47 protein-coding genes, 1 tRNA gene and 2 pseudogenes (2 of these 50 only partly in view) are annotated in these 57,042 nt (G+C 71.1%); 23 read left to right on the top strand and 27 right to left on the bottom strand.

Going from position 1 to position 57,042, the window contains the following annotated elements; genetic code table 11:
- The 3 genes from IEZ11_RS15120 to IEZ11_RS15110 all read left to right on the top strand — a co-directional run.
- Positions 1–1,037, top strand: the 3' portion of a protein-coding gene (locus tag IEZ11_RS15120; RefSeq protein WP_189263244.1) for an LCP family protein. 685 nt of this gene lie to the left of the window's left edge; 1,037 of the gene's 1,722 nt are visible here — the last part of the coding sequence; its start codon lies off the left edge, out of view; its stop codon occupies positions 1,035–1,037.
- 169 nt (positions 1,038–1,206) lie between these two features.
- Positions 1,207–1,485 (top strand): Sec-independent protein translocase subunit TatA, encoded by a 279-nt coding sequence (gene tatA, locus IEZ11_RS15115; protein ID WP_189263243.1) that lies wholly within the window; start codon positions 1,207–1,209, stop codon positions 1,483–1,485.
- Positions 1,486–1,618: 133 nt separating this feature from the next.
- Positions 1,619–2,194: a TerD family protein gene (locus IEZ11_RS15110; protein ID WP_189263242.1), complete on the top strand. Its 576-nt coding sequence runs from the start codon at positions 1,619–1,621 to the stop codon at positions 2,192–2,194.
- 30 nt (positions 2,195–2,224) lie between these two features.
- Here IEZ11_RS15110 and IEZ11_RS15105 read toward each other — a convergent pair whose 3' ends face one another.
- Positions 2,225–2,467, bottom strand: a complete 243-nt coding sequence (locus IEZ11_RS15105; RefSeq protein ID WP_373294904.1) for a Sec-independent protein translocase subunit TatA/TatB — start codon at positions 2,465–2,467, stop codon at positions 2,225–2,227.
- A gap of 111 nt (positions 2,468–2,578) precedes the next feature.
- On the opposite strand from IEZ11_RS15105, the gene IEZ11_RS15100 reads away from it, so the two are divergent.
- Complete coding sequence (locus tag IEZ11_RS15100) at positions 2,579–3,568, top strand: ion transporter (protein ID WP_189263241.1); 990 nt, start codon at positions 2,579–2,581, stop codon at positions 3,566–3,568.
- A gap of 371 nt (positions 3,569–3,939) precedes the next feature.
- Here the strand turns inward: IEZ11_RS15100 and IEZ11_RS15095 are convergent, their stop codons facing one another.
- Positions 3,940–5,223: a serine/threonine-protein kinase gene (locus IEZ11_RS15095; RefSeq protein ID WP_308426475.1), complete on the bottom strand. Its 1,284-nt coding sequence runs from the start codon at positions 5,221–5,223 to the stop codon at positions 3,940–3,942.
- A gap of 240 nt (positions 5,224–5,463) precedes the next feature.
- Between IEZ11_RS15095 and IEZ11_RS15090 the strand changes: the two genes are divergently transcribed.
- The 4 genes from IEZ11_RS15090 to IEZ11_RS15075 all read left to right on the top strand — a co-directional run bounded on the left by IEZ11_RS15090 (position 5,464) and on the right by IEZ11_RS15075 (position 14,066).
- A complete protein-coding gene (locus tag IEZ11_RS15090) occupies positions 5,464–6,048 on the top strand; it encodes a TerD family protein (RefSeq protein WP_189263240.1) in 585 nt (194 codons plus the stop codon).
- Positions 6,049–6,228: 180 nt separating this feature from the next.
- On the top strand, positions 6,229–6,939 hold the full coding sequence (locus IEZ11_RS15085; RefSeq protein WP_189263239.1) for a hypothetical protein: 711 nt from the start codon (positions 6,229–6,231) through the stop codon (positions 6,937–6,939).
- Between the two features lie 98 nt (positions 6,940–7,037).
- The gene (locus IEZ11_RS15080; protein WP_189263238.1) at positions 7,038–9,065 is read left to right on the top strand and encodes an SPFH domain-containing protein; all 2,028 of its coding nucleotides are present in this window, start codon (positions 7,038–7,040) and stop codon (positions 9,063–9,065) included.
- 228 nt (positions 9,066–9,293) lie between these two features.
- Positions 9,294–14,066, top strand: coding sequence for a DNA repair ATPase (locus tag IEZ11_RS15075; protein ID WP_189263237.1), 4,773 nt, complete (start codon positions 9,294–9,296; stop codon positions 14,064–14,066).
- Here IEZ11_RS15075 and IEZ11_RS15070 read toward each other — a convergent pair.
- Positions 14,048–15,088 carry a PucR family transcriptional regulator gene (locus IEZ11_RS15070; RefSeq protein ID WP_229713026.1) on the bottom strand — a complete coding sequence of 347 codons (1,041 nt, stop codon included), beginning with the start codon at positions 15,086–15,088 and terminating at the stop codon, positions 14,048–14,050. The two genes, IEZ11_RS15075 and IEZ11_RS15070, sit on opposite strands and share 19 nt — an antisense overlap.
- A gap of 242 nt (positions 15,089–15,330) precedes the next feature.
- Between IEZ11_RS15070 and IEZ11_RS15065 the strand changes: the two genes are divergently transcribed.
- Positions 15,331–18,606, top strand: coding sequence for an NPCBM/NEW2 domain-containing protein (locus IEZ11_RS15065; RefSeq protein ID WP_189263235.1), 3,276 nt, complete (start codon positions 15,331–15,333; stop codon positions 18,604–18,606).
- A 151-nt stretch (positions 18,607–18,757) separates the two neighbouring features.
- On the opposite strand, the gene IEZ11_RS15060 is transcribed toward IEZ11_RS15065, so the two are convergent.
- On the bottom strand, positions 18,758–19,564 hold the full coding sequence (locus IEZ11_RS15060) for a class I SAM-dependent methyltransferase (RefSeq protein WP_189263234.1): 807 nt from the start codon (positions 19,562–19,564) through the stop codon (positions 18,758–18,760).
- 64 nt (positions 19,565–19,628) lie between these two features.
- Positions 19,629–20,462 carry a PIG-L family deacetylase gene (locus IEZ11_RS15055; RefSeq protein ID WP_189263233.1) on the bottom strand — a complete coding sequence of 278 codons (834 nt, stop codon included), beginning with the start codon at positions 20,460–20,462 and terminating at the stop codon, positions 19,629–19,631.
- Between the two features lie 223 nt (positions 20,463–20,685).
- On the opposite strand from IEZ11_RS15055, the gene IEZ11_RS15050 reads away from it, so the two are divergent.
- Positions 20,686–21,819: a HEAT repeat domain-containing protein gene (locus IEZ11_RS15050; protein WP_229713025.1), complete on the top strand. Its 1,134-nt coding sequence runs from the start codon at positions 20,686–20,688 to the stop codon at positions 21,817–21,819.
- A 61-nt stretch (positions 21,820–21,880) separates the two neighbouring features.
- Here the strand turns inward: IEZ11_RS15050 and IEZ11_RS15045 are convergent, their stop codons facing one another.
- The 4 genes from IEZ11_RS15045 to IEZ11_RS15035 all read right to left on the bottom strand — a co-directional run bounded on the left by IEZ11_RS15045 (position 21,881) and on the right by IEZ11_RS15035 (position 26,258).
- Entirely contained in the window at positions 21,881–23,722 is a 1,842-nt protein-coding gene (locus IEZ11_RS15045; RefSeq protein WP_189263231.1) for a hypothetical protein, read from the bottom strand.
- Positions 23,723–23,992: 270 nt separating this feature from the next.
- Positions 23,993–24,964 (bottom strand): hypothetical protein, encoded by a 972-nt coding sequence (locus IEZ11_RS15040; RefSeq protein ID WP_189263230.1) that lies wholly within the window; start codon positions 24,962–24,964, stop codon positions 23,993–23,995.
- 282 nt (positions 24,965–25,246) lie between these two features.
- Positions 25,247–25,381, bottom strand: a complete 135-nt coding sequence (locus IEZ11_RS50785) for a DUF397 domain-containing protein (protein ID WP_229713024.1) — start codon at positions 25,379–25,381, stop codon at positions 25,247–25,249.
- Positions 25,341–26,258 carry a helix-turn-helix domain-containing protein gene (locus tag IEZ11_RS15035; RefSeq protein WP_189263466.1) on the bottom strand — a complete coding sequence of 306 codons (918 nt, stop codon included), beginning with the start codon at positions 26,256–26,258 and terminating at the stop codon, positions 25,341–25,343. Before IEZ11_RS15035 ends, IEZ11_RS50785 begins: the two co-directional genes overlap by 41 nt.
- A gap of 233 nt (positions 26,259–26,491) precedes the next feature.
- On the opposite strand from IEZ11_RS15035, the gene IEZ11_RS15030 reads away from it, so the two are divergent.
- Positions 26,492–27,031, top strand: coding sequence for an ATP-binding protein (locus tag IEZ11_RS15030; protein WP_229713053.1), 540 nt, complete (start codon positions 26,492–26,494; stop codon positions 27,029–27,031).
- A 314-nt stretch (positions 27,032–27,345) separates the two neighbouring features.
- On the opposite strand, the gene IEZ11_RS15025 is transcribed toward IEZ11_RS15030, so the two are convergent.
- A complete protein-coding gene (locus IEZ11_RS15025) occupies positions 27,346–28,266 on the bottom strand; it encodes a phosphorothioated DNA-binding restriction endonuclease (protein ID WP_189263228.1) in 921 nt (306 codons plus the stop codon).
- Between the two features lie 216 nt (positions 28,267–28,482).
- Positions 28,483–28,818 carry a hypothetical protein gene (locus IEZ11_RS15020; protein WP_189263227.1) on the bottom strand — a complete coding sequence of 112 codons (336 nt, stop codon included), beginning with the start codon at positions 28,816–28,818 and terminating at the stop codon, positions 28,483–28,485.
- Between the two features lie 310 nt (positions 28,819–29,128).
- Here IEZ11_RS15020 and IEZ11_RS15015 point away from each other — a divergent pair, with 310 nt between their 5' ends.
- Complete coding sequence (locus IEZ11_RS15015; RefSeq protein ID WP_229713023.1) at positions 29,129–29,551, top strand: DUF1877 family protein; 423 nt, start codon at positions 29,129–29,131, stop codon at positions 29,549–29,551.
- Positions 29,552–29,886: 335 nt separating this feature from the next.
- Here the strand turns inward: IEZ11_RS15015 and IEZ11_RS15010 are convergent.
- Positions 29,887–30,302 (bottom strand): annotated as a pseudogene (locus IEZ11_RS15010) (transposase); the annotation flags it as partial.
- A gap of 302 nt (positions 30,303–30,604) precedes the next feature.
- Between IEZ11_RS15010 and IEZ11_RS15005 the strand changes: the two are divergent.
- Positions 30,605–30,870, top strand: a pseudogene (locus IEZ11_RS15005) (site-specific integrase); the annotation flags it as partial.
- Between the two features lie 94 nt (positions 30,871–30,964).
- On the opposite strand, the gene IEZ11_RS15000 reads toward IEZ11_RS15005, so the two are convergent.
- From IEZ11_RS15000 to IEZ11_RS14990, 3 genes are all read right to left on the bottom strand, one after another.
- Positions 30,965–31,038, bottom strand: a tRNA-Pro gene (locus IEZ11_RS15000).
- Between the two features lie 74 nt (positions 31,039–31,112).
- Positions 31,113–31,877, bottom strand: coding sequence for a Pr6Pr family membrane protein (locus tag IEZ11_RS14995; protein ID WP_189263226.1), 765 nt, complete (start codon positions 31,875–31,877; stop codon positions 31,113–31,115).
- Between the two features lie 185 nt (positions 31,878–32,062).
- Positions 32,063–32,989 carry a metallophosphoesterase gene (locus IEZ11_RS14990; RefSeq protein WP_189263225.1) on the bottom strand — a complete coding sequence of 309 codons (927 nt, stop codon included), beginning with the start codon at positions 32,987–32,989 and terminating at the stop codon, positions 32,063–32,065.
- A 138-nt stretch (positions 32,990–33,127) separates the two neighbouring features.
- On the opposite strand from IEZ11_RS14990, the gene IEZ11_RS14985 reads away from it, so the two are divergent.
- Entirely contained in the window at positions 33,128–33,595 is a 468-nt protein-coding gene (locus IEZ11_RS14985) for a GatB/YqeY domain-containing protein (RefSeq protein WP_189263224.1), read from the top strand.
- A 208-nt stretch (positions 33,596–33,803) separates the two neighbouring features.
- Here IEZ11_RS14985 and IEZ11_RS14980 read toward each other — a convergent pair whose 3' ends face one another.
- Positions 33,804–36,071: a transglycosylase domain-containing protein gene (locus tag IEZ11_RS14980; RefSeq protein WP_189263223.1), complete on the bottom strand. Its 2,268-nt coding sequence runs from the start codon at positions 36,069–36,071 to the stop codon at positions 33,804–33,806.
- A 560-nt stretch (positions 36,072–36,631) separates the two neighbouring features.
- On the opposite strand from IEZ11_RS14980, the gene wblA reads away from it, so the two are divergent.
- Positions 36,632–36,970, top strand: a complete 339-nt coding sequence (wblA, locus tag IEZ11_RS14975) for a transcriptional regulator WblA (protein WP_132856581.1) — start codon at positions 36,632–36,634, stop codon at positions 36,968–36,970.
- A gap of 14 nt (positions 36,971–36,984) precedes the next feature.
- On the opposite strand, the gene bagB is transcribed toward wblA, so the two are convergent.
- Both bagB and bagA read right to left on the bottom strand, forming a co-directional pair.
- Positions 36,985–38,340, bottom strand: a complete 1,356-nt coding sequence (gene bagB, locus IEZ11_RS14970) for an ATPase BagB (RefSeq protein ID WP_189263222.1) — start codon at positions 38,338–38,340, stop codon at positions 36,985–36,987.
- Positions 38,337–39,314: an ATPase BagA gene (gene bagA / locus IEZ11_RS14965; protein ID WP_189263221.1), complete on the bottom strand. Its 978-nt coding sequence runs from the start codon at positions 39,312–39,314 to the stop codon at positions 38,337–38,339. The genes bagB and bagA overlap by 4 nt, the downstream gene beginning before the upstream one ends.
- A 107-nt stretch (positions 39,315–39,421) precedes the next feature.
- On the opposite strand from bagA, the gene sp36 reads away from it, so the two are divergent.
- The 4 genes from sp36 (at position 39,422) to IEZ11_RS14945 (ending at position 41,839) form a co-directional block, all read left to right on the top strand.
- Entirely contained in the window at positions 39,422–39,580 is a 159-nt protein-coding gene (gene sp36 / locus IEZ11_RS14960) for a Sp36 family protein (protein WP_189263220.1), read from the top strand.
- The gene (locus IEZ11_RS14955) at positions 39,580–40,044 is read left to right on the top strand and encodes a RidA family protein (RefSeq protein ID WP_189263219.1); all 465 of its coding nucleotides are present in this window, start codon (positions 39,580–39,582) and stop codon (positions 40,042–40,044) included. Before sp36 ends, IEZ11_RS14955 begins: the two co-directional genes overlap by 1 nt.
- A 74-nt stretch (positions 40,045–40,118) precedes the next feature.
- Positions 40,119–40,994: an NUDIX hydrolase gene (locus tag IEZ11_RS14950; protein ID WP_189263218.1), complete on the top strand. Its 876-nt coding sequence runs from the start codon at positions 40,119–40,121 to the stop codon at positions 40,992–40,994.
- A 2-nt stretch (positions 40,995–40,996) separates the two neighbouring features.
- The gene (locus IEZ11_RS14945) at positions 40,997–41,839 is read left to right on the top strand and encodes an MBL fold metallo-hydrolase (RefSeq protein ID WP_189263217.1); all 843 of its coding nucleotides are present in this window, start codon (positions 40,997–40,999) and stop codon (positions 41,837–41,839) included.
- Here the strand turns inward: IEZ11_RS14945 and IEZ11_RS14940 are convergent.
- Together IEZ11_RS14940 and IEZ11_RS14935 are read right to left on the bottom strand one after the other, a co-directional pair.
- Positions 41,836–42,666, bottom strand: a complete 831-nt coding sequence (locus tag IEZ11_RS14940; RefSeq protein WP_189263216.1) for a nucleotidyltransferase domain-containing protein — start codon at positions 42,664–42,666, stop codon at positions 41,836–41,838. The two genes, IEZ11_RS14945 and IEZ11_RS14940, sit on opposite strands and share 4 nt — an antisense overlap.
- A 108-nt stretch (positions 42,667–42,774) precedes the next feature.
- Positions 42,775–43,449 (bottom strand): Crp/Fnr family transcriptional regulator, encoded by a 675-nt coding sequence (locus IEZ11_RS14935; protein ID WP_018547939.1) that lies wholly within the window; start codon positions 43,447–43,449, stop codon positions 42,775–42,777.
- A gap of 354 nt (positions 43,450–43,803) precedes the next feature.
- On the opposite strand from IEZ11_RS14935, the gene nth reads away from it, so the two are divergent.
- The 3 genes from nth to IEZ11_RS14920 all read left to right on the top strand — a co-directional run bounded on the left by nth (position 43,804) and on the right by IEZ11_RS14920 (position 46,652).
- Positions 43,804–44,634, top strand: coding sequence for an endonuclease III (nth, locus tag IEZ11_RS14930; protein WP_229713052.1), 831 nt, complete (start codon positions 43,804–43,806; stop codon positions 44,632–44,634).
- 97 nt (positions 44,635–44,731) lie between these two features.
- Positions 44,732–45,439 (top strand): NUDIX hydrolase, encoded by a 708-nt coding sequence (locus IEZ11_RS14925; protein ID WP_189263215.1) that lies wholly within the window; start codon positions 44,732–44,734, stop codon positions 45,437–45,439.
- A 13-nt stretch (positions 45,440–45,452) separates the two neighbouring features.
- Positions 45,453–46,652, top strand: coding sequence for a MarP family serine protease (locus IEZ11_RS14920; protein ID WP_189263214.1), 1,200 nt, complete (start codon positions 45,453–45,455; stop codon positions 46,650–46,652).
- Positions 46,653–46,696: 44 nt separating this feature from the next.
- On the opposite strand, the gene IEZ11_RS50780 is transcribed toward IEZ11_RS14920, so the two are convergent.
- The 6 genes from IEZ11_RS50780 to IEZ11_RS14895 form a co-directional block, all read right to left on the bottom strand.
- Positions 46,697–46,876: a hypothetical protein gene (locus IEZ11_RS50780; RefSeq protein WP_229713022.1), complete on the bottom strand. Its 180-nt coding sequence runs from the start codon at positions 46,874–46,876 to the stop codon at positions 46,697–46,699.
- Positions 46,877–47,053: 177 nt separating this feature from the next.
- Entirely contained in the window at positions 47,054–47,974 is a 921-nt protein-coding gene (locus tag IEZ11_RS14915; RefSeq protein WP_189263213.1) for an alpha/beta fold hydrolase, read from the bottom strand.
- Positions 47,971–48,456, bottom strand: a complete 486-nt coding sequence (locus IEZ11_RS14910) for a phage holin family protein (protein ID WP_189263212.1) — start codon at positions 48,454–48,456, stop codon at positions 47,971–47,973. Before IEZ11_RS14910 ends, IEZ11_RS14915 begins: the two co-directional genes overlap by 4 nt.
- 97 nt (positions 48,457–48,553) lie before the next feature.
- Entirely contained in the window at positions 48,554–50,053 is a 1,500-nt protein-coding gene (gene nhaA / locus IEZ11_RS14905; protein WP_189263211.1) for a Na+/H+ antiporter NhaA, read from the bottom strand.
- 188 nt (positions 50,054–50,241) lie between these two features.
- Positions 50,242–52,200 (bottom strand): acetate--CoA ligase, encoded by a 1,959-nt coding sequence (acs, locus tag IEZ11_RS14900; protein ID WP_189263210.1) that lies wholly within the window; start codon positions 52,198–52,200, stop codon positions 50,242–50,244.
- Between the two features lie 370 nt (positions 52,201–52,570).
- Positions 52,571–54,922 (bottom strand): bifunctional SulP family inorganic anion transporter/carbonic anhydrase, encoded by a 2,352-nt coding sequence (locus IEZ11_RS14895; protein ID WP_189263209.1) that lies wholly within the window; start codon positions 54,920–54,922, stop codon positions 52,571–52,573.
- 338 nt (positions 54,923–55,260) lie between these two features.
- On the opposite strand from IEZ11_RS14895, the gene IEZ11_RS14890 reads away from it, so the two are divergent.
- Complete coding sequence (locus IEZ11_RS14890) at positions 55,261–56,523, top strand: polysaccharide deacetylase family protein (RefSeq protein WP_189263208.1); 1,263 nt, start codon at positions 55,261–55,263, stop codon at positions 56,521–56,523.
- A 25-nt stretch (positions 56,524–56,548) separates the two neighbouring features.
- Here the strand turns inward: IEZ11_RS14890 and IEZ11_RS14885 are convergent, their stop codons facing one another.
- Positions 56,549–57,042, bottom strand: partial view of an ATP-binding protein gene (locus tag IEZ11_RS14885; RefSeq protein WP_189263207.1) — the 3' portion only. 487 nt of this gene lie beyond the right edge of the window; 494 of the gene's 981 nt are visible here — the last part of the coding sequence; its start codon lies off the right edge, out of view; its stop codon occupies positions 56,549–56,551.

The raw sequence follows: 57,042 nt of genomic DNA, 5'->3' as shown, positions 1-57,042 counted from the left end.
TCGTGAAGCTGGACTTCTCCGGCGTGGTCAAGATGTCCGACGCGGTCGGCGGCGTCTCCGTCTGCGTCAACAGCAACGTCTACGACACCTACTCGCACCTGAAGCTGTCCAAGGGCAGTCACACCCTCAAGGGGCAGGCCGCGCTGGAGTTCGTCCGCTCCCGGCACGGCTTCGGCGACGGCAGCGACCTCGGCCGTACCGTCTCCCAGCACATCTTCCTGAGCGCGATGATCCGCAAGTTCAAGAGCGCGGGCACGCTCACCGACCCCACCGCCGTCTACAGCCTCGCCGACGCCGCCACCAAGGCGCTGACCGTGGACGACGGCCTCGGCAGCATCAAGAAGCTGGTCGCCCTGGCGGACGACGTGAACAAGGTCCCCACCAAGCGGATGACGTTCACCACCATGCAGACCGCGCCCGATCCGCAGAACAGCAACCGGGTGGTGGTGGGCGAGGGCGCCAAGGAGCTGTTCGCCACCATCGCCGACGACCAGTCGCTGACCACCGGTTCGGGCAAGAAGTCCGCCGCCGCCTCGGCGACCGCGAGCGCGAAGCCGACGGCCACCGCGACCGTCCCCGCGGCCCAGATCGCCGTGACCGTCGAGAACGGCACCACCGTCACGGGCCGCGCCTCCGCCATCGCGACGGCGCTGGTCAACCACGGCTTCAGCTCCGGTACGACCACGGGCAACGCCCCGAGCTCCGCGACCACCACCACCCTGACCTACGGCAGCGGTGACAAGGCCGAGGCACAGACCGTCGCCAAGGCCCTCGACCTGCCGAGCTCGCACCTCAAGGCGGGCACCGGGACCGGCGTGACCCTGGTGATCGGCGGCGACTGGACGACCGGCACCAGCTACCCGTCGGCCTCCGCCGACGCCAAGGCCGCGACCGCCAACGCCAACGCCTCCACCGCCGACGACTCCAAGACCTGCGCCAAGGTCAGCCAGTACAAGACCGTCAGCCTCAACGGGGTTCCCATGACACCGGCCCAGGCGTACGCGGCGGCGACCGGCACGCCCGACTCCGACAAGTAGGGCGCGCACCGGACCGCGGTGGCGGAACCGGACCGCGGTGGCGGAATCCGGGCGAGGGGGCTGGCGTCCTGCGGCTCGGGTTGTACAGTTGCGCAATGTAGCAATCATGGCAGCGAGCGCGGCACAATCCGCGGGTATCGCTGCCCGGCGTGTGGAAAGGGTGGGCGGGATGCTCCGCAACGGACTGGAACCGTGGCACCTGCTGGTCGTCGCGATCGTCATCATCCTGCTGTTCGGGTCGAAGAAGCTGCCGGAAGCCGCCCGTGGCCTCGGTAAGTCGATGCGGATCCTCAAGAGCGAGGCCAAGGCGATGAAGGACGACGGCGCCCCGCAGCCCGCCGCTCCCGCCGAGTCCGCGCCCCAGGAGCCCGCCGCGCGGGTCATCCAGTCCGCCCCGGGCGACCCGGCCTCGGCCCGCCCGGTCTCCGAGGAGAGCGCCGCCCGCTGAGCCGGTCGGGGGCTTGCCGGGTCGCGGGCGTCCTCCTGATGCTTCAGGATTTGCGCAAGTACGGGAACCGTGGTGGTCGGGTCCGCGTGGGGACCGGTGACCGGACGGATACCCGCAGTGGGGAGGACGAGCCATGGGAATCTCCCTGGCCAAGGGTGGCAACGTCTCGCTGAGCAAGGAGGCGCCGGGCCTGAGCGCGGTGCTGATCGGCCTCGGCTGGGACGTGCGCACCACGACCGGCGCGGACTACGACCTGGACGCGTCGGCACTGCTGCTGGACGCGTCGGGCAAGGTCGCCTCCGACCTGCACTTCGTCTTCTACAACAACCTCACCAGCCCGGACGGTTCGGTCGAGCACACCGGGGACAACCTCACCGGTGAGGGCGAGGGCGACGACGAGTCCATCAAGGTGGACCTCGCCTCCGTGCCGGCCGCCATCGCGAAGATCGTGTTCCCGGTCTCGATCCACGACGCGGACGCCCGCGGGCAGAGCTTCGGACAGGTGCGCAACGCCTTCATCCGCGTGGTCAACCAGTCCGGCGGCGCCGAGATCGCCCGCTACGACCTCTCCGAGGACGCCTCGTCGGAGACGGCGATGGTCTTCGGCGAGCTGTACCGCCACGGCGGCGAGTGGAAGTTCCGCGCGGTCGGCCAGGGCTACGCGTCCGGCCTGCGCGGCATCGCCCAGGACTTCGGCGTCAACGTCTGAGAACAGGCCCCGGCCCCCTCCCCCTCCGCCTCAGGGCCGGGGCGTTCCGTCCCGGCCGACCACGGTGCCCGGGATCACGCGGTCGGAACCGGACGCCGGCGCGTCCGGCGCGTCCTGCTCCCGGAGTGCCCTGGCCTCGCTCTTGAAGATCCGGGTCGCCTTGCCCGCCGAACGCACCAGTCCGGGCAGCTTCCTGGCGCCGAGGACCGCGACGGCGACGACGAGGATCAGGGCCAGCTCACTCAGGCCGAACATCAGGTCTGCCCTCCGCATTTCGATCTACAGTGCTGTAGAAGTTTCCCTGGAAGGTGATCACGCGGCAAGCCCGCCCCCCGCCCGGGGCGGCCGGGAACGCCGTACGAACCGAGGGGCAAGGGCAGCAGCATGCCGGACCAGCAGGACCAGACGGCCCAGACGGCCCAGACCAAGCCCTGGCCGGACCGGCGGGAGCTGGCACGGCGCTGCCGCGATGTGACGGAGGCCCGCTGGTTCGCCCTGACCGTCTTCGCCGTGATCCTCCTCAACGCGGCCCTCCTCGGCCTGGAGACCTACTCCGGACTGGTCGAGGAGTGGCACCGCTGGTTACGGCTGGCCGAGCACGGCTGCCTGGCCGTGTTCACCGTCGAGATCCTGCTGCGCCTGGGCGCGCACGCCGACCGCCCCCGGGACTTCCTCAGGGACCCGTGGAACCTCTTCGACCTCGCCGTGGTCCTGTGCGCCTTCCTGCCGGTCGTCCGTGAGAACACCACCGTGCTGCGCCTGCTGCGGCTGGCCAGGGTGCTGCGCACCGCCCGCTTCCTGCCGCAGCTGCGGATCGTGCTGACCGCCGTCGCCCGCAGCCTCCCCGGCACGCTCAGCTTCCTGCTGGTGGGCGCCCTGCTGCTGTACGTGTACGCCATGGTCGGCTGGGTCTTCTTCGGCCGCCACGACCCCGGGCACTACGGCTCCATCGGCCGCGCGGTCCTCACACTCTTCCTCCTCATGACCCTCGACGGCATAGGCGACGCGGTCCACGCCGGTCTGGAGGTCTCCCGCTGGAGCCTCGCCTACTACGCCTCGTACGTGCTGATCGCCTCCTTCGTCCTCGTCAACGTCCTGATCGGCGTGGTCATCACGTCCCTCGACGAGGCCCGGGAGATGGAACGGGAGGAAGCGGCGGACGAGCCGGCCGGCCCGGCCGAGGGGCCCGCGGACCGGCTCCTGCTGCTCACCAGGATCACCGCGGCCCGCCGAGCCCTGGACGACCTCGAACGCGGCCTCCTCCAGAGCACGACCCCGGACGCCGCTCCGGACGGCGCTCCGGACGGCGCCCCGGACGGCGCCCCGGACGGCGCCCCGGACGGCGAGGCCGCGCCGGTGCCGCTCCGTTCCTGAGCACCGCGCCTCTGGCGTCGTCCGGCCGGATCCGTGGCGGGCCCGCCTCCACGGCGGCGTGGTCCGAGCGAGCGGTTCCGCGGCAGGCGGCCGGCTGACGGCGACGCACCCGGTCCCGGTTTCCCGGTCCCGCTCCGCTCCTGAGCACCGCGCCTCTGGTGTCGTCCGGCCGGATCCGTGGCGGGCCCGCCTCCACGGCGGCGTGGTCCGGGCGAGCGGTTCCGCGGCAGGCGGCCGGCTGACGGCGACGCACCCGGTTCCGGTCTTCCGGTCCGGCTGATCATCCGCACGCCGGTCGCCGTCGTCTCCGGGGGCACGGGGTGCGACCCGCACGTGGCCCGCACGCGGCCCGTCCAGGGCGGCGGGGCGGCTCAGCCCTCGTCGTCGGCGGTGTGCTTGCTCTTCCCCTTCCGGGGGTCCTTCCGCCCGGCCGGGTCGTCGTCCTTGCCGATCCGGGGCTCGGCGCCGCCGGTCGGCGGAGGGGTCACGGCCGACGGCGTGGCCGAGTTCGTCGGCGGGGTGTCGGCCGAACTGTGGTCGGGGGAGAACCAGGCGATGCCGAGCAGCAGCGCCCCGAGGAAGATCACCACGGCGGCGATGGCGGTCACCGTCCTCGTCCGGCGTGCGGTGCCGGAGCCGGTTCCCGCCCGCTGACGGCGCCGGGTCCGGTGGGCCGCGCCGGTGCCGGGACCGCCGGCCGACGGGAAGGCGTACGTGGTCACGGAGCCCGGGGCCGCGTTCGTTCCGGACCGGGTCCCGGTGGGTGCGCCCAGGACGGTCGCCCGCGGCTCCGGCCCGGGGCGCGGTGCGGGCGCCGGGAGCGGCTCGGGACGCCCGCGCCAGGCACCCGCGCCGAACCACTCGGCCGCCTGACGCGCCGTCGGGCGGTCCTCGGGCCGCTTGGCGAGCAGACCGAGCAGGTAGTTCTCGAAGGCCGGCGGCAGCGCGACGCCCAGCTGCCGCGGCGGCACGGGGGGCGTGTCGAGATGGTGGTGGAGGACGGCGATGGGGCTGTCGGCGTTGAACGGCGTGCGGCCGGTGAGCAGCTGGTAGAGCACGCAGCCGAGCGAGTAGACGTCGGACGGCGGTCCGGCCGGCTTGCCGAGGGCGCGTTCGGGGGCGATGTACAGGCTGGTCCCGACGATCTGCCCGGTCGCGGTGAGCGCACCCCCCGGGTCGTCCATGAAGCGCGCGATGCCGAAGTCACCGATCTTCACGGACCCGACGGCGTCGAGGAGGAGGTTGCCGGGCTTGATGTCCCGGTGCACGATGCCCTGTTCGTGCGCGTCGGCGAGTCCGGCGGCCGCCTGGGCGGCGATACGGGCGACCTCCTCGGCGGGCAGGGACCCCGCCTGGGCGAGCACCCGGTGCAGACTGTCGCCCTCGACCAGCTCCATGACCAGGAACAGCCGGCCCTCCTGCTCGCCGAAGTCGACGACGCCGACCACATGGGGGTGGCGGAGCCGGCCCGCGGTCTGGGCCTCCAGACGGAAGCGGGCGGCGGCGGTGGGGTCGGAGTTCTGGGCGAGCAGGAGCTTGACCGCCACGGGGTGGCCGAGCATCTCGTCGTACGCCCGCCAGACCTCGCCCATCGCGCCTCGCCCGATGGCGGTCATCAGCCGGTACCGGCCCGCTATCAGCACCTGTTGCTTCATCCTCACGCAGTATGACGATTCGACCGCTGTCGGCCATGTTCCCCTGTGTGAAGGGATGTTGATGGCGATGCCGCGGCCTCCCCACCTTACTGGCGGGACGACGGCCGTCGGCCATGAAGGACCGACTGGCTCCGCCCGGTCGTCGTCACGGGTGTCGCCGTGGGGACCCGTCTCGGGGAACCGCGAGGTGGCCAGGCAGACTCTGCGTGTTGTGTATCCCGAGGAGAGGAAGGCCCACACATGATCACGCTCACCAAGGAAGACGGTCCCGCGGACCTGGACGGAGTGACCCACCTGTCCATCGGGGTGTCCTGGGACCCCACCTCCGGCAGCACCGGCGGTGTGATGGGTGTGCTCCGCCGCAAGTCGGGCACCGACCTCGACCTGATCGCCATCGCCATGCAGGGCGGGGAGCCGGTACGCCTCGCGGGTCTGGACTCCCTCGACCCGATGGGGAACGGCTCCCTGGTCCACAGCGGTGACAACCAGTCCGGGCGCGGGGAGGGCGACGACGAGACGGTGACCGTCGAGTTCGCCCGGATCCCGCCCAACGTCACGTCGATCGTGTTCATCGCCGCGGCCTACAAGAAGGGCAGCTCCTTCCAGAAGGCACGCAACATCAGCTTCAAGGTCTACGACGCCACCGGGGGCAGCTCCCAGCAGGTCGCCGACATATGGCCGAGCCTGCTCTCCCAGGACAACGGCTGCGCCGTGGCCAAGGCGGTGCGGGTCGGCGCGAGCTGGAAGCTGGAGGTGATCAACCTGACGGGAAAGATCAAGCAGGGCGACGAGCACGCCCTGATGCGCTTCGCCGTCAGCAAGTAGGACGCCTACCCGCTCTCACCTGGGGGCCCGCCGGCAGGCCGTGTGAGCTGAACCGGGACGTGAAGGGGCCGCCGAGACTTCCGGGATCATGCACTGCGCGGCCGTCGTCGCGGTGTCACCCTTGCCCATGCGGCACACGGAGCGTGGCCGCCGGGGGATCTGTAGAGGCGGGCGAGGGCAGTGGGGGACTTTCTGGGGGCGGTCACGGCGTTTCCGACTGTGGCCTTCACCTTCGCGCTCGTCGTGGTGGCGGTCTACTGGCTGCTGGTGCTCCTGGGGGGAGCCCACTTCCACGGGGCGCGCGGAGGACATCACGGCCACGGCCACGGCCACGGCCACGGCCACGGTCATGGCCATGGGCACGGCCACGGTCATGGCCATGGGCACGGTCAGGGGCACGGGCGCGGCGGGGGGCGCCACGGCCACGGGGGACTGCAGAAGGTGCTGGGACTCGGCGGGGTGCCGATCACCGTGGCGGTGTCGCTGGTGGTCGCCTTCGCCTGGTTCAGCGCACTCAGCGGCCGGGTGGTGTTCGGCGGCGGCCACGGGGGAGTCCTGCTGCCGGCCGCCCTGGTCGGCGGGTGGGCGGGGGCGCGGGTGCTGGCATGGCCGCTGCGGCGGCTGATGCCGGCCCCCGCCCCGCCACCGTCGCGCCGTGACTTCGTCGGTCTGGGCTGCGTGATCCGCACCGGACGGGTGGGCCCCGACTTCGGCCAGGCCGAGGTCCGTGCGGCCGACGGCTCCTCCGCGGTCGTACAGGTCCGGCAGAGCCTCGACGACGCGGCCGGGCCGGGCGGTGTGCTCCGCGCCGGAGCGTCGGCGCTCATCTACGACTACGACGACACGGGCGAGTACTTCTGGGTCATGCCCGCGGTGCCGGCCTCCGGCTGACGCGACCGCACCCCCGTCACCCCCGTCGTTCGTCCGGGCGTCCGGTACGCCCGTCGTTCTCTCATCCATCCACGGCAAGGTCGTCCAAGGGAACAGCCATGTCTGTCGTCACCATCGGAATCGGCGTGCTGGTCGCCGTCCTGCTTCTCATCGGCCTGGGCACGCTGCTGCTCTTCGGCCGGCTGTTCCGCAAGGTCGTCCAGGGCGAGGCGCTGATCGTCTCCCGGCCCAAGAGCGTCGACGTCACCTTCACCGGAGCCCTGGTGCTGCCGATGCTGCACCGGGCGGAGGTCATGGACATCTCGGTGAAGACCATCGAGATCTCCCGCACCGGCCGCGAGGGCATGATCTGCAAGGACAACATCCGCGCCGACATCCAGATCACGTTCTTCGTCCGGGTCAACAAGACGGTCGAGGACGTCGTCAAGGTCGCCCAGGCGATCGGCACCGAGCGGGCCAGCCATCAGGACACCCTCCAGAACCTGTTCAGCGCGAAGTTCGCCGAGGCGCTGCGGACGGTGGGCAAGCAGCTCGACTTCGCCGACCTCTACACCAAGCGCGAGGAGTTCAGGGACCGCATCGTCGCGGCCATCGGCACCGACCTGAACGGCTACCACCTGGAGGACGCCGCGATCGACCACCTCGAACAGACCCCGCTGGGACAGCTCGACGCGTCCAACATCCTGGACGCCCAGGGCATCCGGAAGATCACCGAACTGACCGCGCTGGAGCACATCCGCACCAACGACTTCCAGCGCAACGAGGAGATGGAGATCACCCGCCAGAACGTGGACGCCCGCGAGGCCGTGCTGGAGCTGGAACGGCGGCGCGCGGAGGCGGAGATCCGGCAGCGCAAGGGCATCGAGACCCTGCGGGCGCAGGAGGAGGCGGCCACCGCGCAGGTCCAGGAGGAGGAGCGGCTCAAGGCGCACAGCGCGCTGCTGCGGACCGAGGAACTCCTCGGCGTCCAGCGGGAGAACCAGGTGCGGGAGATCGCGGTCGCCGAGAAGAACCGGGAGCGCGTCCTCGCGGTGGAGAGCGAGCGCATCGAGAAGGACCGGTTGCTGGAGGTCGTCAACCGGGAGCGGGAGGTCGAGCTCGCCAGGGCGGAGAAGGAGAAGCAGGTCGAGGTGGAGCGCCGGAGCGTGGCCGACGTGGTGCGCGAGCGGATCGCGGTGGACCGCACGGTCGCGGAGCAGGAGGAGGAGATCAAGCGGGTCCGGGTCGTCCAGGAGGCCGAGCGCACCCGGCAGACGGTGATCATCGCCGCCGAGGCGGAGGCGCAGGAACAACTGGTCAAGGACATCAAGGCGGCCGAGGCCGCCGAGCAGGCCGCGCACCTGCGGGCCAAGGAGCAGCTGGTGCTGGCCGAGGCCGGGCAGAAGCGCGCGGAGCTGGAGGCCGCCGCCAACGTGCGCCGGGCGGAGGGCGAGCGCGCCCTGGCCGGGGCGGCCGGGCTGGCCCAGGCCGAGGTGGCGGAACGGCAGGCGATGGCCGAGGCGGCCGGTGTGCGGGCCCGCCTTGAGGGCGAGGCCGCGGGCCTGAAGGAGAAGGCGGACGCCGTCCAGAAGGTCGGGTTCGCCGAGGCGGCGGTCGCGGAGAGCAAGGCGAACGCGGAGGCGGCCGGCATCCGGGAACGGCTCCTCGGCGAGGCCGCCGGTCTCAAGGAGAAGGCGGCGGCGATGGCCGCGCTGGACGAGGTGTCCCGCACCCACGAGGAGTTCCGGCTGCGCCTGGCCGCGGACAAGGAGGTCCGGATGGCCGCGCTGGAGGTCCAGAGCAAGGTGGCCGAGGCCCAGGCCGCGGTACTGGCCGCCGGACTGGAGAGCGCGGACATCGACATCGTCGGCGGCGACAGCGTGTTCCTGGAGCGGCTGGTCGGCGCGGTCTCCTTCGGCAAGGCCATCGACGGCGCGGTACAGGGCTCGGAGACGGTGCAGGCCCTCGGGTCGGACTGGCTCAGCGGCGAGAAGAGCTTCAGCGGCGACGCGACGGAAGTGCTGCGCTCGCTGGCGGCCGGCGGCCCGTGGAACCTGGCCCTGCTGCTCAAGCTGCTCGGCGACCAGACACCCGACAACACCCTCACGACCGACCCGACACAACTCGCCAACGGCACCACCAAGTAACACCCCGAGGAGGCGCCCCCGAAGAAGCGCCCCCGAAGGGGCGCGGGGAACTGCGCGACCAGCTACGACGGCGCGGCGGACGAACGACGGCACGACGCGCCGACGGTCCAGCCGGACAGCGCGATGACGAAGGCGCCCCCGAAGGGGCGCGGGGAACTGCGCGACCAGCCACGACGGTGCCGCGGACGACCGAGGGCGCAACGTGCCCAGAAGGAACGGAAAGCAACCATGGGCGTCGAGGACGGCACCTACCAGATCCTGCGGCAACGGCTCGCCGACCGCGCCGCGGAACTCGGCCGCCGGGCCGCCGACCTGAACGCCCGTCGGCAGGACGCCTTCGGCTCCCGCACCCTGGAGCTGGCGGCCTCGGCCCGCCCCCGCACCGGCGGCGAGGGCACCGCGTGCGGCGTGGTCGCGGTACGGCCCGACGTCCTGCTCCTGGGCACCTCGGCGCCCGGCCTCGACGCGGGCCTGCTGTCGCTGCACACCCCGGACGGCTCGGCCCTCGGACCCGAGAAGGTCCCCGGCCTGCTCGACGACGAACGGTTCCACCGCGACCTGGCCGAACTGCTGCGCTACTACCGCGACGCGCGCCTCACCGACCTGAGGCGTACGGCGTCGGGGCGGCTGCTCGCCGTGTTCCGCACCGGCGAGAACGAGGGCGATCTGCGGGTCCTGAGCTGGCAGCTGGGGGAGGCCCGGGTCGAGTACCTGGGCAACCACGGCGAGCGCGACCTGCCGCAGCCGCCCGCCTTCGAGCTGCCGTGGACGACGACCGGACGCGAGTACCACGCGGACGGCAGGATCCTGATCGAGGGCGGCGAGGGCGCGGTCTCGGTCGCCACCACCGGCGGCAGCCTCACCGTCCGGGCACACCCCGGCGACCGGCCGCTGTTCCGGGAGCCGGTCGACGAGCCGCTGCAGAGCCTGGCCGACGCCACCGTCGCCTACGCGGCGACCGGACCCCTGCTGCTCCTGCGGATCCGCCCCTACAACGAACCGGCGGACCGCTACCTGGTCGTCAACACCCGTACCGGTTCGGTGCGCCGGCAGGACTCGCTCGGCCGCGGGGCCAGACTGCTGCCGGCCGAACAGGGGCTGATCTTCCCCGGCGGCTACGAGCTGGCCGACGGGAGCCACCGGGCCTTCCGTATCGGCGGCAGCGGCCTGGCCGACGCGGGTGCCGGTGCCGCGGCCGACGGATCCGCCGTGGACGAGCTGCGCTTCGACGCGGTGCTCCCCTCGCCCAACGGCGAGGACCTGCTCTACGTCCTGCGCCGGCCGGACCGCGCCCAGGTCCTGCTGCTGCCGTGGAACACCGTCCGCCGCGAGGCCGCGAGCGCCCTGCACGGCGCGGCCTACGCCCTGCTGCCGGACGGCACCCTGGCCCTGCTCAGACCGGACCACGAGCCCGTGCGCACACACGAACTCCAGCTCTGGCGCACCCCTTTCCAGTCCGCCGAGCACGCCGCCGCCCAGCCGGTCGGGGACGGCCCGCTGGCCCGGATCGGCAACGCCGACCTGGTCGCGGGCATCGCCGACTGCCTCGACGTGGTCCGCGGCGCGACCGCCGCCGCACGCGAGAACCGGGCGACCGCCTCCCCGGAACTGATCCTCGACGCCTGCGCCAAGGCGACGGACCGCCACTACTGGCTGGCCGACACCGGCCTGCTCGAACCGCTCACCGAACTGCGCTCCGCCGCCGAGCAGTTGGCCGCCGAGCAGGCCAGGATCCGGCAACTCGCCGCCCGTGCGGCGCAGTCGCTGGAGCAGGCGCGTACGGAGGCCGCCGCGCTGGTCCGCCGCTCGCACGGCGAACCGCCCGCCGACGCGGACGCCTGGACCGTCCTGCTCGCCGAACTGCGCCGGGCCCAGGGCCGTACCCGCACCCTGCGCGAACTGCCCCAGCTCGACCTGGCCGCCCTGGACCGGGTCGAGGCGGACCTGGCCGCCGAACTCACGGCGGCGACCGAACGCGCCTTCGCCTTCTTCGCCGGCCCCGACGCCTTCGCCGCCCCCCTCGCCGCCGCACAGCTCGCCGCCGGGGAAGCCGCCTCGATCGCCACCGCCGCCGAGGCCGCACGGCTCGCCGACCGCCTCACCGACCAGGCGGACGCCCTGGCCACCGTCACCGACCTGGTCACCGGCGCGGCCGACGCCGACCCGAGCGCCGGAACGGCCGTACTGCTGGCCATCGGCGAGGTCCTGGCGGCGGTCAACCGGGCCCGCGCGGTGCTGACGACCCGCCGCCGCGCCCTGCTCGACGCCGAGCACCGCGCCGCGCATGCCGCGGAGTCGGCGCTGCTCGCCCAGGCGACGACCGCCGCGCTGGCCGCCGCCGACACCCCGGCCGTCTGCGACGACCAGCTCGCCCGCCTGCTGCTGCGGGTGGACGCGCTGGAGGCCCGGTTCGCCGAGGCCGAGGACCTCGCCGCCGGCCTGGCGGTGCGCCGGGAGGAGATCCGGCAGGCGTTCACCGCCCGCCGCCAGACCCTGCTGGACGAGGCCGCCGCCCACGCCGACCGGGTCGCCGCCTCCGCCCGGCGGGCCCTTCAGGCGCTGAGCCGCAGGCTGGCCGGGCTCGGTTCGGCGGCCGACATCCACGCCGCGCGGGCCGCCGACCCGATGGCGCTGCGCATCCGCGCCGCCGCCGGGGAACTGCGCGGCCTCGACGACCGGGTACGCGCCCAGGAGCTGGAGGACGGCCTGCTCGGTGCCGTCCGCACTGCCCTGCGCGAGCTGCGCGACCGCGCCGACCTGTCCGAGGACGGCGGTGCCACCGTCCGGCTGGGCCGCCACCGCTTCGCCGTCCGCCGCGAACCGGTCGAACTCACCCTCCAGCCGGACGGCGACGACGGTCTGGCCTTCGTCGTCACCGGGACCGGCTACCGCCGGGCCGCCGACCTCCCCGAGCTGCTCACCGGCCGCGAGTTCTGGACCCAGCCCCTGGTCAGCGAGTCACCGACGCTCTACCGCGCCGAGTACCTGGCCGCCTCGCTGCTGTCCACCGCCACCGCCACCGCCACCGGTGAACCGGGTGAACCGGGTGAACCGCTGCTCGACCAGGTCCGCCGCGCGGCCGAGCGGGGCTACGACGAGGGGTACGAGCGTGGCGTCCACGACCACGACGCCGCCGTCGTCCTCGGCGCGCTGCTGCGGCTGCAGGCCGGTGCGGGGCTGCTGCGGCACCCCGCCGAGGTGCGCGCGACCGCCCAGCTGTTCTGGGCCCACGGCACGACCGGCGCCCAGCGGACCGGCTGGCAGCGCCGGGCCCGCTCGCTGGCCCTGGCCCGCATCCACTTCGGACCCGACGCCACGGCCCCGACCACCGCCTCCTCCGAACTGGCAGCCGAACTCACGGCCGCGGTCGCCGAGTTCACCGCCGCCCTCGGACTACCGTCGCTACCCCGGGCGGGCGACTACCTCCAGGAGGAACTCGCCGACCCGCACGAGGGATTCGCCACCGGCATCGCCGCCCGCACCCTCCTGGACGGCTTCCGCCACACCGACGCCGCCCCCCTTCTCACCGCGGACCTGGACGCCCTCGGCACCGACCTGCCCGCACGGCACCAGCTCGCCGGCGCCTGGCTCGGCTCGTACGCGGCGGCCCAGGTGAAGAGCGGCGACGACGAGGGCGTGCCGGAGGCCGTGGCGCACCTGTGCGCACCCGGCCTGCCGCGTTACGAGATCACCGCGCCCGTCGGCGAGACGGTCGACGGCCTCCTCGGCACCCACCCCCGCGTCCGCGACGGCCGGCTGACCGTGCGCATCGACGAACTGCCGTACCGGGCAAGGGTGTTCCGCGAGGAGCGAGTCCCGGCCTTCCGGGCCTTCCAGCGCCGGCGCGCGGACGTCCTGACCGCCGAACGGGCCCGGCTGCGCCTGGACGACCACCGCCCCCGTCCGCTGGCCGGCTTCGTCCGCAACCAGCTCGTCGACCAGGTCTTCCTCCCGCTGGTCGGCGACAACCTGGCCAAGCAGCTCGGCACCGTCGACAGCACCGGCCCCGCCGACCGCAGCGGCCTGCTGCTGCTCCTCTCCCCGCCCGGCTACGGCAAGACCACCCTGCTGGAGTACGTCGCCGACCGCCTCGGTCTGCTCATGGTCCGCGTCGACGGCCCCGCGCTCGGCACCGGCACCACCTCCCTCGACCCCGACCGGGCCCCCGACGCGGCCGCCCGCCGCGAGGTGGAGAAGATCGTGTTCGCCCTGGAGGCGGGCAGCAACGTCCTGCTGCACGTGGACGACATCCAGCACGTCTCGGCCGAACTGCTCCAGAAGTTCATCCCGCTGTGCGACGCGCAGCGCCGCGTCGAGGCCGTCAGCGACGGCGTGGCCCGCAGCTTCGACCTGCGCGGGCGCCGCTTCGCCGTCTGCCTCGCGGGAAACCCGCACACCGCGAACGGGCAGCGCTTCCAGATCCCCGACATGCTCGCCAACCGCGCCGACGTCTGGAACCTCGGCGAGGTGCTCACCGGCCACCAGGACCTGTTCGCCCTCTCCTTCCTGGAGAACGCCCTCGCCGCCAACCCGGTGCTGGCCCCGCTCGCCGGGACCGACCCGGCCGACCTCGCCCTGCTGGCCGCCCTCGCCGACGGCGACCCGGCGGCACAGGCCGACCAACTCACCCACCCGGTACCGGACCTGGACCGCGTCCTGGCCACCCTCATCCACCTGCGGCGCGTCCAGCGGACCGTCCTGGCCGTCAACAGCGCCTACATCGCCTCCGCCGCCCAGGCGGACACCGACCGCGTCGAACCGCCGTTCCTGCTCCAGGGCTCCTACCGCACCATGGCGCAGCTCGCCGCCCGGATCGACCCGGTCCAGAGCGACTCCGAGGTCGAGGCCCTGCTCGACGACCACTATCTCGCCGAGGCCCACACCCTGGGCAGCGCCGCCGAGGCCAACCTGATCGGACTCGCCCGGCTCCGCGACCGCGCCACCCCCGAACAGACGGCCCGCTGGCGCTCGTTGTGTGCCGCCTACCGGTCCGCCGGCTGATCCGGCCACCCCAGCAGCCGCGCACCGAACACCGCCGTCTCCAGGGTGTACCGCTGCAACGCGTCGTCCGGATCCAGGCCGGTCAGCCGGACGATGTGCGCGATGCGGTACGCCAGGGCACGCACACTCACCCCGAGCCGCCGGGCCGCCTCCGCCGCGACATAGCGGGACTCCGCGTAGGCGGTCAGGGTCTCCAGCAGCAGCTGGGACCCGCCACGGGCCTTCCGCAACGGACCCAGCACCCCCCGCACCAACTCCTCCAGGGCCTCCCGGTCCCGCAGCAGCACCGGCAGGACCAGCAGATCGGCCGCGTTCAGCAGTTTCCCGTCCAGCCCCAGCTGGGCCGCCTGCTCCAACGCGTTCCGTGCCTCCTCGTAGGAGTGCACGACACCACCGGGACCGCTGTGCGGACGGCCCACGACGACCCGCCGTCCCTGCGTCAGCTCCGCGAACGCCCTGACCGCCGGGGCCTCACCCGGGCCGGCCGGCACGATGCACACCAGCCGCCCGTGCTTCACCGCCAGCAGTACCTCCTGCTCCCCGAAGCGGCCGAGCAACTGCCGCTCCAGCGCCTGCACCTGGGGGTCCTCCAGGTCGTAGCCGTCGCCCTCGGCGACCGCGACGACATGCGCGCACGCCAGATTCAGCCCGAACCGCTCGGCGTGCTCGGCCAGCCGCCCCACATCACTGCGGCTGCTCAGCAGGTCCGCCACGAACTCCCGCCGCCCGGTCTCCTCCCGCCGCAGCCGTTCCCGGTGGGCCCGGCCGTGTCCCGAGGCGAGCGCGGCCACCGCCGCCCGCAGCGCCGCCATCGACGCCGCGTCCACCGGCTGCCCCTCCCAGACCCGGCCGGCCGCGGCCAGCCGCTCGTCGACCAGCTCGGCCAGCCCGCGCCCCTCCTCCGCGGCCCGGTCGCCGTACTCGCGCAGGGACTCCAACTCCTCGCGCCGCAGCCGTCGTCCGCTCCTGCCCACGTCCTCCAGCAACCGCGCCCACGCACCGTCCCCCGATGAGACGGGCACCCCCGAGACCGCTCTGCCCGTAACCAACTCCCGTGTCCTCCCCCGACCGCACACCATGACAGCGACCTGCCAGAGTACGCCGCACCACCAGAACACGACACCTCAGGCCGTGTTCCGCCTGCCGAGGAAGGCTGTGCAATCTTCTGTTCAATTCAGTCCAGAACGTTGTCCGTTTAAGTGGGGTCCTGTAGCACTGTGCGCGGAGCTGTTTCTTCCGTCCCACTGACGCACCGGGAGAACCCATGTCCCCATCCGTGCGGAGCCGTGCGCCCAGAGCGGGTGGCGTCCTCCTCAGCGCACTCGTACTGCTGCTGTCGGGCACGGCGACGGCCGGTGCCGACGGTGCCCGCGCCACCACCGCCGCCACCGCCACCGCCACCACGGTCACCGTGGACGACTCCGTCCAGGGCAGCGGACAGGACCAGTTCGACTACGAGGGCACAGGCTGGGGCCACGCGAGCGGCGAAGGGGAACCCGCCAACCCCTACGAGGGCACCAACAGCTGGACCGAGCACGCCGGCGACTCGGTCGACTTCGCCTTCACCGGCACACAGCTCACCTTCCGCGCGGTCACCGCCCCCGGCCACGGCATAGCCGCCGTGTCCGTCGACGGCGGCACCCCCGTCGACGTCGACCTCTACAGCGTCACCCGCACCGGCGACGTCCCGTTGTGGACCAGCCCCACGCTGCCCGACGGCCCGCACACCCTCACGGTCACGTCGACCGGCCGGAAGAACGCGGCCTCCAGCGGGACCGCGGTGACCGTCGACCGGATCGACTTCGTCGGCGAGGCACCCGTACCGGGCCGCACCGACATCACGGTGGACGCCGCCGGCACCGGGCGCACCTTCGACGGCATCGGCGCCATCAGCGGCGGCGGAGGCAACTCACGGCTGCTCATCGACTATCCCGAGCCGCAGCGCAGCCAGATCCTGGACTACCTCTTCACACCGGGCTACGGCGCCGCCCTGCAGCTGCTCAAGGTGGAGATCGGCGGCGACACCAACTCCACCGACGGCTCCGAGCCCAGCATCGAGCACACCAGAGGGACCGTGCACTGCGACAGCGGCTACGAGTGGTGGCTGATGGAGCAGGCCAGGAAACGCAATCCGCACCTCAAGCTCTACGGACTCGCCTGGGGCGCCCCCGGCTGGATCGGCAACACGGACAACTCCCCGGGCGGCGGCCACTTCTGGTCCCAGGACATGATCGACTACCTGACCGCCTGGCTGGGCTGCGCCCGCCGGCACGGCCTGGACATCGACTACCTGGGCGGCTGGAACGAGCGCGGCTACGACACCGCCTGGTACGAGAAACTGCACGCGACGCTCGCCGCCAAGCACCTCCCGGTGAAGATCGTCGCCGCCGACTCGGGCCTGGACGTCGCGGATGACATCGTTGCCGACCCGGACTTCGCACAGTCCGTCGACGTCGTCGGCGCCCACTACCCCTGCGAGGGCGGCGACGGCGGCACCGCGGACAGCTGCTACAGCTCGGCCAACGCCCAGAACAGCGGCAAACCCCTGTGGGCCAGCGAGAACGGCTCCCTGGACGAGAACTCCGGCGCCGGCGCCCTGATCCGCTCCCTCACCCGCGGCTACCTCGACGGCAGGTTCACCGCCTACCTCAACTGGCCGCTGCTGGCCGCGATCTACCCCAACCTGCCCTACGACACGGTCGGCCTCGCGGTGGCGAACCAGCCCTGGTCCGGGGCGTACGACATCGGCACCAGCCTCTGGACCACGGCTCAGGTCACCCAGGTCACCCAGCCGGGCTGGAAGTTCGTCGACAAGGCGAGCGGCTACCTCGGCGGGAACCGGACGAACGGCAGCTACGTCACGCTGAAGTCGCCGGACGACTCGGCCTACAGCACCATCCTGGAGACCTCCACCGCGAGCGGCGCCCAGAGCGCGGACTTCACCGTCACCGGGGGACTTCCGACCGGCACGGTGCACATCTGGGCCACCGACCTCGCGTCCGGCACCGCCGCCGGCGGTTTCACGCACACCGGTGACGTGACCCCCGACAAGGGCGGGCACTTCTCCGTCACCCTCCAGCCCGGCTACGTCTACTCCCTGACCACCACCACCGGCCAGGGCAGGGGCAGCGCCGTCAGCCCGCCGCAGGGCCACCTCGCCCTCCCCTACCGCGACTCCTTCGAGCGGCACACCCCGGGCCGGGAGGCCAGGTACCTCTCCGACATGCAGGGTTCCTTCGAGACGGTGAGGTGCGCGGGCCGGCGCAAGGGCCGGTGCGTCCGGCAGATGGCCGCGCAGCAGCCCATCGAGTGGCAGGACGACAGCGACGCGTTCGCCCTCCTCGGAGACACCGACTGGAAGAACTACACGGTCAGCTCGGACGTCCACCTGGAACAGCCCGGCACCGTCGAACTCATCGGCCGGGCCGGCGAACAGCAGCGGCCGCAGTCCCACCAGGCGGGCTACTTCCTGCGGGTCGGCGACACCGGCGCCTGGTCGGTGGTCAAGAGCGACACCAGCGGCAGGCTGACCACACTCGCCGACGGCACCACCCGGGCGCTCGGCACCCACCGCTGGCACAGGCTCGGCCTGAGCTTCAGCGGCACCACGATCACGGCGAGCATCGACGGCAGGCCGGTCGGCGCGGTGGACGACTCCTCCTATGCCTCCGGGCAGGTCGGCATCGGCGTGGTCGGCTACCGGACCGACGAGTTCGACAACCTCACCGTCACCCCCGTACGCCACCCGGCGCTATCCCCGGCCACCCTCACCGCCGACCTGCCCTCGACCGTCCACCGGGGCGAGTCGGCGACCCTCAGGTCCACCTTCACCGTCCCGGCACCGGCCGCCCCCGCCACCCACGTCACCCTGCGGCCCGGCGCCCCGGCCGGCTGGACGGTCACCGCCACCACACCCACCGCCTTCTCGAAGGTCGCACCGGGCCACTCGGTCACGGCGAGCTGGACCGTCACCGCCCCCACGGCCGCCGACACCCCCGTGTCCGCCACCTTCTCGCCGCTCGCCGACTATGTCCGCGGCGGTGTGCAGCACCGGACGTACGGCACCGCGAAGACCGAGGTGCCGATCCCGCCGCCCACCGGAAGCCCCTACCTGAGCGACCTGTCGTTCGTCTCCAGCAGCAACGGCTGGGGCCCGGTGGAACGGGACATGTCCAACGGCGAGCAGGCGGCCGGCGACGGGGAGCCGATCACGATCCGCGGCACCGTCCACGACAAGGGGCTCGGCGCCCACGCAGACAGCGACGTGGCGTTCTTCCTGGGCGGCGACTGCACCCGGTTCACCGCCACCGTCGGCATCGACGACGAGGTCGCCCCGAACGGCTCGGTCACCTTCTCCGTGACCGCGGACGGCCGGACGCTGACCACGACCCCCGTCCTCACCGGCGCCTCCCCGCCCCGGCCCCTGGACCTGGACGTCTCCGGTGCCCAGCAGCTGCACCTGGTGGTCTCGGACGCCGGAGACGGCAACGCCCACGACCACGCGGACTGGTCCGACGCCCGACTCACCTGCGCGGGGTAGAGCGAGCCACGGCGAGGTCGCCGAACTCGCCGGTCCGCGACCAGGCGGCCCCGAGGCGTGGCGCTGCCTCGCCGCACATCAGGCTGTCCGGACGGGACCCCTCCCGCGCTCGCCGTCTCCCCGAACGCCGGTGGTTCTTCGGCAAACCCGATCAGTTGCCCCGCTTCCGCGCCGTCAGCTGGAAGAGCCGAGCGGTGTGCATGTAGGGCGGACGCGCGGTCGTGGCGAGTTCCAGTCGCTCGAGGTCGGCGTAGAACGCCGGGTCGTACTTTCGCGCGTCGTCGGTGATGTAGTCGCAGAAGCCGCGGATGCCGTAGTGCTGTACGTCCTCGCAGCCGAGGCCTTGCAGGACCGGGATGATCTCTTCGGCCGTGTGCAGCGTCAACGCCGAGTCGAACATCCGGGTCCGGGACCGGTCCGTGCCGAGCGCGGCCAGCGCGGCGGCCGGGTCGGTCTCGCGAACGGCGATGCTCAGGGCGGCCGAGTGCCGGTTGATCGCCATCATCGAGAACAGCCCGCCGGACCTCAGCGGAGCGAGTGCCGTGGCGAGGACGCCCGGCACGTCGTCCATGTACTGGAGAAGGTTGTGGCACAGGACCACGTCGAACGCCCCGTCGGCGAGTTCGGCGAGTTCGGCGGGCAGCGCGGTCACGTCGGCGCGCACGCATGTGATCAGCTCCGTCAGGCCGGCCGTCGAGGCTCGCTCGGTCGCGGCGGCGAGCATGGCGGGCGCGTGGTCGACGATGGTGACGTGATGCCCGCGGGCGGCCAGGCGCATCGCGTCACCGCCGTCACCGCCGGCGAGGTCGAGCATCCGCAACGGCCCTTCGCCCAGGTCGTCGAGATGACGGGCGAGGTTCGCCTCCGCGATCGCGTATCGCAGGCGACCCCACGGGGCGTCCTGCCATTCCTGCCAGGTGGTCATCGCGGTGTCGAACTTCTCGGGAGCTTCAGCCATCTCGCGACGATAGCCGGAACAACGGTCCGAACAGGCCCGGCCGAGCGGACCGGGCCCGTGCGGATCAGCGCAGTCCGGCGAAGAGGTCGTTCTCGGGTATGGCCGCGCCGGTGGCGTCCTGGACGCGTACGAAGGTCTCCGTGCCCATCAGCTCGCCGAACCTCTCCTTGCCCATCTTGAGGAAGAAGATGTTCTCGCCCTGACTGGCGTGCGCGGCCAGGGCGTCGAACTTCTGGCCGCTGAACGCGGTGGTGTCCACCCACGTGGTGATCTCGTCGTCGGGGAGGCCGATCTCGGCCATCGCGGCGGCCTCGGCAGGATCCGGCTCCGGCATGTCCGGATGGAACTCGCGCATGATCTCGCCGAACCGCTGCATCCCCGAGCGGGGCATCGTGGTCCAGTACACCTTCGGCGCGAGCGAGGTCATCTCCAGCGCCGCCATCGTGATGCGGTGGGCCTGGATGTGGTCGGGGTGGCCATAGAAGCCGTTCTCGTCATAGGTGACGACCACATCGGGCCGGTAGTGCCGCATGAGTTCCGCGAGGCGCGCCGCGCCTTCCTCCACGGGGGTCCGCCAGAAGGATCCGGGGCTGTCGTTGCTCGGCCAGCCCATCATCCCGGAGTCGGCGTAGTCCAGCATCTCCAGATCGCTGATCTTCAGGACCTCGCAGCTCGCTTCGAGTTCCTGACGGCGCATCAAGGCGACGGCCGCCGGATCGTGTCCGGGATCGCCCGGCTTGACGCCCCCGGGTCCGTGACCGCAACCGCCGTCGGTACACGTCACGAGAACCGTGCGGACACCTTCCGCCGCGTACCGCGCCAGGATCCCTCCGGTTCCGGTGGCCTCGTCGTCGGGGTGGGCGTGTACCGCCATCAGCGTCAAGGGTCGGTCAGTCATGAAACAGTCCTCCTGGAGCAGAACGTCGCGATCCGAGCTCACGACGGGCGTCGCCCGTGCGGCGCCGGTCCCTCGGTCGATCCAACCCCGCGGACCGGACCGACTGTTCCCGGCGCGACCGGCTGTCAGTGCTGTTCGGCAGGGTATGCACATGACGGATCAAGACGAGGAACGTGGCGCCCCCATGTGGTCTGGACTGCCTCCGAAGGCCGAAGAGCTGCTCATGGCAACCGAATGGGACGCCCTGCAGCATGCATACGGGAGCGCCGGGGACACCCCGCCGTACCTGTGCCAACTTCTGGACGAGGATCCCGAGGCGCAGGCCGAGGCACTGGGCATGCTCGAAATGTCCGTACTGCACCAAGGATCCCTCTACAGCTCCACCCCGCCGGCCGCGTTGTTCATCGCGGCGATCCTGGCCCACCCCCGGACTTCGGCCGAGCACGAGAGCTTCTTCCCCTGGGACGACCGGTCCCGGCCCCTGCGCGCGGCACTGCTCGACTGGCTCGGCCAACTCGCCGACTCGGCCGCCTACGGCGAGAACGAGTACGGCGGCGACGAGTACGACGGCGACGGCGACGGCGACGGCGAGGACGATGACGAGGGCGCGGACGAGGGCGCGGACGAGGACGAACTCGAAGCGATCCGCGCATGCCGGAGTATCCGACCCGAGCTCTACGACGCGGTCGAACCGTTCCTCGACGATCCGCATCCGGACACCCGAGAGGCCGCCCTCGGCACGGTCACCCTGCTACTGAAGGCACCCGACCTCGCCGAACGCGTTCCCCGTGCCGCCCGCCGCCTGCGCAGCGTTCTCGCGGCGGACGGCACCCGCCGGGAACGCTCCTCCGCCGCCCTGGCACTGGGCGCCTGGGGCCAGGACACCACCGGACTCCTCGACGATCCTGATCCGGCCGTGCGCACCTGCGCCGCTCTGGCCACCGGCTGCGCGCACGTGCCCCGCGCCACCGCCGTCCTGCTCGAAGCCCTGCGGAACCCGGCCGAGGCGGACCACTGGTTCCCCGACCCCCTTCCCCAGTTCGACGGTTGGCTCCGCTTCACCCTCCTGAAGGCCGTCCTCGACCGTGTCGACTCCTTCGAGGACCTGGCTCCGGCGGCCATGGCCCTGATACCGCTCGCCAGTGACCACACCGTCGACCGCGACTGGGGCCCGCTCCTCGTCAAGGCCTTCCCCACCGGCCACAGCCCCGATCTGCCTCTCTCGGCCGCGCAACGGGAGCTCCTGCAAGCCGTCACCGCCAATGACGCCTGCTGGGGGAACATCGCCAACAAGCTCCGCTGGCTCAGACAGGCCGGCCTGCCGGAGCATCGCGACGCCATCCGGTCCCTCCTCTGAGGCGAAGGGCGCCCCGGAGATTCCCGGGGCGCCCTTCGTGGTGGTCGGGACAGGAGGCTGATCAGCGCACGTCCACGTAGTCGTGGTAGCTCTCGGCGTCCACGTAGGAGCCGGACGCGAGGTAGACCCCGACCCAGGTGCCGTCCTGCTTCGCGGTGAAGCGGGCGGTGAAGCGGCCGTGCGAGTCGGCCTTGACGGAGCCCAGCTGCGTCCAGGACTTCTTGCCCTTGGCCTGGAAGAGGATGTAGACGCGCTGCTTGCCGAACGCCACCCACTTCGTGCCGCTCAGCCGCTGCAGGGTGCCGGTGGTGGTCACGGTGTGGCCCTTGCGCACCGGCTCGGGCCCGGCGTTGAAGCTGGTGATCCTGGTGGCGGTGCGGTTGAAGTGCACGGAGTTGGAGTAGCCGGGCTGGTAGTCCGACGAGCCCGCCGAGTACAGCCGCCAGTAGCCCTTCGGCACGGCCACGTACCCGTCGAGGTTGAAGGTGCCGTCGGACTTCGTGGTGAACCAGCCGAGCGACTTCCAGCCGGTCTTGCCGTCGGCCGACTGCTGGAGGTACAGCTTCCGGTTCGGCGGCACCTTGCCGTTGCTGGCGGTCATGCTGCCCTGGATGTGCAGGTCGGAGTATTCGTCGAGCCAGCTCGAACAGAAGCAGATGCTCGTCTTGTTGATGACGTCGACCTTGAACTTCGCGTGCGAGGCCGTCAGATACGGGTCGGCCAGGTAGCTGTCGAGGCTGGTCTCGACCGTGTACGTGGCGTCGTCGTACGGGATGTACGGGTCGGTGAGCTTGAAGCGCCCGCCGGCACCGCTGGTCGTCGTGGCGTAGTAACCCATGTCGAGCGCGACGCCCTTGGCCGGGCGCCAGGTGCCGTCGTACAGGTACTCCACGACACCGGACGAGGACGCCTTGGCGCCGAACTTGATCTGGACGCTGGAGTGGTCCAGCCGGATCCGGCTCGGGCTGACCACGACCGGCAGGGTCTTGCTGTCGACGAGCACATAGGTGTTCGTGCCGTCGGGGTTGGCGATCCAGAAGGAGAGGGAGACCGGCACGGAGGTGGCGTTCTCGCCGTTCAACTTCGGTGCCACGTCGATCGCGTAACTGCCGTCGGCGGCGGTGACGGCGCTGTAGGCGTACTCGGCCACCACACTCAGCGCCTGGCCGGCCAGCGGCGAGGTGTCACCGGTGATCGGGTCGAAGAGCGAGATGCGGCCGCTGAGCGTGACGTGCGTGTGCTCCACGTCGAGCACGTCGGGGCTGATGCTGCGGTCGGCGAAGACCGGCTTCGGCTCGACGTCCACGGTGGTGGCGTGCGCCGACGTGGTGTGGTCGCCGTCGCTGTCCTGGGCGCTGACCGTCACGTCGTAGCCGCCGTAGGACGGCAGTTGTGACATGCGCGGCGAGCGCCAGACGCCGTCCTGCGGCGTGCCGGAGACAAGCGTGAAGCCGGTGACCGCGACGGTCGCCGGGGCCGCTCCGTGCAGCTCCGTCAGGTCGGCGGACACCTCGGTGACCGCCGAATCGGAGGAGACGGCGACCGTCAGGAAGCCGGAGTCGGAAGGGTCGGAGCCGACGCTGCCGAACACCGGGGCGCCGCTGCCGTCGGTAGACGCCGCGTGGCTGTTCGGGTCGCCCGTCGGGTCGCCCGTCGGGTCGGTCGTCGGTTCGCCCGTTGGTTCGCCGGAGGCCGGGGTGTCCGAAGGAGAGTCGGACGGGGTATCGGACGGGGTGCTGGTGGGCGTGTCCGCCGGCGTGGGATCGGCCGTCGGATTCGTGGTCGCGGAGGCCGCCGGGTCCTGCCCGGGGCCGCCGTCCGCGTACGCCAGCGTCGGCGCGGCGAGGAGCGCGGCGCCCAGTGCGGCGGACACGGCCGCCGACACCAAAGAGCGTGTTCTCACTGCTGGATTCCCCCCACGGGAATGGCGCAGCCACGCTGCCCCGATGTCCGGAGGCCGGCCGCGCTCTCTGTACGGTTGCTGTGAACATCACGCAACGGATCGAACTCTAGTACCTGCCTCCGACACGCGAACAACGGGTTTGTGCAGCCGGCGAGGACCTCACCTGCCCCTGTCGAGGGCGTGTCCAGTACGTGGTAGCGGATCCTCTGGGACGCGACGGCCGCGACAGCCGCGACAGCCTCGGCCGCCTCTCGGGAGAGCGGCGGCGGCTCAGCAGGCCGCACGGAGACGGTTGCCGGATTCCCCGGACCGGCAGTCCCGGCAGCGGCCGGGTTGCGCCGAGCGGAATCCCCGGTCGCAACCGTCGCAGTTCCGCATGGGTACGGTGACCGGACCCGCTGGGGGTTCCGCACTCCTTGCCGGTGTGGGCAGGGGAGTCTCCTTGAGCCGGTAGGCGAGGATGCCGGCCGGGCGGGTCAGCAGGGAGTCGGGGAGTCTTGCGGTGAGGTGGTCCGTGATCTGTGTGGGCAGTAGGCCTGCCGCGAGCCACCGGGTGACGGCCGGGGCGAGGCGGGCGGCCTCCTGTTCGGAGAGGACGAGGCGGGGGTCGATCCGACGCAGGGTGGCGAGTACGGCGATGGCTTTGGGGTCGGCGTCGGCGAGCGCGACCGGTGTCTCGGTTTTGGCCGGTGCGTGCGCCTGCACCGTTTCCTGCACGGCCGCGGGGGCGGGGGCGGGGGCGGGCGCGGGCGCGACCGCCGTGGCGGAGGGGGACTTCCGGGACCGACGAGGCTTGGGAGGCCCGTCCGGCTCGGGCTCCGGTCCTGGCCCTGGTCCTGGCCCTGGTCCTGGCCTTGGTCCTGGCCTTGGTCCTGGCCCTGGCTCGGGATTGCCACCGGGGACGTCGTAGAAGTACGTCCGGGTACGGATCTGCCCGGTGGGCGTCCGCTCGCGGTGGCGCTTCAGGTATCCGGCGTCTTCCAACTCCCTGAGGGCCCGGGAGATCAGGATCTCCCCCTCGGTGAAGTGTTCGCAGAGGGCGGCGATGCTCACGGGGGAGCCGTCGGGCAGGGAGAGGATGAGGGCCGCGACGCCGACGGTGACCGCGCTGCCGCGCCGTTGGGCGAGGGCGTTGGAGATCACGGTGAAGTCGGCGGTGAGCCGGGTGCGGACGTGGATCACGCCGGAGGTCGGAGCTCCGGCGTCGGCGCGCAGAGGCGCGTTAGACTGCGGGTCAGCCATCGGGAAGGTTCTGCTTCCTGATCGGTCAGGCCCTCGTTCGGGATGCCAGTCCCGGCCGGGGGCCGTCGTCTGTGTGCGGTTGTTGCGGCGAACGTAACGGTCCGTATCCCGCGCCTGCAAGCTGGTCACTCGGACGGGTGACGCGGGCCGTGCGGCCGGGGAGGGCGGGCGGGCGGGTAGTTCTTTCCCCCGGTTCTTTGGGGAGGTCAGTGGCCTGCCGGGCCCTCGCGGACAGGGGTCCGGTGAGCCCGGCGCGTGGACGGCGACCGGAGCCCGGCGGACTCAGCGACGGTGGCCCCCGGCCTTCAACTCGCCTATGAAGGCGGCCCAGGAGGCGGCTTCGAAGCACAGTGCAGGACCGCCCGGGACCTTGCTGTCACGGACGGGGACGACGGCCGCCTGGAATCCGTCGGCCACCTCCACGCAGTTGCCACCCTCCTGATTGCTGTAGCTGCTCCTGCGCCAGGCGGCGCCGGTCGGTTCGGGACGGGAGATTCGAGCCATGGCGGTTGTCCTCCAGCACGGATCGGATCATGTCGAGCGACATGAGCGGGGGCAGAGCTGCCGCCCGAAGCCGATCGTAGGTGAGTGAGAAGCTCCTGACCTCGTCCGGATCCTCGATGAGTTGGCCGTAGTGCGCGCCCTCGGTGTAGGCGGTCTCCGAGCCGTCCGGCATGGTGAGAACGGTGAGCGAGCCGCCCATCACATCGTGCGCGCCCTGGTCGAACGGCAGTACCTGCACGGTGATGTGACGCTCCGTCCGGGTCTTCACCAGCCGCCCCAACTGCTCACGCATCACCGCCGGGTCGCCGACCGGACGCCTGAGCACCGCCTCGTCGAGGACCACCCACAGCTCGGGCCGGTCGGGTGTGCGGAGGCGCCCCTGCCGCCCCATGCGGGCGGTGACCCGTTCCTCCAGCTGCTCCTTGCTGCCGAGCGTCCGGCCGACACTCAACACCGCCCGCGCGTACGGCTCGGTCTGCAACAGGCCCGGCACCACATGCGCCGCGTACTCGCGCACGGCCACCGCCCGCTCCGAGTACTCCATGAACTTCCGCGACCAGTCCGGGAACGCCTCCCGGTACACGTACGGCCACAGCTCCACCAGCAGGTCGTCCGCACCGAGCGCCACGTCCAGCGCACGCGCCAGCTCCAGTGTCGGTCTCGCCCCGGACGCCCGCTCGATCTGTGTGATCCGGGTGCTCACCACATGCGTCCTGGCGCCGAGTTCGGCCTGGGTCAGTCCGGCCGCCGTACGGAGTCTGCGCACGCGCGCGCCGAACAGCGCCGCCACCGACCCGCTCGGGTCAATTCCATTGGCCAAAGCGTCACTTCCGTTCCTTACGGGGCGAAAAGTAAGGCTGCGTCACCTGTTGAGCGTAGGGCGGCCGGACGATTCTTGAGCGCGGAACGTAGTGGATCGCGCACATCGTGCGACATCCCCCTGCTCGACGGAGAAGGACGGAACACGCCGTGCTGACAGAAACGACCGTCCCGGCGGACGAACCCGGGCGTGGCACCTCGCCCCTGGCCGCGGAGCCGGGTGCCCTCACCGGCGTACCGAGCGCACTTCCGCCTCTCGTCGCGCAGTTCGCGCCCTCTCCCCGAGGCGCGCGGCTGGCCCGCCGGATTGCCGTACGACGCATGGAGGAGTGGGGGTACCCGCCGGCCTCGGACGCGTCGTACGCGGTCGCCCTCGTGGTCGCCGAACTCGCCGCGAACGCCGTGCGACACGGCCGGGTGCCCGGACGTGACTTCGGCCTCCGACTCGCTCTCGACACGGCGGCGTGCCTGGTCCGCGTCGAGGTCTCGGACGCGGCGTGCGCGAAACGGATCCCCACGACCCCGCCCTCGTCGGTTCCCGAGGGCGAGTCGGGCCGAGGGCTGCTCTTGGTGGACGCCCTGGCCGTGTGCTGGGGTTCGGCGCCGCGTCACCCGTTGGGCAAGACGGTGTGGGCGGACGTGCCCACCACCCCACCCGCAGGCACGAGCCGCCACGGCGAACGCGGCGCGCCCCTCACGGGCGGACCCACCTCACCCCACCGAGACGATCACGGCGCGTCATGACCACCGCGGGCCACTGTTCACGAGCCCTCGGCTCTCCCTCGATCTTGCGGGAGAGCGTGGACTTCCACGTTCCGGCGGGGAGCTTCCAGGTCCTCCACATCGAAGTCCGCGCGGATCAGGCGTCGTACGTGCTCGGCGATGCCGGCTGTCACCGCTCGCCACTGTGCCTGCCGGTTCGTGAACGCCTCATCGGCGGCGATGCTCCGGTCGTCCGAGCCGAACGGAGTTCGAAGGTCCCGCCCTGCCACTGTTTCCCTGGACGAGCGACTGCAGCCAATCCATGCCGCCTTGACGACAGCCTGGCAGCCCCGCAATCAGGCGGACACGCCGGTGCGATTGAGCTCAGGCGGCCCGGAGCGCGGGGAGCCCCGGAAGACCTGGCTCGTGTGCCAGGAGCGGTGGGCTGCCGCGATGGGCGGCAGTCCGGGTTGAGGGCCCATGAGCGGACGGCCGGTGAGCGCGGTGACCTGCTCGCGGGCAGCCTGGCTGCGGCCGATGAACTGCTGCGAGACCAGGACGCGGTGGCCGTCGCCTATGCCGAGGACGCCCTTGTCGAAGAGTTTGTGGTGCAGCGAGCACAGGCACAGCCCGTTGTCGACCTCGTCCGGGCCGTCGAACGCCCACCAGCGCACATGCGCGGCCTCCAGCCCGACGGGCGCCGAGTCGATCATGCCGTCGTAGCCGCAGAAGGCGCACTGGTACTCGTACGCGGTCAGCACCATCTCCCGCATCCGCCGGTCCCGCTGCCGCCTCCCGGGCGCCGCCAGAGCATCGGTCTCCGCCAGCTCCAGTTCCAGACCCACCGCGTCGCACAGGTCCTGGTGCAGTGACGCCGGGAAGTGCAAATCCAACAGCACTCTTGCCATGCGGACCAGCAGCGACGGTTCCCGCTGGAGCGCCACCCGAAGGTCCGGGGCCAGCCGCCCGGTGGCCCGGCTGGCCCGCAGTTCCCGCACCCCGGTACCCGGACTGCCGACTCCGCGCTCGGTCCGCACCTCCCACACCCCGTCGCTGACCAGATGGTGGAAGGGATAGGCGGGCGTGGTCCCGCGCGGCGGACCGTACTCCACCAGCAGCTGCTTCAGATCCGCCTCCACCGCGCTGTACGGCAACTCGTCCGCGGCATCCGCCTGAAACCGGCCCAGCGCGTACAGCAGCAGCAACGGCTTGTGCGGCGCCCGCACCCCGTCCCGACTCCACTGCCTCAACTTCGCGGCCCGCTCCAGCCAGTCCATGACGGTGATCGTAGTGACGCCTGCCCGGATAGTGGTCCCCGGACCACTGGGTCCCGGGATGCCGAACGGCTCCGCACCCACCCCCCTCACAACCTTCTGCTCCGTAGCTCTGCAGAGACCGGTCATTGGATGTCATACAGACTGCGGGGAGGATCGTGAGTGCCGGTGTCGGTCGCCGGCGGTCACTGGGGTCGCTGTTCTTCGTTGCCGTACCGCTCACAGGTCCACTCGGGACTCCGTCTCCCCGCTTCCTTGGCGCAGCACCACGTGCGCCGGTCTGAAAGGCACAGCGTGGAGGGTCGGCTCCATCACCTTGAAGAGCGCTTCCGCATCCTTCCCGTAGGCGTACAGCACGGCTTCACCTCCGCCGAACTCGTTCCCGTCGACCTCGCCGACCCCTGCCTGCTCGACGGCGGCCGCCATGGCCCGCTCAGCATCGAAGATCGCTTCGCGCTCAGCACGCGAGCCGTACTCGTCGTCGCTGAGGCGGTAGTGGGCGATGACGGCTTCTTCCGGTGCTGCTGGTTCGGGGAGATCAAAGAGCGTGTCCATGTCCGCACCATCCCACCAGCCTCTGACAGCGCGCTCGCGCCGTGTCCACCGCCCCGCATGACGGTGCGCGCTTTCCAACTGTGGCGGTGGGGTGTCGGGGTGCGTGCAGGTGTGTTCACCTGCGTTCATCGGCGGCTCGTCACCAGACTTGGCTCGGCCTCCGGGGCTTGGCTGAACGCCGGTGAACCGGGCTGACCGAGACGGAAACTGAGACGGGCCTGTCCGACGGCGGTTGTCAGTGGTCTCGCTTAGTCTCCGGCCATGAGCATGATCGGTGAATACCTGCGCGTCACGGCCGCTGACCTGGGACATGCTCCGCTTCCTGCTGGCGCGCGCCGAGTTCCCCGTGAACGTGATCCGCGGTGAGGAGCCGTTTGCCGAGGATGAGGACTGGAGGTACGGGCCTCCGAGGTACCTGCGGTCTGAGCGAGTCCGGCTCGCGGCGGAAGCCCTGCGGGCTATCACCTATGCCCAGCTGATCAGTGGGGTAGACCCTGCTGAACGGACCAGCGCCGAGGTGTATCCGCTCGGGGAGGGCGAGCCCGGCTCGCTGGAATGGGGGGCGTCCCTGGTACGACGACCTCACACAGTTCTTCGAGGCCGCTGCCAGGGCGGACGACGCGATCCTCGTCTGGCTGGACTGACAGACCATGACGGCGGAGACCTCGGCTTGGGAAGCTGCGGGCGTTTGCGACTCATTGGGCCCTTGACCTGGCGACCCGTTCGATCATGAACCGCCCCCTCTGTCCCATGGTGTCTCACCGCAGGACAGACCTGGGGTACGACATAGGTCGGCGGAGTCTTCATGACCGGGTCAGCACTTTGGAGCGCTGGTTCCTTCTTCCCAGCCCCACTCATGGCGGCAGTCGAGGCAGGTGAGGTGAGTGGACACCGACTCCGTCCTGCTGTGCGCGATGCGGAAAAGTTCCTGCTCGTCAGTGGTGGTGGGGTCGAACACGGTCAGGACGCGGTCTGTCGCTGCGCCGCAGCGGGGACACGGCGTGGGCGGATCAAGGCGGGGACGCATGGATCACCTGCTTGGTCGGTTGAGCGCTCAAGGTAGCCAACTGCGAGGCTGCTCGTGGTGGTGTGGTGGTTGAAGGGGCGGTTGTCTCGTAGGAGGGCCCATAGGAAGTCGACGCGGCGCCGGGCGAGGGTGACGAGATGATTGGCGCGGTCGGGGCCGTCGTGGATGCTGCTGGTCTGGGCGGAGAGGCAGAAGACGCGGCGAAGGCGTCGGTTGTAGCGCTGGGGGCGGTGCAGGTTGCCGGTACGACGTCCGGAGTCTTTGGCGACCGGGACCAGGCCTGCGGCGGAAGCGAGATGGCCGGCGTAGCAACGAGGAACTCGGCTCCCAGGATTGGCCCCATGCCGGGCACCGATTCGATGACGGCTGCCTGCGGACGGATGTGGAAGGCATCCCTGATCTGCAGGTCGAGCTGCTTGATTTGTTCATCCAGGGCCAGGACCTGTGCGCCCGCCTCGGTGTCCCGGCCCTCATGGCAGAAGCCGTCGCCGCGGAGCTCTGAAGGCGGAGTTCGGCGCGACGTGTTACCTCTTTCGCCGCACTCGCTGAAATCCTGCGGTGACCAAAAGGAGCAGCACTGAGAAGCAGCACATGGCGATCACGTTGGCCCAGGATGCGCCCGCCCACCACCGGCCTGCTGCGGACGCGAGCCCAAGTATCAATGCGATTCCACCGAAGGCGATCAGCCCTCGTGTTCTTCGTGACATGCCGCTTGTTTACACGTCCTCGCACTCATCGGGCGAGCGATGCTGCGGCTTCTCCGCCAACGTCCGCCGAACCTTCCGCCAGGCGCTCAGGGCATCGAGGGGACCAATGCGGACGAGTGGACGCCTCTGCTGCTCCGGCACGGTTTCGTGTCGTTGCCCTCGGACCGGGGCGTGTCGCTGGAGGAGATCTCCCGGCTTGTCGGGCACTCGGGGACTGCCGTCACCGACGAGGTCTACCGGAAGCAGATCCGGCCCGTGATCCAGACCGGCGCGGTGGTCATGGACGGGACCTTCGGCGCCGATCCGCAGCGGTCGTAGAGGCTCGGGGGGAGGTAGTCACGCAGATAGTCACGCAGCCCAAAACAGATCAGCCACCTGCTCACGTGAGCAGGTGGCTGATCTGTTTCGGCTGTCGGGGTGGCGGGATTTGAACCCACGACCTCTTCGTCCCGAACGAAGCGCGCTGCCAAGCTGCGCTACACCCCGGTGTCGCTGCTTTGCTGCTTGTCGCGGCGACGTCGTTTACTTTAGCCCACCGGTGGCCGGAGACGAAATCCGGTTTAGGGGCGGCGGCCGACCGGGTTCGGGCGGGCGTGGTCCAGGGCCACCAGGAGGACCGCCAGGCCGTAGAACGCGAGGCCCAGCAGGAGCGCGTTGGCGAGGGTGGCGCGGTAGCTGTGCTGCTCGGCGTCGAGGAAGGGATAGAGGTAGCGGCCCGGTGTGCCGGGGAGGATCAGCCCTGCCCGGATGAGGGTGAAGGTCAGGTAGGCCAGGGGGTACAGCATCCACGCCGAGGTCTGGCGGAGGCGGAGGCGGGCCGGGGGTGTGAGGACGAGCCAGTCCAGGAGCGCCGCCGCGGGGGCCGCCGTGTAGAGGAGCTGCAGGGCCAGCCACTGGCCGTGCCAGGCCACCGGAAGGTGCGTCGAGCCCGTCATCGAGAACGGGGGCGTCGTATGGCCCAGGAGCAGGTGGTAGACCAGGGCCGAGATCACCGTGTAGAGAAGTGCCGCCCCGGTCAGGGCCGAGGGCAGGGGCCGGCCCGCCTGCCAGGCCCGGCGGGCCGAGGCGAGACTCACCAGGGTCAGGATCACCGCCGCCTGGACTCCGAAGTAGCTCATGATCCGGCCCGGGTCGCCCAGCAGCAGCTCCAGGGCCACGCCCGCCGCTGCCAGTGCGGCCGTCGCGAGGCGGAAGATCGCGGTCACGGGGCGGGGGACGGGCGCGACCACCGCCGTCGCCGGAACGTATCCGGGCAGCAGCACGGGCGTGCCCGGGACCGCGGGGAGACCGGGTATGTCCCGGGGTATCGGAGGAGTCGTCGTCATGCCCCCAAAGTAGGGAGAAAGGGGCATGGCTGGCATGTCGGTCTACGCCGGGTGGGTTATTCCGTTGTCTCCCCGCGGTGGTCCCCATCGGTGGTCCCCATCGGTGGTCCCCCGCGGTGGTCCCCCGCGGTGGTCTCCCGCGGTGGTCTCCCCCGCGAGATGGTCCCGCGCGGTGGCCGGTCGGGCTACTCCCGTCCCACCAGCGTCAGCAGCGTCGCCTCCGGCGGGCAGGCGAAGCGGACCGGGGTGTAGCGGTTCGTGCCGCAGCCCGCCGAGACGTGGAGGTAGGACGTACGGCCCTCCGCCGTGTGCGTGGACAGCCCCTTCACCCGGTCCGCGTCCAGGTCGCAGTTGGTGACCAGGGCGCCGTAGAACGGGATGCAGAGCTGGCCGCCGTGCGTGTGGCCGGCCAGGACCAGGGGGTAGCCGTCGGCCGTGAAGGAGTCCAGGACGCGCAGGTACGGGGCGTGCACGACGCCCATCGAGAAGTCGGCCGTACCCGACGGGCCGCCCGCCACCTGCGGGTAGCGGTCGCGCTTGATGTGCGGGTCGTCCAGTCCCGTCAGCTCCACCGAGGCGCCCTCGATCTTCAGGACCCCCCGGGTGTTCGTCAGGTTCAGCCAGCCGGCCCCGTCGAAACCGTCCCGCAGTTCCTCCCACGGGTTGTGGATCGCGCCGACGACCGGCGGGTTGCCGTTCAGGCCGTGCCTGCCGCTCGTCCTCTCCAGCAGGTAGCGGGCGGGGTTGCGGGGCCTGGGGCCGTAGTAGTCGTTGGAACCGAAGACGTACGCGCCCGGGAACTCCATCAACGGGCCCAGCGCGTCCAGGACCTCCGGGACGCCCTCCGGGTCGGACAGGTTGTCGCCCGTGTTGAGCACGAAGTCCGGGCGCAGGCCCGCCAGCGACTGGAGCCAGCGCCGCTTCTTGCGCTGGCCGCAGACCATGTGGATGTCGGAGACCTGGAGCACGCGCAGCGGGCGCATCCCCGGCGGGAGGACCGGGACCGTCACCCGGCGCAGGCGGAAGGACCGGGCCTCGAAGCCGGCCGCGTACAACACACCCGCGGCGCCGAACGCCGCGATTCCCAGGGGTACTCCGTATCGAGCGCGCATACATCCATCGTGTCAGACGTGGGGAGGGGGTTGAGACCGGCCGGGGGAGGCGGAGGCCAGGAGGAGGTGGAGGCCAGAAGGAAGGGGGCGGAGAAAACGGTGGGCGGGGCGGGTGCGGCACCTGCGACAATCGGTGTCATGACCACCACGCTCAAGTCGAAGCTGAAGGACGACCTCAACGTCGCGATCAAGGCGCGCGACGAGCTCCGCTCGGCCACGCTCCGTATGACGCTCGCCGCGATCACCAACGAGGAGGTCGCCGGCAAGCAGAAGCGCGAGCTCTCCGACGACGAGGTGCTCAAGGTGATCGCCAAGGAGGCGAAGAAGCGCCGGGAGGCGGCCGAGGCCTTCACCCAGGGCGGTCGTACCGAGAGCGCCGACCGGGAGAAGGCGGAGGGCGAGGTCCTCGCCGGCTACCTGCCGAAGCAGCTCGGCGACGAGGAGCTGGCGGCGATCGTCTCCGCGGCCGTCGAGGAGGCGCAGGCGGCGGGTGCCGAGGGGCCGCGGGCCATGGGCGCCGTGATGAAGATCGTGAACCCGAAGGTGGCCGGCCTGGCCGAGGGCGGCCGCGTCGCCGCCGCGGTGAAGAAGCGGCTCCAGGGCTGACGGTCCGGGGGACGACGCGGGCGGCAGTACGACGGTGGGGCCGCACCTCTGAAGAAGAGGTGCGGCCCCACTGTCGTAACAACCGTCGTACCCGCCGGACGTCGACGTCGCGTCGGACGTCGCGCCGGACGTCGCGTCGGACGTCGCGCCGGACATCGCGTCGGACGTCGCGCCGACTGTCGTGTCGGACGGCCGGCGTACCCGGAGGTCAGTTCCGGTTTCCGCCGTTGCCGTTGTTCCCGCCGTTCCCGTTGCCCTGGATGAAGCCGTCGGGGAGGGAGAAGGTCGGGGTCGGGGTGCTGCCGCCGTCGTCCGTGCCGCCGATGAGGCCGCCGATCAGGCCCGCCGTGGTGTCGCCCCCGTTGCTGTTGCCGTTTCCGTTCCCGTGGCCCTTGCTGTTGTCGTTCTCGTCCGGGATGTCGACGAGGTTGAAGGACTCGGACGGCTTGCCCTCCAGGGCGCCGGTCATGGCGTCCTTCCAGATCGGGCCCGGGGTGTCGGCGCCGAACACCTCGGAGTGGTAGACGCCGCCGATGGTGATGTTGGTCATCTCGATGTTCTGCTTGGCGCTGCCGACCCAGACCGCGCCCGCGAGGTTCGGCGTGTAGCCGACGAACCAGGCGTTCTTGCGGGAGTCCGTCGTACCCGTCTTGCCCGCGCTCTCCCGGTCGTCCAGACCGGCCTGCTGGCCGGTACCGGAGTCGATCACGCCGCGCAGCAGGGTGTTGACCGTGTCCGCGGTCTTCTGGCTCATCGCCCGCGAGCAGGTGGACTTCGGGACGGCCAGGGACTTCTGCTCGTTGCCGATCTTCTGGGTGATCGACTCGATGGCGACCGGGGTGCAGTACATGCCGCGGTCGGCGAAGGCGGCGTACGCGCTCGCCATGGTCAGCGGCGAGAGGCCGATCGCGCCGAGGGCGATGGAGGGGGTCTCCGGAAGCTTCGAGCCGTCGCCCTGGTGGACGTGGAGCGAGTCGGTCATCTTGACCACCGGGCACAGGCCGATGTCGGAGATCAGCTGGACGAAGTAGGTGTTGATGGACTTCGCCATCGCCTTCTTCATCTGGTACGGGCCGACCTCGGACTCGTTCTCGTTCTGGACCTGCTCGCCGTCCGTGTTGACCCACTGCTTGCCGTTGCACTGCTGGACGGGGCTCGGGTAGTTCATCTTGTACGGCGACGAGTACTCCTGCGTCGCCGACTTGCCGCCCTCGATGGCGGCCGCGGCCACGAACGGCTTGAACGTCGAACCCGTCGGGAAGCCGTAGTTGGAGCCGCCGTAGTCCCGGTCGACCGAGAAGTTGTACTCGGTCTCGTTCTTGTTGTAGCCGTACGGCTTCGACTGGCCCATGCCCAGGATCTTGCCCGTGCCGGGCTCGACCAGGGTGGCGGCGGCCGCGACCGAGTCGGACTTGTAGACGTGGTCCTTGAGCGAGGACTGCACCGACTCCTGGGCCTGCGGGTCCAGGGTGGTGCGGATGGTCAGGCCGCCCTGGTTCCAGAGCTTGGCGCGCTCCGCGCTGGTCTTGCCGAAGGTCGGGTCGGTGAGGAAGACGTTCTCAACGTACTTGCAGAAGAAACCGGCGCCCTTGACCGCGGTGATGCAGCCGTTCTTCGGCTGGGTGACGTGCAGGCCGAGCGGGGACGCCTTGGCCTTGTCGGCCTCCGCCTGGGAGATGTCGCCGAGCTGGGCCATGCGCTCCAGCACGGTGTTGCGCCGCTTGGTCGCCTCGGCCTCGTCGTTGACCGGGTCGTAGCGGCTCGGCGACTGCACGATGCCGGCCAGCAGGGCCGACTGCTGGAGGTTCAGGTCCTTGGCGTGCTTGGAGAAGTAGCGCTGGGAGGCGGCCTCGATGCCGTAGGCCTGCTCGCCGAAGAAGGTGATGTTCAGGTAGTTCTCGAGGATCTTCTTCTTGCCGAGCTTCTCCTCCAGCTGGATCGCGTACTTCAGCTCCTTGACCTTGCGGCCGAGCGTCTGCTGGGTGGCCTCGGCGACCTTCGTCGGGTCGTCGCCGGCCTCCTCGATGAAGTAGTTCTTCACCAGCTGCTGGGTGAGCGTGGACGCGCCCTGGGAGACCCCGCCGCTCTGCGCGTTCTTGTTCAGCGCCCGCAGCACGCCCTTCAGGTCGATGGCGCCGTGCTGGTAGTAGCGCGAGTCCTCGATCGCGACGATCGCCTTCTGCATGTACGGCGAGATGTCCTTGAGGTCCACCACCGTGCGGTCACGGGAGTAGACCTGGGCGATCTGGTTGCCCTTGCTGTCCAGGATCGTGGTGCGCTGGCTGAGCTGCGGGCTCTTCAGGTTGGCCGGGATCTCGTCGAAGCCCTGTACCGAACCCTTGGCCGCGAGGCCCAGGGCCCCGGCCGCGGGCAGCGCGATGCCCGCCATCACGGCTCCCGCGAGCACACTGACACCGAGGAACTTGGCGGCCTGCTGTGTGGTCGACAGACCACCGCCCGAGCGCTTCTTTGGCATGGGGGCAGCCTAATCCGTAGTGCTCACCGTTCCGGGTGAGCGGGCGGCTCTCGGGATGTTCGAGTGCCGGATCGTGACATAGAGGGCGACCCGGCAGCCCACAGCGGGCCGCACCGCCGACTCCGGCTGACGGCACGACGACATGGACGGTCTACGTTGCCATTCGCCGGACACACGTACAGGCCTTGGCCTAAGCTGCTCTCAACTGTCACAGCAGTGCGGCCACGTATCAATACGTCCGGCGACCCCGAATCGTTTCGGAACCCGCCCACTTTTTTTCGGGTGATGTGTTGATGGTGTGTCCGAATCCGCCTCGTGTGTCACTTGGCGTCCGTTGTGGCGCACCGTAGCTGTCCCGGTTTGCCGCGAACATCGCGTATGTCGCCAGCTCACTCCCGCGGGTGATCTGCCGCTTACCCATAGTCCGTTCGGGCCATTCAAGATTGGGCCCGAAGGGGGTGTTGCGCTGTGCCCACCTTCCGTAACGTCCTCAACTGGCGGCGGTGAATATGCCGCTGCCGCCGTGGGGGAGCCTCGATTCGGGAGAGGACGGCGCCGGTATGGGCTGGGTAACCGACTGGAGTGCGCAGGCTGCCTGCCGCACTACCGATCCGGATGAACTGTTCGTTCAAGGAGCAGCGCAGAACAGGGCCAAGGCGGTGTGCACCGGATGTCCGGTACGCACGGAATGCCTGGCCGATGCGCTGGACAATCGCGTCGAGTTCGGCGTGTGGGGAGGCATGACGGAGCGGGAGCGCCGCGCACTGCTGCGCAGGCGGCCCACCGTGACCTCCTGGCGCAGGCTCCTGGAGACAGCGCGCTCGGAGTACGAGCGGGGGACCGGGATCGTCCCCCTCGACAGCGACGAGGTGTACGAGAACTACGCAGCGGTGAGCTGAACCGCACAGCTCGGCTAGGGCAGCTCCGGCCGGCCGGCCGCGAGTCGGCTGCCGATGTCCCGCAGCCCCGAGAGGTCGTGCACATCGCCGGGCAGCGCGGCCACTTGCACCACGGCCACCTCGGGGTGGCGCGCGGTGAAGCGGTCACGTGTGCGCTGCTCGCGGGAGAGCAGCTGCATGCGCTCGGCGTGCAGCCTCAGCAGGCCTGCGGTGAGCTGGTCGACGGTGCGGTCCGGGGTCGCTGACGAGGGGGATTCGTCAGCCGTGTCCGCAGGGCCTGACGAGGGGGATTCGTCGGGCCGGGACTCGGACGGCACGTGCGCGGGTGATTCAGAACTGCCGTACGTGTCGGGAGAGTTACGAAGTCCAGCTTTCCCGCCACCCTGATCGACAATGCGGGCCTCTTCAAGATTTTCCGCGGCGGTGAGCGCACGCTCGGCCGACAGCCGGTCGGCGCCGCTGCCGTGGACCCGGTTGAGGACCAGACCGACCAGCGGCATGTCCTCCGCGGCCAGCCGCTCCACGAAGTACGCGGCCTCCCGCAGCGCGTCCCGCTCCGGAGCCGCCACCACCAGGAACGCCGTACCGGGCGCCTGAAGCAGCTTGTACGTCGCGTCCGCGCGCGTACGGAACCCGCCGAACGTCGTGTCCATCGCGGCCACGAACGTCTGGACGTCCTTCAGCAGCTGCCCGCCGAGCAGTTTGCCCAGGGTGCCGGTCATCATCGACATCCCGACGTTCAGGAAAGCCATGCCCGCGCGGCCGCCGAGTTTGGCGGGGGCCGTGAGGAGGCGGATCAGGCGGCCGTCCAGGAAGGAGCCGAGGCGTTTCGGCGCGTCCAGGAAGTCCAGGGCGGAGCGGGAGGGCGGGGTGTCGACCACGATCAGGTCCCACTCGTCCCGGGCCCGCAGCTGGCCCAGCTTCTCCATCGCCATGTACTCCTGCGTGCCCGCGAAGCCCGCCGAGAGCGACTGGTAGAACGGGTTGGCCAGGATGGCGGCCGCCCGCTCGGCGTCCGCGTGCGCCTCCACGACCTCGTCGAAGGTGCGCTTCATGTCGAGCATCATGGCGTGCAGTTCGCCGGCGCCCTCGGTGCCCTTCACCTTCCGCGGCACGTTGTCCAGCGAGTCGATGCCCATGGACTGCGCGAGCCGCTTGGCCGGGTCGATGGTCAGCACCACCACCTTGCGGCCGCGTTCCGCCGCCCGCAGGCCCAGGGCCGCCGCGGTGGTGGTCTTCCCGACGCCGCCCGAGCCGCAGCAGACCACGATCCGGGTGTCGGGGTCGTCGAGCAGCGGGTCGACGTCGAGCACGGGCGCGGGAGAGAGCCGACGGGCGTCGTCCTGTGCCTCGGCCGGGTCCGGAGTCATGACATCCCCTGTTTCCGCAGTTCGCGGGCGAGTTCGTAGAGGCCCGCCAGGTCCATCCCCTCGGCGAGCAGCGGCAGTTCGTGCCGCTGAAGGTCCAGCTCGGCGAGGACCGCGCGCTGCTCGTGCTCCAGCGCGTACCGCTCGGCGTACTCGGATGCCTGCGTGAGCAGCGGGCTCACCAGCTGCTCGGCCTTCCCGCCGCGCCGTGCCCCGCCGAGCCCCGCCGCCGACAGCGCCTGCGCCACGGCGGTGCGCGGCACGCTCCGTACGAGTTCCAGGTCGGCCGCGTCCAACACCTCCGGCCGGACCATGTTCACGATGACACGGCCCACCGGCAGCCGCGCGGCGTGCAGTTCGGCGATGCCGTCGGCGGTCTCCTGGACCGGCATCTCCTCCAGGAGCGTGACCAGGTGCACGGCCGTCTCCTTGGACTTCAGCACCCGCATCACGGCCTGTGCCTGGTTGTGTATCGGGCCGATCTTGGCGAGCCCGGCCACCTCGTCGTTGACGTTCAGGAAGCGGGTGATGCGGCCGGTCGGCGGGGCGTCCATGACGACGTAGTCGTAGATGAACCGACCGGCCTTGTCCTTCCTGCGCACCGCCTCGCACGCCTTGCCGGTCAGCAGGACGTCCCTGAGGCCGGGCGCGACCGTGGTGGCGAAGTCGATCGCGCCGAGCTTCTTCAGGGCCCGGCCCGCCCCGCCGAGTTTGTAGAACATCTGGAGGTAGTCCAGAAGGGCCAGTTCGGGATCGATGGCGAGGGCGTAGACCTCACCACCGCCCGGCGCGACCGCGATTTTCCGCTCTTCGTAGGGCAACGCCTCCGTCTCGAAGAGCTGGGCGATGCCCTGCCGGCCCTCGACCTCCACGAGAAGCGTCCGCTTCCCCTCGGTCGCGAGGGCCAGCGCGAGTGCGGCGGCGACCGTCGTCTTTCCGGTCCCGCCCTTGCCGCTGACGACCTGGAGCCTGCTCACGCCTTCGAGACTAACCAGTCGGCCGGACACTCACGCGGGAGGCTGTGGACAACCGTGCGTGCGGTGGGCCACGTGTCCCGTCCGTCACAGCGGATAAAGTCGGCCGCATGACCAAGTGGGAATACGCGACAGTGCCGCTGCTCGTCCATGTCACGAAGCAGATTCTGGACACCTGGGGCGAGGACGGCTGGGAGCTCGTCCAGGTCGTGCCCGGGCCCAACAACTCCGAGCAGCTCGTGGCCTACCTGAAGCGGGAGAAGCCGTAATGGGCGCCGTCGAGGCCAAGCTGGCCGAACTCGGTCTCACGCTGCCGGCGGTCGTCCCGCCGCTCGCCGCCTACCAGCCCGCCGTGCGGACCGGTGTGTACGTCTACACCTCCGGCCAGCTGCCGATGGTGGACGGCAAGCTTCCGGTCACCGGCAAGGTCGGCGCCGAGGTCACCGCGGAGGAGGCCAAGGAGCTGGCCCGCGTCTGCGCGCTGAACGCCCTGGCCGCCGTGAAGTCCGTCGCCGGTGACCTGGACCGCGTCGCGCGCGTGGTGAAGGTCGTCGGCTTCGTCGCCTCGGCGACCGACTTCACCGGCCAGCCGGGCGTGATCAACGGTGCCAGCGAGCTGCTCGGCGAGGTCCTCGGCGACAAGGGCGTGCACGCGCGCAGCGCGGTGGGCGTCGCGGTGCTGCCGCTGGACGCGCCGGTCGAGGTCGAGGTCCAGGTCGAGCTGGAGCCCTAGCCGTCCGAGGCCGCTCTCGAACAGGGTCCGAGGCCCCTCTCGAACATTCGCTCCCCGCGGGATAGCCTCCGGTAATGGCGGATGGACAGTGGTATCCCCCCGAGTGGCCGGACCGTATCCGCGCACACGCGGAGGGCACCCTCGTGCCGGTGGCCCCGAAGCGGGCGGCCACCGTGCTGCTCCTGAAGGACACCCCGGACGGTCCCGTCGTCCACATGCTGCGCAGACGCGCCTCCATGGCCTTCGCCGGAGGCGCGTACGCGTATCCGGGCGGCGGTGTCGACCCGCGCGACGACGACCACCAGGTCCGCTGGGCGGGCCCCACGCGCGCGTGGTGGGCCGACCGGCTCGGCGTCGACGAGGCGGGCGCCCAGGCGATCGTCTGCGCGGCCGTGCGGGAGACCTACGAGGAAGCCGGTGTGCTGCTCGCCGGTTCTGCCGCGGACGCCGTGGTCGGTGACACCACCGGGGACGACTGGGAGGCCGACCGCGCGGCCCTGGTCGCCCGTGAGCTGTCCTTCGCCCAGTTCCTGGACCGGCGGGGCCTGGTCCTGCGCTCGGACCTGCTGGGTGCCTGGACGCGCTGGATCACCCCCGAGTTCGAGAGCCGCCGCTACGACACCTGGTTCTTCGTCGCCGCCCTGCCCGCCGGCCAGCGCACCCGCAATGCCTCCACGGAGGCCGACCGCACGGTGTGGATCCGACCGCCGGAGGCCGCCGCCGGCTACGACAAGGGCGAGCTCCTCATGATGCCGCCCACCATCGCGACCCTGCGCCAGCTCACGCCGTACGCCACCGCCGCCGGGGCGCTCGCGGCGGCGCCCGCGCGGGACATGACCCCGGTGATGGCCCACGCCCGCCTGGCGGACGGCGAGATCGTCCTGACCTGGCCGGGCCACGCCGAGTTCACAAAGCGCATACCGACCGACCTGACGACCGGTGGAGCCTGACCATGACGGACGCAGCAGCCCTGCCCGGCCAGCCGCGCGGCGGAGTCCTCCCGGGGCCCGCCACCGCGCGGGCCGTCAACGTGCTGGCACCCAACGCCTCCGTCATGACCCTGGACGGCACCAACACCTGGATCGTCGCCGAGCCCGACTCCGACCTGGCCGTGGTGATCGACCCGGGTCCGCTGGACGACGGCCACCTCAAGAACGTCGTCGACACGGCCGAGAAGGCCGGCAGGCGGATCGCGCTCACCCTCCTGACCCACGGCCACCCGGACCACGCCGAGGGCGCCGTACGGTTCGCGGAACTGACCGGCACGCGCGTGCGTGCCCTCGATCCGGCGCTGCGGCTCGGCGACGAGGGCCTGGCCGCCGGTGACGTGATCACGACCGGCGGGCTGGAGCTGCGGGTCGTACCGACCCCGGGCCACACCGCCGACTCCCTGTGCTTCCACCTCCCGGCCGACCGCGCGGTCCTGACCGGCGACACCATCCTGGGGCGCGGTACGACGGTCGTGGCGCACCCGGACGGCCGGCTGGGCGACTATCTGGACTCGCTGCGCCGGCTGCGCTCGCTGACCGTCGACGACGGCGTCCACACCGTGCTGCCGGGCCATGGACCCGTCCTGGAGGACGCCCAGGGCGCCGTCGAGTTCTACCTGGCCCATCGCGCCCACCGGCTGGCCCAGGTGGAGACGGCGGTCGAGAACGGCCACCGCAGCCCCGCCGAGGTCGTCGCCCGGGTCTACGCCGACGTGGACCGCTCCCTGTGGCCGGCGGCGGAACTGTCGGTACGGGCCCAGCTGGACTACCTGACCGAGCACGGTCTGATCCAGGCGGAGTTCTAGTCCCAGCCCTCCGGCCGGGGTGTCCGCACGCCGTGCACGCGCGCGTACTCGCCGGCGAGCCATGGCCCGAGGTCGTCCACGTAGGACCGCAGTACGGCGCGGTCGCCGACCGGCTCGTACCCGTACCCGGCCGCGCGGCGCATCAGGCCGGCCCGCTCCGGGTAGTAGCCGGCGAACGCCTCGGCCATCTCCCGCAGATCGCTGGTCCAGCCGTTCCAGCGGGGCATGACGAGGGTGAAGCCGGTGCGGACGAGGTTCCGTGACATGAAGCGCACCAGGGGCCGCAGGGCCTCCTCGGTGCCGTCCGCGGCCGCGATCCGCTCTCGCCAGCGCGGCAGGTACCGGGCCAGGTCACCGTTGGTCTCGCGGGCCAGCAGCGAGTCGGGGCGGTAGCGGGGCAGGAACTCGGCGAGGTCCTCCCCGAGCAGCGGGGTGCACAGGCAGGCCACGAACCAGCCGATGTCGTACCGCTCCAGCTCGCTGAGCACCCGCGCGCGGGAGTAGAGCAGGGTTCCGACCCCGTCGATCTCCGGGAACTCCTTGTCGACGGCCTCACCGAGGGCACCGGCCGTGTCCCGGTCGGCGCCGGTCGGTTCCTCGCCCAGGACGGCGACCAGATCCAGGTCGCTGCGCCCCACCCGCGCGGTGCCGCGCGGGATCGATCCGTAGAGGTAGGCGCTGTCCAGCCGCGCCCCGAAGGCGTCCAGGAGCCGGTCGCGGGCGGCGGCGACCACGGGACGGAAGACGGGCGGCACGCGCGCATACGAGCCTTCGCGCTCGATGAAGCCCAGGGGGTCGAGGCCCCGGGGCGCGGCTCTTTCAGACATGGGGAACCACATATCAGCCCGTCCGGCGCTTGAGGACAAGGCCGGAGGCCGATGATGCGGGGGGGCAATGCGGGGGGCCTGGGGGCGGCAGCCCCCAGAAACCGGCGCCTACCGGGACCGCTTCGCCAGCCGCTCGACGTCCAGCAGGATCACGGCCCGCGCCTCCAGCCGCAGCCAGCCGCGCTGTGCGAAGTCCGCCAGCGCCTTGTTCACGGTCTCGCGGGACGCGCCGACCAGCTGGGCCAGCTCCTCCTGCGTGAGGTCGTGGACGACGTGGATGCCCTCCTCGGACTGCACACCGAAGCGGCGGGAGAGGTCCAGCAGGGCGCGCGCGACCCGGCCCGGCACATCGGAGAAGACCAGGTCGGACATGGCGTCGTTGGTCTTGCGCAGCCGGCGGGCGACGGCGCGCAGCAGGGCGGTGGCCACCTCGGGGCGTGCGTTCAGCCAGGGCTGGAGGTCGCCGTGGCCGAGGCCCAGCAGCTTGACCTCGGTCAGCGCGGTCGCGGTCGCCGTGCGCGGGCCCGGGTCGAACAGCGACAGCTCGCCGATCAGTTCGCCGGGGCCGACGACGGCGAGCATGTTCTCGCGGCCGTCGGGGGAGGTGCGGTGGAGCTTGACCTTGCCCTCGGTGACGACGTACAGCCGGTCGCCCGGGTCGCCCTCGTGGAACAGGGAGTCGCCACGCGCGAGGGTCACCTCACTCATGGAGGCACGCAGCTCCGCGGACTGCTCGTCATCGAGCGCCGCGAAAAGCGGGTTGCGCCGCAGAACGTCGTCCACGAAGTCTCTCCTTGTCGACCTGCTCAGGGGATCTTGCTCCCCCTTGGTACCAGGGGACCGTGCTCCCCATTTTGCCGGACGGTCCAAACAGTGTGATCTGTCACAAGGATGCCGCACAGGTGTCCCGAGGTAAGCGGCAGGGGTCCAATCGGGGGCTGATCTTCCGGGTCCGGGGCGGATGTCGGTGCCGGGCTCTAGGCTGGCCGGGTGTCCAAATCGCCGGTGAGAGCACAGGCCAAGGGGGCTGGGCGGGTGGTTGTACGAGGTGATTCCGCTGTGGGCGAACAAGGGTCCGATACCGCCTCCGGTGCGGCGAAGAAGGCGACAAAAGCGAGGAAAGCCGTGAAGGCCGCAGTGCCCGGGAAGGCTGCCGAGGGTAAGCCGCAGTCCGCTGCCGGCAAGCCCGAGTCGCAGACCGCGCTCGTCCGCCGGGCCCGGCGGATCAACCGGGAGCTCGCCGAGGTGTATCCGTACGCCCACCCCGAGCTGGACTTCGAGAACCCCTTCCAGCTCCTGGTCGCCACGGTGCTGTCCGCGCAGACCACCGACCTCAGGGTCAACCAGACCACCCCGACGCTGTTCGCGAAGTACCCCACCCCCGAGGACCTGGCCGCCGCCAACCCGGAGGAGGTCGAGGAGATCCTGCGGCCGTGCGGGTTCTTCCGGGCCAAGACGAAGTCGGTGATAGGCCTCTCCAAGGGGCTGGTGGAGGAGTTCGGCGGCGAGGTCCCCGGCCGCCTCGAAGACCTCGTCAGGCTGCCCGGTGTCGGCCGCAAGACCGCGTTCGTCGTGCTCGGCAACGCCTTCGGACGCCCCGGCATCACCGTGGACACGCACTTCCAGCGCCTGGTCCGCCGCTGGCGCTGGACCGCGGAGACCGACCCCGACAAGATCGAGGCGGCCGTCGGCGCGCTGTTCCCGAAGAGCGACTGGACCGACCTCTCGCACCACGTGATCTGGCACGGCCGCCGGATCTGCCACGCGCGCAAGCCCGCCTGCGGCGCCTGCCCCATCGCTCCGCTCTGCCCAGCCTACGGGGAGGGCGAGACGGACCCGGAGAAGGCGAAGAAGCTGCTCAAGTACGAGAAGGGCGGCTTCCCCGGCCAGCGGCTCAATCCGCCGCAGGCGTATCTGGACGCGGGCGGCCGGCCGGCGCCGCCGCTGGGCGGCGTATCAGGGACATGACCCAGGGGTCTTCTCAGGGGCGAAGGGCGGAACGATCAAGGAGTCGTCGGGCGTTGGAACGGGCAGGACGGGGGAGCGGGGCAGGACGGGGGATGCCGTGACACACAGCAGCAAGGCACAGACGGGCGGACCGCGCGGGGGCGTGGCGCTCAGCAGGGAGGGCCTGCCGGAGTGGCTCGGCCCGGTGGCGCGCGCCGCCGAGACGGTCCAGCCGCTCCAGCTGAGCCGCTTCCTGCCCCCGGAGAACGGCACGGGCCGGCAGTCGGCCGTGCTGATCCTGTTCGGCGAGGGCGCGCAGGGCCCCGAGCTGCTGCTGATGGAGCGGGCCGGCTCGTTGCGCTCGCACGCCGGGCAGCCCTCGTTCCCCGGTGGCGCCCTCGACCCCGAGGACGGCGACCCGAAGGCCGACGGGCCGCTGCGGGCCGCTCTCCGCGAGGCCGAGGAGGAGACCGGGCTGGACCAGGCCGGTGTCCAGCTGTTCGGGGTGCTGCCCAGGCTGTACATCCCGGTGAGCAAGTTCGTGGTCACCCCGGTGCTGGGCTGGTGGCGCGAGCCGAGTCCGGTGGGGGTGGTGGATCCCAACGAGACGGCGCGGGTCTTCACCGTTCCCGTGGCGGATCTCACGAATCCGGCCAACCGGGCCACCGCCGTGCACCCAAGTGGGCACCGAGGTCCGGCATTTCTGGTCGAATCGACCTTGGTGTGGGGGTTCACCGCCGGGGTGATCGACCGCCTGCTGCACTACGCGGGATGGGAGCGCTCCTGGGACCGCGAGAAGCTGGTCCCGCTCGACTGGCGGTCATGACAGGGTGTCGTTCGTGAATGTGCTGGACATCCTGTTGCTGGTCGCCGCCGTGTGGTTCGCGATCGTCGGCTACCGCCAGGGGTTCGTCGTCGGCATCCTGTCGGTGATCGGCTTCCTGGGCGGCGGACTCGTCGCCGTCTACGTCCTGCCGGTGATCTGGGACGCGGTGACCGACAACGCCGAGGTGAGCACCACCGCCGCGGTCGTCGCCGTGGTCGTCGTCATCGTCTGCGCCTCCGTCGGCCAGGCCCTCACCACCCACCTCGGCAACAAACTGCGCCGGTACATCACCTGGTCCCCGGCCCGCGCCCTGGACGCCACCGGCGGCGCTCTGGTCAACGTGGTGGCGATGCTGCTGGTCGCCTGGCTGATCGGCTCCGCCCTCGCGGGCACCACCCTGCCGACGCTCGGCAAGGAGGTGCGCAACTCCAAGGTGCTGCTCGGGGTGTCCAGAGCACTGCCCACCCAGGCCGACACCTGGTTCGCGGACTTCTCCAAGGTCCTCGCGCAGAACGGCTTCCCGCAGGTCTTCAGCCCGTTCGCCAACGAGCCGATCACCGATGTCTCGCCGCCCGACCCGGCGCTCGCGAACAGCGCGGTGGCGACCACGGCCAAGCAGTCCATCGTCAAGGTGACGGGTACCGCGCAGAGCTGCGGCAAGATCCTGGAGGGCACCGGCTTCGTCTTCGCCGACCGCCGCGTCATGACCAACGCCCACGTGGTCGGCGGCGTCGACGACCCCACCGTCCAGATCGGCGGCGAGGGCCGCAGGTACGACGCCAAGGTCGTCCTCTACGACTGGCAGCGCGACATCGCCGTACTGGACGTGCCGGACCTTCAGGCCAAGGTCCTGAAGTTCTCCGCGAAGGACGCCGAGACGACCGACAGCGCGATCGTCGCCGGGTTCCCGGAGAACGGCTCGTACGACGTCCGGCCCGCCCGGGTGCGCGGTCGTATCACCGCCAACGGCCCCGACATCTACCACCGCGGCACCGTCCGCCGTGACGTCTACTCGCTGTACGCGACCGTCCGTCAGGGCAACTCCGGCGGCCCGCTGCTCACGCCCGAGGGCAGGGTGTACGGGGTCGTCTTCGCGAAGTCACTGGACGACGCCGACACCGGGTACGCCCTGACGGCCGACGAGATCCAGGCGGACATCGCCCGGGGCCGTACCGCGAGCCAGCAGGTGGGCACCGACAGCTGCGCCCTCTAGACCCCTTCGGAGGTCTGGGGGCCCGGCGGGGGCCGAGCGGGCTGTCAGCCGCGGGTGTGGCGCAGGCGGACCGAGACCCAGCGGGCCCGGCGCCGCAGGATGCGCGGAATCCCCACCCTCGGATCGGCTCCCGGCAGCTGCGGGGCACCTCCTCGGTGGGAGTTCAGACCGCCTGTCGTACGGCGGTTGCGGGGTGCGTCACTGTAGTCGTGCGTCCAGCCCATACCCCGACGTCTGCCCCTGCCCCAAGGTCGATAACCTCCCGCGCGCCCCCTAATCGGCCTATGCGCCGGGCATGTGGCCGTTCGTAGAACAGGTGTGCAGATCCGGATACCGGGCGCATCGGCGCGGTCACCGATCGGGTTCGGGGTCTTTGAGCCAGTTGGCCAGCTCACGCCTTTTCAACGGTCCGGCTCCGGATCCCTGAGCCAGTTGACCAGCTCGGCGGAGAACGCGACCGGGTCCTCCTCGTGCGGGAAGTGCCCGAGTCCGTCGAACAGCCGCCAGCGGTACGGCGCTTCGACGTACTCGCCGGAGCCGGCCGCGCTGCGGGTACGGGTCACCGGGTCCAGGGAGCCGTGCAGATGCAGGGTCGGGACGCGCACCGGGCGCTTCATCCTGCGGTTGAACTGGATGCCGTCCGGGCGCGCCAGCGAGCGCACCAGCCAGCGGTACGGCTCGATCGAGCAGTGCGCGGTGGACGGGATGCACATGGCCCGCTGGTACGTCTCCACCGCCTCGTCGTCCGGCAGCCGCGGCCCGGACCAGTCCCGGATCAGCCGGCCGACCAGCGCGCCGTCGTCGGCGATGAGCTGCCGCTCCGGGATCCAGGGCCGCTGGAAGCCCCAGATGTAGGAGGCGGCGGCGGTCTGCCGGCGGTCCCGGAGCATCGCCGAGCGCCAGCGCCGCGGGTGCGGCATGGACACCACCGCGAGCCGTCGGACCAGCTTGGGGCGCATCGCGGCCGCCGTCCACGCCAGGTAGCCGCCCAGGTCGTGGCCGACCAGCGCGGCGTCCGGCTCGCCCAGGGAGCGGATCACGCCGGTGATGTCGAGCGCGAGGTTCGCCGGGTCGTAGCCCCGCGGGGTGCGGTCGCTGCCGCCGACGCCGCGCAGGTCCATGGCCACGGCCCGGAACCCCGCGTCGGCGAGCGCGACCAGCTGGTGCCGCCAGGTCCACCAGAACTGCGGGAAGCCGTGCACCAGCATGACCAGCGGTCCGTCGCCGAGCTCGGCGATGTGGAAGCGGGCGCCGTTCGCGGCGACGTCCCGGTGTGTCCAGGGGCCCTCCGGCCGTGCGGCCGAGGGAGCGGGATCCGTCATGACGTCGAGCGTGCCACAGCCTCGATGGCCGGCACCTCGTCCCGCGGGAGCTCCGGGCGCGGATGCGGCTTGGCGTTCTGGAGGACGCCCGCCGTCTCCTTCATCGACGCGGCCACCTTCTGCGGGCCCTTGCTCTTCTTGGCCTTCTTCGCGAAGACCACGCCGATCAGCGCGAGGACGACGGCCACCAGGACGTTCGCCGCGAAGGAGAGCAGGAAGCAGATCGCGAGATTCCAGTGGCTCCAGGTCCGAATACCGTACGCCAGCGCGAAGTTGAGCATCGGCAGGGAGAACAGCAGCAGCACACCCGCCACCGAGAACGCGCCGCCGCTCGCCGCGCCCCGCTTGACGTCCTGCTTCAGCTGGGCCTTGGCCAGCGCGATCTCGTCGTGCACCAGCTCCGACATCTCGGCCGTGGCCGAGGCGAACAGCTGGCCGATGCTGCGTTCGGCACCGACCGGGCTGCCGTCGGGTGCGCTCATCGCGGTCTCCCTCTGCGTCTTCGTCATCGTCTTTGCGTGCCGGTCCTCCGGCACCGGCCCCTTGTGGCACCGGTCTTTTTTGTACCGTCTCGTCAGATCATGCCGGACGGCCGCCCTGCTCGCCTGCCCCGCCCGGTACTTCGGCAGGCGCGTCCCGCCCGTCGGCCCCCTGGGCGGCCTTCTGGGAAGCCTCTCGGGAAGCCTCTCGGGAGGCCTCTTGGGAGGCGGCCTTCTCCGCGGCGATCCGGCGGTGCTCGGCGGCCTTGCGCTCGTAGATCTCCGCCATCCGCAGGTGATGGGCCGGGTTGTCCTCCTCGTAGACGTCCGGGATTCCGTCGAGGTCGTCGTCCCGCTCCTCGGCCTCGACCAGCCTGCGGTAGCGGGTGTTGCGTATCTTCAGCAGCACCGTGGCGCACAGGGCCGCGATGAGCGAGCCGGTGAGCACGGCGGCCTTGACCTCGTCCGTCAGCACGGCGTCGCCGGCGAACGCGAGTTCGTCGATGAGCAGCGAGACGGTGAAGCCGATGCCGGCCAGCGAGGCCACCGCGAAGACGTCGGCCCATTCGAGGTCCTCGCTCAGCGAGGCCCGGGTGAAACGGGCGGTCAGCCAGGTCCCGCCGAAGATCCCGACCGCCTTGCCGACGACCAGGCCGAGGACGACCCCGAGCGTCTCCGGCCTGGTGAAGATGTCGCCGAGCGCCCCGCCGGACACCACCACACCGGCGCTGAAGAGCGCGAACAGGGGCACGGCCAGCCCCGCCGACAGCGGCCGCACCAGATGCTCGACGTGCTCGCCCGGGGAGTGCTCCTCACCCTCACGGGTGGTGCAGCGCAGCATCAGGCCCATGGCCACACCGGCGATGGTCGCGTGCACGCCGCTGTTGTACATCAGCGCCCAGACCACGACCGCGAGCGGCACGTACACGTACCAGCCGCGCACGCCCGCGCGCAGCAGCAGCCAGAAGACGGCGAGGCCGAGGACCGCGCCGCCGAGCGCGGCGAAGTCGATCCGGGCGGTGAAGAAGATCGCGATGATCAGGATCGCGAACAGGTCGTCGACGACCGCGAGGGTGAGCAGGAAGGCGCGCAGGGCGCTCGGCAGCGAGGTGCCGATCACCGCGAGCACGGCCAGCGCGAAGGCGATGTCGGTGGCAGTGGGCACCGCCCAGCCCTGCGTGGAGCCGCCGCCGGCGAGGCTGGTGAGGGTGTAGACGAGCGCCGGTACGGCCATCCCGCACAGCGCGGCGACCACCGGGAGCGCGGCCGCCTTCGGGTCCCGCAGGTCGCCGGCCACCAGCTCGCGCTTGAGTTCGATGCCGGCGACGAAGAAGAAGACCGCGAGCAGGCCGTCGGCGGCCCAGTGGGCGACGGAGAGGTTCAGGCCGAGGGCCCCCGGGCCGAAGTGGAAGTCGGCGACGCTCGCGTAGCTGTGCCCGAGCGCCGGGATGTTCGCCCAGACCAGCGCGGCTATCGCGGCGACGAGCAGCAGCACACCGCCGACGGTCTCGGTCCGCAGCGCGTCCGCCACGATGGTCCGCTCGGGCAGCGAGAGCCGCCCGAGAAACTTCCGGACGGGGGTGGTGCGGGGCGCGGACACGTCGACCTCCGGTCGGTGGGCAGGAGCGGGCTACTTGCCGACCAGACTTCCCGGCACACCTTGAGGAGACGCTGTTTTGTTTAGTTTACCTAAGGTGCGGCGGGGGCTGTCAGGTGAGAATCACGGTAGGCGCAAAAAGGGCGCCCGGCGCGTTTCGCGCCGGGCGCCCTTCGGAGCACGGGGGCGGCTCAGTCCTCGCTGGGCGCCGCCGGGAGCTTCGCCTGGATGAGGTCCATGACCGTCGAGTCGGTCAGCGTCGTCACGTCACCGAGCTGCCGGTTCTCGGCGACATCGCGCAGCAGTCGGCGCATGATCTTGCCGGATCGGGTCTTCGGCAGCTCCGCCACCGGCAGCACCCGCTTGGGCTTGGCGATCGGGCCGAGCGTGGCGCCGACGTGGTTGCGGAGCTCGTTGACCAGTCCTTCGTCCTCCGCGTTCGCGGTGCCACGCAGGATCACGAAGGCGACGATCGCCTGTCCGGTCGTCTCGTCCGCCGCGCCGACCACGGCCGCCTCGGCGACCGACGGGTGGGACACCAGCGCCGACTCCACCTCGGTGGTCGAGATGTTGTGCCCGGAGACGAGCATCACGTCGTCCACCCGGCCGAGCAGCCAGATGTCGCCGTCGTCGTCCTTCTTCGCGCCGTCACCGGCGAAGTACCTGCCCTCGAACCGCGACCAGTACGTGTCCAGGAACCGCTGGTCGTCGCCCCAGATCGTGCGCAGCATCGAGGGCCACGGCTCGGTCAGCACCAGGTAGCCGCCACCGCCGTTCGGCACCTCGTTGGCCTCGTCGTCGACGACGGTCGCCGAGATGCCGGGCAGCGGGGTCTGCGCCGAACCGGGCTTGGTCGCCGTGACACCCGGCAACGGCGAGATCATCATCGCGCCGGTCTCGGTCTGCCACCAGGTGTCCACGATCGGCGTCCGGTCGGCGCCGATGTGCTTGCGGTACCAGATCCAGGCCTCGGGGTTGATCGGCTCACCCACCGAACCCAGCACCCGCAGGCTGCTCAGGTCGAACTTCGCGGGGATGTCGTCGCCCCACTTCATGAACGTGCGGATCGCCGTCGGCGCCGTGTACAGGATCGTCACCCCGTACTTCTGCACGATCTCCCAGAACCGGCCCTGGTGCGGGGTGTCCGGGGTGCCCTCGTACATCACCTGCGTCGCGCCGTTGGCCAGCGGCCCGTACACGATGTACGAGTGGCCGGTCACCCAGCCGACGTCGGCCGTGCACCAGTACACGTCCGTCTCCGGCTTGAGGTCGAACACCGCCCAGTGCGTGTACGACGCCTGGGTGAGGTAACCGCCCGAGGTGTGCAGGATGCCCTTCGGCTTCCCCGTCGTACCGGACGTGTAGAGGATGAACAGCGGGTGCTCGGCCTCGAAGGCCTCGGGCGTGTGCTCGGCCGACTGCCGCTCGACGATCTCGTGCCACCACACGTCCCGCGAGTCGTCCCAGGCCACTTCCTGCCCGGTGCGCCGGACGACCAGCACGTGCTCGACGTTGTCCACCTTGCCGATCGCCTCGTCCACGGCCGGCTTGAGCGCGGACGGCTTGCCGCGTCGGTAGCCGCCGTCGGAGGTGATGACGACCTTGGCGTCCGCGTCCTGGATACGAGTGGCCAGCGCGTCCGCCGAGAAGCCGCCGAAGACCACCGAGTGCGCGGCGCCGATCCGGGCGCAGGCGAGCATCGCGACCGCCGTCTCCGGGATCATCGGCATGTAGACCGCGACCCGGTCGCCCTTCTGAACGCCCAGCTCCAGCAGGGCGTTGGCCGCCTTGGAGACCTCGTCCTTCAGCTCGGCGTAGGTGATCGCGCGGCTGTCGCCGGGCTCGCCCTCGAAGTGGATGGCGACCCGGTCGCCGTGCCCGGCCTCCACATGCCGGTCCACGCAGTTGTACGCGACGTTGAGCTCGCCGTCCTTGAACCACTTGGCGAACGGCGGGTTCGACCAGTCCAGCGTCTCGGTCGGCTCCTTGGCCCAGGCCAGCCGACGGGCCTGTGCGGCCCAGAAGCCGAGCCTGTCAGCCTTGGCCTGTTCGTACGCCTCGGCCGTGACATTGGCGCTCTCGGCCAGGTCAGCGGGCGGCGCGAAGCGTCGCTCCTCCCTCAAGAGGTTGGCCAGGCTTTCGTTGCTCACGACATCTCCCTTTCGAAGGGTGTCCGTTGTGTCCCAGGCCACAGCTCATCAGACCTGGGGCCCCGGTGACAAGGGCCGCCCAATAATTGGTTTAGACCTATCGGGGCGCGGGGCGCGGGGCGCGGGCGACGGGGTGGCGCAGCAGCGGTGCGGCGGGGCACGGTGGGGCGGGGTGTGTCGCGGTCGGGTGTACTGGGCCTGCCGGCGCTGCGTGCACCGTGGCCACCGGGTCGGCCGGCGCAGGCCGGTACAACGCGGGCCGGTACAACGCGGGCCGGTACAACGCGGGCCGGTACGGCACCGGCCCGTACGGCACCGGCCCGTACGGCACCGGCTCATGGGGCTCCCGTGGGCCCGGTCGCCCTTTCTGTCAGGCCGGGCTGGACAGCTCCTCCGCGCCGGGCACCCCCTGGAACACCCCTTCCTCTGCGCCCGCACCGCCCCCGCTCAGCAGATACGCCTGCGCCTCGCTCACCTGGAAGTACATCCCGTGCAGCTCCAGCTCACCCGCCGCCAGCGCCCGTGCCACCGAGTCGTGCGCCCGCAGATGCTCCAACTGCTGGACCACGTTGGTCAGGCACAGCCGCTCCACCGTGTCCGCCTGCGCCCGCCCGGCCAGCCGGACCCCCGCAGGGCCCTCGTCGGCCAGCCGCGCCAGGCTCGGCAGCCCGTGCCGCAGCCACCGCCCGAGCGGGGTCGCCGCACCCCCGGTCCCGGAGCCGAGCAGTGCCTGCATCGCCCCGCAACCGGAGTGCCCGCACACCGTGATGGACCGCACCTTCAGCACGTCCACCGCGTACTCGATCGCGGCCGCCACCGAGTCGTCCCCGTTCTCCTCACCCGGAAGAGGGACCAGGTTGCCCACGTTGCGGACCACGAACAGGTCACCCGGGCCACTGGAGGTGATCATCGAGGTGACGAGCCGGGAGTCGGCACAGGTGAGGAAGAGCTGCGACGGCCGCTGCCCCTCGCGCGCCAGCCGGGCCAGTTCCTCCCGGACCAGGGGCGCGGTGTCGCGCTGGAACGCGCTGATCCCCCGGGCGAGTTCATGACCGGCCCCGGCCGATCTCCCGAGCCGACGCCCGAAGCCGTGACCTGCGCGAGGCCCGGGACGGGGACCGCGCTCCGGTCTGTGGCCGTACTCCGGTTCGCGGACGCCCGCGCGGCAGCCGGTCAGTTCGGCGGAGCCGCCCTGCGCGGTGTGGGCCCTGCGCCAGTCCCGCAGTGACTCGTACGCCGCGTGGTCCATGAACGAACCGTCCAACTCCACGACGGCGTGGGCATCCTGGGGCACGAGATGCAGGACTCTGCTGAGCCGGGGCACCGCGAGGAACGTCAGCTGTCCTCGTACGTGTACGTGATGGACTCCTTCCTTCTCCTCATGGGTGATGCGGGTGCGGGCGAGGCGGTGCAGGGCGAGGGCGACGGCCACGGCGACCCCGAGGACCACCCCCTCCAGGACGCCGAGGAGGACCACCCCGAGCGTGGTGACGGCGTACACCAGCACTTCGCGGTGGCGGGTCACCGCGCGGATGTGGTGCAGGGACACCATCTGGATGCCGACGGCCATCACCAGGGCGGCGAGCGAGGCGAGCGGGATGAGATCCAGGACCGGGACCATCAGCAGCGCGGCGAACACTACGAAAACGCCGTGCAGCATCGTGGAGTTCCGGCTCACGGCACCGGATCGCACATTCGCCGAACTCCGTACCGCCACCCCTGCGACCGGCAGCCCGCCGAGCGCCCCCGACACGATGTTGGCCGCGCCCTGACCGAGCAGTTCCCGGTCCAGGTCGGCGCGGCCGAGGCGGGACTGGGGGCCGGTGCGGCCGGCCACCAGCTTGTCGACGGCGACCGCGCCCAGCAGTGACTGCACGCTGCACACCAGCGTGGTGGTGAGCACGGCGGCGACGAGCCCGAGCACCGGCCCCTCGGGCAGCCCGGCCAGGGCATGGCTGCTCCAGGACGGCAGGTCGACCCGGGGCAGGGCGAGCCCGGTGAGCGAGGCGGTCGCGGTGGCACCGGCGACGGCGACCAGGGCGGCCGGGACCGTGCGCAGCAGGCGGCCCGCTCTGCCCGGGATCCGGGGCCAGCCCAGCAGCAGGGCCAGGGTCAGTGCGCTCATCGTCACGGCGGCCGGGTGCAGGTGGGCCAACTGGGCGGGCAGTGCCCGGACGTTGGCGAGGACCGAGCTCTGCGGGGTGCCGCCGAGGACGATGTGCAGCTGGGCGACCGCGATGGTGATGCCGATGCCGGCGAGCATGCCGTGCACCACGGCCGGGCTGACGGCGAGCGCGGTGCGGGCCACGCGCAGGCAGCCCAGGCCCAGTTGGGCCAGTCCGGCGAGGACGGTGATGCCGCAGGTGGCCCGCCAGCCGTACCGGTGGATCAGGTCGGCGGTGACCACGGTGAGTCCGGCGGCCGGACCGCTGACCTGGAGCGGGCAGCCGCCGAGCCGCCCGGCGACCAGCCCGCCGACGGCCGCCGCCACCAGGCCGGCCTGGAGCGGGGCGCCGGTGGCGAGGGCGATGCCGAGGGAGAGCGGCAGGGCGATCAGGAACACCGCGACGGACGCGGACAGGTCGGCGCCGGCGACGGGGCGGCGGCGGTGCGGGGCCCTGGGCGGGTGCGGCGGCCGGTCGGCGCCGTTGACGGCCCGGGAAGTTGTGGCTCGGGCCAGGCCGAGGCTCTCGGGGTGGGTGGGTACGCAAGCTGATGACATGTTCCCGTCTCCTCCGGGGCAGCGCGGTCGCGGGTCTGGGGGTCCTTTCGATCGAGGGCTGGGGCTCGGTCGCGGCCGTGGGTCGCGGCGTGCAGTGGCGGGATGGATCAACAATCGGTAAACGAATCGTAATGCAGAGTAAAGGTCAAGCATGGATTTTCTTCGCAAATGGGGTACCTCTTCACCCTCATGGGTGAAGTGAGCAGTTCATCGGCTTGTCGTATTAATCCCTCTCTCGGTCCTATGCGACCTTGGCCGCGCTGTCGGCAGATACCCGGCACATCGCCATAAAACGCCGTCACCGGCGTTCGCCGAGAGAAGGAAGAAGGTGGGCGGAATTGGCCGCCACCCAGAGGATTGCGGTCGGCGCCGTGGCCGCCGCGGCCTGTGCCGCGTCGGTCGCCGGTTGCGCGACCGGTACCAACTCCGAACAAGGGGCGTCCGGGCCGCGGAAAGGAGCACCGGCGCCCCAGAGTGTGGTCCGTCTGATCGGTGACGGGTCCACCGCCTACACCGGGGCGCAGCCGCATCTGCCCCGGCCCGAGCGGCTCAAGGCAGGTGAGAAGCCCCCGCAGTTCGTGGTGTTCTCATGGGACGGCGCGGGCGAGGACAGCCAGAAACTGTTCTCGCACTTCCGCAAGGTCGCCAAGGAGAACAACGCGACCATGACGTACTTCCTCAGCGGCGTCTACATGCTGCCGGACGAGAAGCGTGACCTCTACCGGCCGCCCCAGCACTCGCCCGGCAGCTCCGAGATCGGCTTCAACGACGAGCAGGGCATCGCCGACACCGTCAAGCAGGTACGGCTGGCCTGGCTGGAGGGCAACGAGATCGGCACCCACTTCAACGGGCACTTCTGCGGCCCCGACGGCGGGGTCGGCGAGTGGTCGGTGGCCGAGTGGAAGAGCGAGATCGCCCAGGCCAAGCAGTTCGTGAAGACCTGGAAGACCAACACCGGCAGAAAGAACGCCGCACCGCTGCCCTTCGACTACGACAAGGAGCTCATCGGCGCCCGCACCCCCTGCCTGGAGGGACAGAAGAACTTCGTGAAGGCGGCGAGCCAGCTGGGCTTCCGCTACGACACCAGCGGCGTCAACGACCAGGTCTGGCCCAAGAAAAGGGAAGGCCTGTGGGACCTGTCCATGCAGCTCGTCCCCTTCCCCGGCCACAACTACGAGCAGTTGACCATGGACTACAACTTCATGGTCAACCAGTCCGGCACGTCGACCCAGGGTGACCCCGACAAGTACGACTACTGGGGCGACCAGATGCGCGACGGGCTGCTCCAGGGCTTCAACCGGGCCTACAACGGCAACCGCGCACCCCTGGTCATCGGCAACCACTTCGAGTCCTGGAACGGCGGCACCTACATGCGTGCGCTCGACGAGGTCATCGGGAACGTCTGCAACAAGCCCGACGTGCGCTGTGTCTCCTTCCACCAGCTGGCCGACTGGCTGGACGCCCAGGACCCGCAGGTCCTGGCGAAGCTGCGCACCCTGAACGTGGGCGAGGCCCCGCGGCCGGGCTGGGAGTCCTTCCTGTCCGGCCGTCCCGCCCCGGCGCCGAAGGGGGTGCCCGGGGCGCCGGCGGTCAAGCAGTAGGCGCGGAGCCGGGGCCGGCCGCCCGTCAGGCGGGGGCGGCCACCTCCTCGCCGAGCACGAAGCCGGGGTCGATCTGCGACGCCAGGTCGGCCCCGGTGCGCTCGTTGCCCCAGGACAGGGCGTTCTTCAGGTGGAAGTGGACCATCTGCCGGGTGTAGCGCTCCCAGTCCCGCAGCTCGTACGTCGCGTCCGTGGCCTCCTTGAGGGCGCCCAGGGCGCGGGAGTTGGGGTCCTCCAGGAGCTCGAACCGCGGCGGGCGGCCCTTCTCCATGGCGCGCACCCAGTCCGAGTGGCCGAACGTGACCAGCAGGTCGTCCCCGACCTCCGAATGCAGGAAGTCGATGTCCTCCGGCCCCTGCACCTTGTTGCCGACGACCTTCAGCGCGACGCCGAAGTCCCGGGCGTACTCCTTGTACTGGCGGTAGACGGAGACCCCCTTCCGGGTCGGCTCGGCGACCAGGAACGTGATGTCGAAGCGGGTGAACATGCCGGAGGCGAAGGAGTCCGAGCCCGCCGTCA

It is taken from the genome of Streptomyces fuscichromogenes (genome assembly GCF_014645815.1).
Classification (GTDB): domain Bacteria; phylum Actinomycetota; class Actinomycetes; order Streptomycetales; family Streptomycetaceae; genus Streptomyces; species Streptomyces fuscichromogenes.
Note: the sequence above shows the minus strand (reverse complement) of the source record. Positions and strands in the feature narration are given on the sequence as shown.

What these genes read in the sequence shown, in the direction of transcription:
- tatA (WP_189263243.1), top strand. Translation starts at nt 1,207, where the DNA reads ATGCTCCGCAACGGACTGGAACCGTGGCACCTGCTGGTCGTCGCGATC.
- IEZ11_RS15110 (WP_189263242.1), top strand. Translation starts at nt 1,619, where the DNA reads ATGGGAATCTCCCTGGCCAAGGGTGGCAACGTCTCGCTGAGCAAGGAG.
- IEZ11_RS15105 (WP_373294904.1), bottom strand. Translation starts at nt 2,467, where the DNA reads ATGCGGAGGGCAGACCTGATGTTCGGCCTGAGTGAGCTGGCCCTGATC.
- IEZ11_RS15100 (WP_189263241.1), top strand. Translation starts at nt 2,579, where the DNA reads ATGCCGGACCAGCAGGACCAGACGGCCCAGACGGCCCAGACCAAGCCC.
- IEZ11_RS15095 (WP_308426475.1), bottom strand. Translation starts at nt 5,223, where the DNA reads ATGAAGCAACAGGTGCTGATAGCGGGCCGGTACCGGCTGATGACCGCC.
- IEZ11_RS15090 (WP_189263240.1), top strand. Translation starts at nt 5,464, where the DNA reads ATGATCACGCTCACCAAGGAAGACGGTCCCGCGGACCTGGACGGAGTG.
- IEZ11_RS15080 (WP_189263238.1), top strand. Translation starts at nt 7,038, where the DNA reads ATGTCTGTCGTCACCATCGGAATCGGCGTGCTGGTCGCCGTCCTGCTT.
- IEZ11_RS15075 (WP_189263237.1), top strand. Translation starts at nt 9,294, where the DNA reads ATGGGCGTCGAGGACGGCACCTACCAGATCCTGCGGCAACGGCTCGCC.
- IEZ11_RS15065 (WP_189263235.1), top strand. Translation starts at nt 15,331, where the DNA reads ATGTCCCCATCCGTGCGGAGCCGTGCGCCCAGAGCGGGTGGCGTCCTC.
- IEZ11_RS15060 (WP_189263234.1), bottom strand. Translation starts at nt 19,564, where the DNA reads ATGGCTGAAGCTCCCGAGAAGTTCGACACCGCGATGACCACCTGGCAG.
- IEZ11_RS15055 (WP_189263233.1), bottom strand. Translation starts at nt 20,462, where the DNA reads ATGACTGACCGACCCTTGACGCTGATGGCGGTACACGCCCACCCCGAC.
- IEZ11_RS15050 (WP_229713025.1), top strand. Translation starts at nt 20,686, where the DNA reads ATGGCAACCGAATGGGACGCCCTGCAGCATGCATACGGGAGCGCCGGG.
- IEZ11_RS15040 (WP_189263230.1), bottom strand. Translation starts at nt 24,964, where the DNA reads ATGGCTGACCCGCAGTCTAACGCGCCTCTGCGCGCCGACGCCGGAGCT.
- IEZ11_RS15025 (WP_189263228.1), bottom strand. Translation starts at nt 28,266, where the DNA reads ATGGACTGGCTGGAGCGGGCCGCGAAGTTGAGGCAGTGGAGTCGGGAC.
- IEZ11_RS15020 (WP_189263227.1), bottom strand. Translation starts at nt 28,818, where the DNA reads ATGGACACGCTCTTTGATCTCCCCGAACCAGCAGCACCGGAAGAAGCC.
- IEZ11_RS15015 (WP_229713023.1), top strand. Translation starts at nt 29,129, where the DNA reads ATGCTCCGCTTCCTGCTGGCGCGCGCCGAGTTCCCCGTGAACGTGATC.
- IEZ11_RS14995 (WP_189263226.1), bottom strand. Translation starts at nt 31,877, where the DNA reads ATGACGACGACTCCTCCGATACCCCGGGACATACCCGGTCTCCCCGCG.
- IEZ11_RS14990 (WP_189263225.1), bottom strand. Translation starts at nt 32,989, where the DNA reads ATGCGCGCTCGATACGGAGTACCCCTGGGAATCGCGGCGTTCGGCGCC.
- IEZ11_RS14985 (WP_189263224.1), top strand. Translation starts at nt 33,128, where the DNA reads ATGACCACCACGCTCAAGTCGAAGCTGAAGGACGACCTCAACGTCGCG.
- IEZ11_RS14980 (WP_189263223.1), bottom strand. Translation starts at nt 36,071, where the DNA reads ATGCCAAAGAAGCGCTCGGGCGGTGGTCTGTCGACCACACAGCAGGCC.
- wblA (WP_132856581.1), top strand. Translation starts at nt 36,632, where the DNA reads ATGGGCTGGGTAACCGACTGGAGTGCGCAGGCTGCCTGCCGCACTACC.
- bagB (WP_189263222.1), bottom strand. Translation starts at nt 38,340, where the DNA reads ATGACTCCGGACCCGGCCGAGGCACAGGACGACGCCCGTCGGCTCTCT.
- sp36 (WP_189263220.1), top strand. Translation starts at nt 39,422, where the DNA reads ATGACCAAGTGGGAATACGCGACAGTGCCGCTGCTCGTCCATGTCACG.
- IEZ11_RS14955 (WP_189263219.1), top strand. Translation starts at nt 39,580, where the DNA reads ATGGGCGCCGTCGAGGCCAAGCTGGCCGAACTCGGTCTCACGCTGCCG.
- IEZ11_RS14950 (WP_189263218.1), top strand. Translation starts at nt 40,119, where the DNA reads ATGGCGGATGGACAGTGGTATCCCCCCGAGTGGCCGGACCGTATCCGC.
- IEZ11_RS14945 (WP_189263217.1), top strand. Translation starts at nt 40,997, where the DNA reads ATGACGGACGCAGCAGCCCTGCCCGGCCAGCCGCGCGGCGGAGTCCTC.
- IEZ11_RS14940 (WP_189263216.1), bottom strand. Translation starts at nt 42,666, where the DNA reads ATGTCTGAAAGAGCCGCGCCCCGGGGCCTCGACCCCCTGGGCTTCATC.
- IEZ11_RS50780 (WP_229713022.1), bottom strand. Translation starts at nt 46,876, where the DNA reads ATGGGCTGGACGCACGACTACAGTGACGCACCCCGCAACCGCCGTACG.
- IEZ11_RS14915 (WP_189263213.1), bottom strand. Translation starts at nt 47,974, where the DNA reads ATGACGGATCCCGCTCCCTCGGCCGCACGGCCGGAGGGCCCCTGGACA.
- IEZ11_RS14910 (WP_189263212.1), bottom strand. Translation starts at nt 48,456, where the DNA reads ATGAGCGCACCCGACGGCAGCCCGGTCGGTGCCGAACGCAGCATCGGC.
- IEZ11_RS14895 (WP_189263209.1), bottom strand. Translation starts at nt 54,922, where the DNA reads ATGTCATCAGCTTGCGTACCCACCCACCCCGAGAGCCTCGGCCTGGCC.